This is a genomic window from Burkholderia sp. GbtcB21 (assembly GCF_019091065.1).
GTDB lineage: Bacteria > Pseudomonadota > Gammaproteobacteria > Burkholderiales > Burkholderiaceae > Burkholderia > Burkholderia pyrrocinia_C.
This window is the reverse complement of the sequence record NZ_JAGXKA010000016.1, coordinates 1-55,509: the sequence shown is the minus strand read 5'-3', so window position 1 is coordinate 55,509 and position 55,509 is coordinate 1. Positions and strand designations below refer to the sequence as shown.

Here is a 55,509-nt window from a genome sequence, read left to right as displayed (position 1 = left end):
TCGTCGCGGTATCTTCGCCGAACACCTTGATCGTGCCCGACGTCGGCCGCTCGAGGCCGAGGATCTGGCGCACGAGCGTCGTCTTGCCGGAGCCCGAGCCGCCGACGACCGACACGATCTCGCCGCGCCGCACGTCGAAGTCGAGCTTCTGGTGAACGATGTTGCGCCCGTAGCGCTTGGTCAGGTTGCGCACCTCGATCACGAGGTCGCCGGCATCGGCCGCTGCGGCCGGCTGCGTGCCGACCGGGGCGGCGCCGGCTGCCGCGGCATAGGCCGGCGCGGCACCGGCCGACGATTCGTTCGATTCGTTCGATGCGTTCATCCGAGCCCCACGTTCTGGAACAGGATCGCGAACACCGCGTCGGCGAGGATCACGACCGTGATCGACGACACGACCGACGTGGTCGTCCCTTCGCCGAGGCTCTGCGAGTTCGCCTTGATCCGGAAGCCGAAATGACAGGCGACCAGCGCGATCAGCATGCCGAACACGACGCCCTTGCCGATGCCGATGTACAGGTTCGCAATCGGCACGACGCCCGGCAGCGAGCGCACGAAATAATTGACGTCGATCCCGAGCACGAGCTTCGCGGCGAGCGCGCCGCCCGTCAGCGCGATGATGTTGGTCCACATCACGAGCAGCGGCATCGCGACGCCGAGTGCAAGCACGCGCGGCAGGACCAGCCGCAGCCCGTGCGGGATGCCCATCACGCGCATCGCGTCGAGCTCCTCGGTCACGCGCATCACGCCGATCTGCGCGGTGATCGCCGAGCCCGAGCGGCCCGCGACGAGGATCGCCGACAGCACGGGGCCGAGCTCGCGGATCACCGACAGCCCGAGGATGTTCACGATGTAGCGGTTCGCGCCGAACATCTGCAGCTGCTGAGCGGACAGGTAGCTGAGCACGATGCCGATCAGGAACGCGACGAGCGCGGTGATCGGCAGCGCCTGCGCGCCGGCGCTGTAGATGTTCGCCGAGGTTTCCTTCCACGGCATGGTCTGTGGGCGGCGCAGCACCGACAGCGCGTCGAGGATCACGAGGCCGAACATCGCGATGCCGCCCTGCAGGTGTTCGCCGAACGTGAAGATCGCCTGGCCGAGCCGCGTGACGGGATCGACGCGCACGACGCGCTCGGGCGCCTCGCGCCCGCTGTCGAGCCGCTCGATGCGCTCGAAGATCGTGCGCTGCGTGTCGCTCAGCGTGACGCCGGCCGGCAGCTTGCGGCCCCACACGCGCCACAGCGCCTGGCCGCCGACGTGGTCGAGCCGCTCGATGCCGGACAGATCCCATTCGCTCACGCGCCCGGACCCGATGCTCGCGACGCGGCGCGCGACCGCGCCGCGATTGCGCGCAAGCGCGATGGCGGTCCACTGGCCGGTCAGGCGCACCGTCTGGCCCTGGCCGCCGGCGTCGACCGACAGGCCGGGAGGAGTCTCGAAGTCCAAGGGCAGGTTGTTTGCAAAAGGATGACAGCGGCCATTGTAGCGAACCGCCCGGCGCAGCGACGTGAGGATTCAGCGGCGGCGCCCGGCCCGGGCCTGCCGGAGGCCGCCGCACATCGCGGCCCGCTGCCGGCGTCATCGCCTTTCATTCTTCCGTCACGATTCCTTTCGATACTCTCACGCGCCGCACCTCAGGCCGTCGGCGCCCCGCGCCGCCATTTCGTTGCGCACTTCGCATTTCACAAAACAGAACTCCGAGAACAGGACAACCGATGCGTTTCCCCCCGCTTTCCCGTCGCCGCGTACCGGCCGCCGCCGCGCTCGCCAGCCTGGCCTTTGCCCTCGCCGGCTGCGGCGGCGACGACGTCACCGCCCCGCCGCCGTCGCAGGCCCAGGCGCCCGTCGGCACGACGGCCACGCTCGCGCTGCTCGAGACGACCGACCTGCACACCAACGTGCTGTCGTATGACTATTTCAAGCTCGCCGCCGACAATTCGCTCGGCTTCGAGCGGGTGTCGACGCTGATCGCGCAGGCGCGCGCGCAGTACCCGAACACGCTGCTGCTCGACAACGGCGACACGATCCAGGGCACCGCGCTGTCGGACTACCAGGCGCTCGTGAAGCCGATCGGCTGCGACCAGACGCTGGCGATCTACAAGGTGATGAACGCCGCGAAATTCGACGGCGGCGGGATCGGCAACCACGAGTTCAACTACGGGCTGCCGTACCTGTCGCAGGTGACCGGCAACACGTTCGAGGTCGACGGGCTGCCGGCTCCGGCCCAGCAGAAGAAATGCGCGGGCCCGAACTTCCCGCAGGTGCTCGCGAACGTGATCAGCGCGAAAACCAACGCGCCGCTGTTCACGCCGTACACGATCCTGACCCGCACGGTGACGGCGACGACGCCGGACGGCAAGACGGTCAGTGCACCCGTGAAGATCGGCATCATCGGCTTCACGCCGCCCGCGATCATGAGCTGGGACAAACGCTGGCTCGACGGCAAGGTCTACACGACCGGCCTGAAGGAAGCCGCCGAGAAGTACATTCCCGAGATGCGCGCGAAGGGCGCCGATCTCGTCGTCGCGATCTCGCACGGCGGCCTCGACAATTCCGCGTATTCGCCGACGATGGAGAACGGCAGCTGGTGGCTGTCGACGGTAGCCGGCATCGACGCGATGCTGATCGGCCACTCGCACCAGGTGTTCCCGGACGCGAACAGCACCGTGTCGCAGTTCAACCTGCCGGGCGTCGACAAGGTCAAGGGCACCGTCAACGGCGTGCCGACCGTGATGGCCAACTACTGGGGCAAGCACCTCGGCGTGATCAAGCTCGGCCTGAAGTTCGACGGCAAGACGTGGAGCGTCGACAAGTCGCAGACGACCGTCGAGGCGCGGCCGATCCAGAACGCCGACAAGACCTACGTCGCGGCCGACCCGTCGGTATCCGCGGCGATCGCGGCCGAGCACCAGGCGACGATCGACTACGTGAAGACGCCGATCGGCTCGACCGACTACCGGATGAACTCGTATTTCGCGGATGTCGGCGATCCGGGCGCGATCCAGATCGTCAACGAGGCGCAGGCCGACTACGTGAAGACCTACGTGCAGGCGAACCTGCCGCAGTACGCGTCGCTGCCGGTGCTGTCGGTCAGCGCGCCGTTCAAGAGCGGCTTCGGCGGCGGCAGCGACTACACCGACGTCGCGCCGGGCGCGCTCGCGATCAACAACGCGGCCGACCTGTACCTGTATCCGAACACCGTGTACGCGGTGAAGGTGAGCGGCGCCGACGTGAAGAACTGGCTCGAGACCGCCGCGAAGCGCTTCAACCGGATCGATCCGACGCAAGCGACCGTGCAGAAGCTCGTCAGCAGCTTCCCCGGCTACAACTTCGACATGTTCACGTCGGCCGATCTGTCGTACGAGATCGACGTCACGCAGCCGCTCGGCAGCCGGATCAGGAACCTGACGTACAAGGGCGCGCCGATCGACCCGAACGCGCAGTTCATCGTCGCGACCAACAACTACCGCGCGAGCGGCGGCGGCAACTTCCCGGGCCTCGACGGCAGCAAGACGATCTTCGCGTCGCCGGACGCGAACCGCGACGTGCTGATCTCGTTCATCAAGAAGCGCGGCGCGATCACGCGCACGGCGGACGGCGCGCAGCGCAGCTGGCGCTTCACGAAGCTCGCGAGCTCGGTCGCGCACGTGCAGTTCGCGTCCGCGCCGAACCGGCTCGGCGATGCTGCCGCCGCGGGCCTGGCCGGCATCACGCAGGTCGCGGCCGACGACGGTTCGGGCAAGAACCTCGCCACCTACGAGATCGACCTCACGCAATGAGACACGCGATGCAACCGATCCGGACGATGCGGCCGGCCGAAACCGGCTTCGCCGCCGCCGCGCGGCGCCTGCTGCGCGCGAAACTCCCGCCGGCCGCGCTGCTCGCGGCGGCGGCCGTGACCGTCGCGGCCGTGGTCGCTGCGACCGGCTTGCGCGGCGCCGGCCCCGCACCGAGCGCCGCGCAGCTCGACGAGTGGCAGGCGATGGTCACGCAGGCCACCGAGCCGCACGCGCTCGCGCAGTTGCGCACGCTCGCGCGTCGCGGGTCGGGCGCCGCGCAGGCGGCGCTCGGCATCGCGCTCGTCGACGCGCGCGAACCGGGGCTGCGCGACGAGGGGCGCGGCTGGCTGGAAACCGCCGCGCAGGCGGACGGCAAGGCTGACGCACCGGCCGCGCGGCGCGCGCAGCTCGCGCTCGGCAAGGCGTTGCTGCTCGGCAGCGGCGACATCCCGAAGGACTACGCACGCGCACGCGCGCTGCTCGGCGAAGCGGCCGAACAGGGCGACCCGGCCGCCGCGTATTACCTCGGGCTGATCTATCGCAGCGGCTACGGCATCGCCGCCGATCCGGTGCAGGCCGCGCACTGGTTCGACGTCGCGTCGCGCGCGGACATCCCGGCCGCCGACTTCATGCTCGCGAACGCGTACCGCGACGGCAGCGGCGTGCCGCGCGACGACGCGCGCGCACTCGCGCTGTATCGCCGGGCCGCCGAACACGAGCTGCCGGAAGCCGTGCAGACGCTCGCGATGGCCTATCGCAACGGCGAGCTGGGGCTCCGGCCCGACGCGGACGAATTCCACGCGCAGTGGATCGAGACCGCGCATGCGCTGAAGCATCCGGTCGTTGCTCCGTGACGCGACCCTGCCGCCTGGCCGGGCGCCGTCGCGGCATCCCGTCAGGCGGCACCGCTCTGCGCGGGTCGCTCCAGACGCATGTACGCGTCGGACACGATCAGTCCGAAGACGATGTGATCGAGCGCGCTCACCCACCCTCGCGCGTCGGCGAACCACGGGAACAACTGAGTCATGCCGTAGTAGTTGACGACGTACAGCAGCACGCCGAATACGGCCCCCGCCACGCTGGCCATCCCGACGCTCGAATCCAGGCTGAAACACGCGATGATCACGGCCAGAATCAGCGCAAATACGATCGACAACGCGAAGTGCACGCCCAGCGCCGCCAGCAGCGTCCCCACTTCGACCGTGATCGACGGCGCGAGCGCGTCGTCGCCGAAGTAGATCGCCGCGATCATGCGCAGCGGCGCCCACGCGTCGTGTCCGATGATTGCCGCCGCGACGACCTGGATGACGAGGAAAACCGCACCGGCCACGCACCCGCCGATCACGGCGGCGCGCCACACCGGAACGCGGCGCGCGTAATGGTGCGAATGCATGTGGAGTTGCACGGCCACCTCCTTGAAAACGGTCCGCCGCGTCAGTGCCGGTGCGTATGCGACATACCCGAGCGCACCGCCGACCATGCCGACGCGAGCGAGTCCATCAGCCGGCGACAGGCGCGCGTCATCGGGGGACCGACGGTGTCGGAGATCCGGCGCGTCTTGCGGTGAAAGCGCTCGAACAGGCTGGACAGGCTCGAACACGAATGAAGTTTGTTCATTGCCATTTCCCTCGATGCGGCAACGACGAGGACGCGCTGGTGCGGGCCGATTCGTCTGCGTTGCTGCTGGCAAACCCGTCGAAACATGCCGCCGGAGCGGATACTTCGAACGTAGTCGCGCTGGTCGGGAATATCAAGATGCAGGCAGGCGCCGGTGCGCAACGGTGCCGGGTTCTGCAGACGAAAGCGGCAACAGGCCCGCGGTCAAGCAGGACACCGACTGCAAGCGCTTGCGTGTCCGTGAAGCCGAGCCTGCAAACAAATGGCCGCGCCAGATGCGCGGCCATCACCGTCGATATTACTGCCGGTGCATGGTTGTGCCGCAAGGATTGTCGCAGCCGCCAGGCGAACAGGCGGGAATGAACTCGATCTCGATCTGATTACGCTGGCTCGGCAGAATAAGCGAATCGTTTCGCCACATTCGTCCGCACTTCTGTTTATCGCAATAAAGTTGGTTCATATCACTTTGGAGACGGGCATGATGAACCAATGTACCTCAATCTCCTTTCCGTTTTTTTCTTTCTCGGCTTCGCCCCCATACATACCCACGCCAGCCGCCGATTACCGAGGCCACGACCACGGACACAAACCAACCGGCAAAAAACAGGTTGGCGACTTGCGGGTTCGTATCGAACAGACTGCCTCTCCCGTGAAGAATCAAAACGCCGAACAGATACAACCCGCCCCAACAAACAAGCGTGACCATGACCGAGCCAGCAATTGCACCGATGGTGGGTTCCAACAATTTCATTTGATCGGAAAGAAAATGATTTTCTCAGCGGCTGCCTGACGCTCCCGCCCCGACGCCCCGCGCATCGTTTGCCGGAGACCGAACAAAAGCAGTAAGTCGGGTGGCGGGGCGCCGGTAACCGATCGCCCCGTCATTGCGAGCAGCGCTAAAGCAAACGGGGCACGTAAGGTTCAAGATAAAGCAGACCCGCGAGTATGGTCCCGATTCCGAGCGCTGCACTCCATTTTTTGCATGACCAACGCCGATACGCTATTGCGTTGACGACGCCAAAGAACACCGCTGGCGCAAACAAGTACGTAAAAAAGAGCAGCCCTTGCCACCATGAGATCGGGCATTTGTCGATCTCGTAGCATCCCCGCGCCGGCGTGCCCGGGGTTTCCGGCCATCTTATAAGGCTGTACGCATCAAGGTAGAGCCAGGTCAATAGCAAGCCACCGAGGGTTCCAGAAAGCGTAATCGCGAATCGCCTCACTCGATCTCCCAAAACAAGATTGAATTCGATCTCCCGAAATCGGAGTAGCTGAGGCTTGGCAGGACGCTTGCACCTTGCCGAAATGATGCTATCCCGATATATCGCCCTATCGTGGAAGTCGCGCCCCAGAAACCATTCATCGTCATTCGAGAGCCGTTCCAGAGATCGATGTGTCCGCCGCTAGCATTCGACTCCGACTCGCCGGTACGCGTCCAGTAACCGTCAAACATGACAACGCCTGTACGCCCCTTTATTTTTTCCTCCCAATTCGCCCCGGTAATTGCCTCCGTCTTTCCGAGACCTGCAAATGGTTGCAACCTGAGCCACGACCCAAGTTCATTGGCACGTGTCGCAGTCGCCTTCCCGTTGATCAAAATTCTCCCAATACTCGGTTGACCGCCTAGCGGCCTGACCAGCTTCGACGAAAACGACTTCATGTCGACACCGACACGATGCAAGGCAACACTCACGCGAATTGCACATTGGTTTGTATAAGCAGGGTTATCGTATGGGTTACCCGATGGATAAGCAGCCCACAACTCGCTGAACGTCACTGCCCGAAGCTGCACTACCTTGATTGAGAGAGGGGTCGTATTTCCCCTCACCGTTATCGATCTGTTGGGCATGGCGTCCAGTCCTTGTGGGTAAGCGCATCCTCACCCCAATATATTTTGTAACTCCCGGATATCTCGGTATGGATTCGCGGCAACCGACCGTTGGTATCGACGCGCCCGGCGATCGGGCGCCCATCGGCCATTTCGATCAAATACGGATAGTTCTGCGGCAGCTTGGTGCCAATGCAAGCGCGCACCTGTTCGTCATAGGTAGGAGTAGCGTCGGATCGTGGCGCAGCGGTATGCCTTTTTTCATCGATCTCTGCAATTCGTTGTTTTTTCTCAGTGGCTGATGCATCTTGTGACGTCAGAATCATCTTCATGCCACGCTCTGCATAAAAGACGGGAGGCGGACTACATCCGCATGCATTGACATCGCCACTCAATGCCCACTGCTGACCATTGGGTCCCGTACCAGGCAAACGCGGACCTTCCGGCGCGATGAATCCTTCCTGTTTGCAGGCCGCGCAGTAGGTTTTCATGTAGAGCGTTGCGATCTGTACGCGCGGAGGTGGATTAGAACATGTGACGAACTCCAGACCTTCCGTAATCACGGCGTCACCGCCCCGGTCGCCTTTCGCGAGGAAATAACGAATCATGCCGACTCGCCTCGAAACGTCGCGCTCGAACGCTTCGCATCCGTATAAGGACGAACCGGTCCCAATTCGATGCCTGCCTTATTACCGGCCCAGATACTCCCGCTGCTTCCCGCAGCAGGCCGACGGATAACCGTAAAAGAAGATGCTGGCGACTGTTGCCCGTTGTTCATCTGGATTCCCCGTCGTTGATGACTGGCATCCAAAATGCCCAATCAGCCAAATGAAATCAATCAGACGAATTCGAAATCCTAATCAATTTATATTGGTCGACTGTGTTTCCCTCATCACCCGACAAGAACGGGCCTGACCTCATTTAGCTAGACGATGCACTTCCGCTTGAATGCATGACATCGTCGCCTCACGGCAACGAAATTCGAGCCAACGCGTCGCAACGATTCAGGCAAGCGCCCCGACAAACGCCTCCCCGCTTCCCGACGCGCCCCCGCCCCCTGTCGCTACAATAGTCACCATGAACGCCCCCACCTCCTCCGACACGCCCGATTCCGGCGACGCGCACATCGCGCGCAACCGGCTCGAGGCGCACCTGGACGCCGCGCCGCGTGCGTGGCCGCTCGACATCGTCGCCGCCACCGGCTCGACCAACGCCGACGTCGCGACGCGGCTCAAGGCGCTGCCGCGCAGCGCGAACGCGCTGCCCGCGCCGCTCGTGCGCGTTGCGTTCGAGCAGACGGCCGGCCGCGGCCGGCAGGGCCGCCCGTGGTTCGCGCAGCCCGGCAATGCGCTGCTCTGCTCGGTCGGCTGCATCGTGCCGCGCGCCGTCGACGCGCTCGGCGGCCTGAGCATCGCGATCGGCGTCGCGCTCGCCGAAGGGCTGGCCACGCTGCCGCTCGACACCCGCATGCGCGTCGCGCTCAAATGGCCGAACGACCTGCTGCTGGCGGCCACCGACGACGGCACGCCGCGCATCGTCGGCAAGCTCGCCGGGATCCTGATCGAAACCGTCTGGACCACCGCCGATGCGACCGCCGTCGTGATCGGCTTCGGTATCAACGTGCGCGGCGCGGAAGCCGTCGCCGCGCAGGTCGACGCGCTGCGCGCGCGCGAAGCGACGCTCGCGAGCGGGCTGCCGCCCGCCGCGCTGTCGATTGCATGCGCATCGGCCAACCTCACCGATACGCTCGCCGCGTCGCTGAACGCGCTCACGCCCGCACTCGCGCAGTTCGGCGCCGACGGGCTCGCGCCGTTCCTGCCGCGCTGGCACGCGCTGCACGCCTATGCGGGGCGTGAAGTCGTGCTGCTCGAACAGGGCGTCGAACGCGCGCGCGGCATCGCGACCGGTATCGATGCGACCGGCCAGTTGCTGCTCGACACGCCGAACGGCGTGCAGGCGATCGCGGCCGGCGACGTTTCGCTGCGCGAAGCGCAATGAACGAGCCGTCCCTGCTGATCGACGCCGGCAACAGCCGGATCAAGTGGGCGCTCGCCGATGCGCAGCGCACGCTTGTCCAGACCGGCGCGTTCGGCCACGCACGCGACGGCGGCGGCGACCCCGACTGGTCGAACCTGCCGCGTCCGCGCGGCGCATGGGTCTCGAACGTCGCGGGCGCCGACGTGGCCGCACGGATCGACGCGCTGCTCGACGCGCGCTGGCCCGGCCTGCTGCGCACAACGATACGCTCGCGCCCCGCGCAATGCGGCGTGACGAACGGCTATACGACGCCCGACCAGCTCGGCAGCGACCGCTGGGCCGGCCTGATCGGCGCGCGCGCGGCCTTTCCGGGCGAGCATCTGCTGATCGCGACGTTCGGCACCGCGACGACACTCGAGGCGCTGCGCGCGGACGGCCGCTTCACGGGCGGCCTGATCGCGCCGGGCTGGGCGCTGATGATGCGCGCGCTCGGCACGCACACCGCGCAGTTGCCGACGCTGACCACCGACATCGCGAGCGGGCTGCTCGCCGGTGCGCAGGCCGAGCCGTTTCAGGTCGACACACCGCGTTCGCTGTCGGCAGGCTGCCTGTACGCGCAGGCGGGGCTGATCGAACGCGCGTGGCGCGATCTCGCCGATGCATGGCAGGCACCCGTGCGGCTCGTGCTGGCAGGCGGCGCGGCGGACGAGGTCGCGCGCGCGCTGACGCTGCCGCATACGCGGCACGACGCGTTGATCCTGTCCGGGCTCGCGCTGATCGCCGCGGAAGCTGTCGCGCAGGATTGACGGAAATTCGCCGGCTTCGCACCGCACCGGCGGTATCGACGAATGCCCATGCAGGGCTTCATCGCGGTGACGGTGAGGAAGCACGCCGCCGCGGCGATACAGGCAGCAGGCCACCGCGCGGCAAAGGCCGCACATGCATTGCCTGACTGTTGCGAACAGTCATGAAAACAACGAACAGGCCGGCCATGCGGCGGGTCCGACTGAACGACTGAACGAAAAGGGGTATCGACGATGCTGCGCTGGCTGATCGCTGTTCTCTTTCTCGCCAACATGCTCGCGTTCGTGGTGGCGCGCGGCGTGTTCGGGCCGCTGCCGGCAGCCGGCCCGCGCGAACCGGGCGTGCTGTCGCGGCAGGTGCAGCCCGACGCGCTGCGCGTGACGCCGCTGGCGCAGGCTGCCGACCAACCCGTCGTCGGCGGCCCGATCGCGCCGCCGGCCGTCACGGCCGCGCCGCTCGCGGCATCCGCGCCCTGACGGCGCCGGGCCGCGCTCAGGACTGCTGCGCGCGGACCTTCTTCAGCAACGCGGTGGTCGAGCGGTCGTGCGCGAACGGAATCGCCAGCGCGCGGCCGCCCCAGCTGCGCACGAGCGCCGATTCCGGCAGCGCATCCATGTCGTAGTCGCCGCCCTTCACGAGGATGTCCGGGCGGATCGCCTCGATCAGCGACACCGGCGTCTTTTCCTCGAACTTCACGACCCAGTCGACGCTTTCCAGCGCCGCGAGCAGCGCCGCGCGATCGTCCTCGCGGTTGATCGGCCGATCGTCGCCCTTGCCGAGCATGCGCACCGACGCATCGCAGTTCACGCCGACGATCAGGCATGCGCCGAGCGCTTTCGCGTCGGCGAGATACGTGACGTGGCCGCGATGCAGGATGTCGAATACGCCGTTGGTGAACACGACGGGCGACGGCAGCGACGCGCGCAGGGCGACGAGGGCGTCGCGGGTGATCAGCTTGCGTTCGAAGGTGGCGGACATGATGGAGATCGGACGAAATGAACGATGGCGCGCGCGGCGGCCCGGACGGCAGGACGCGATGGCGGCGCCAGATAAAAAGCCCGCCGGACCGGCCGGGCGGGCTTCATGCAACGGACACGAAACGACGCGGTGCGGCCGGCGCGACTCACGCCGGCTGCAGTGCGTTGCGGCCTCAGGCCGGCTGCGCGGCCGACGACGGGCCGCTTTCGGCCTGCAGGCGCCCGGTGACTTCCTTGCGGTAGCGGTTCAGTTCCTGCGCGGTCGCGAACGTGCGCTCGAACAGGATCGACAGGTTGTGCAGGATGCGCTCGACGACCTTCTTTTCCCACTCGCCGTCGAAACGGATCTGCTCGTCGAGCCAGCGCTCGAGCCATTCCGGATCCGGCAGGCGCGACTGCACGGTATCGCGCGGGAACAGCGCCTGGTTCACGTGCAGGTTGGTCGGGTGCAGCGGCTTCTCGGTGCGGCGCGCCGACGCCATCAGCACGCCGATCTTCGCGAACGCGGCACGTGCGACGTCGCCGCAGTTGTTCAGCGCCTTCTTCATGTAGCGCAGGTACGCGCCGCCATGGCGCGCTTCGTCGCGCGAGATCGTTTCGTAGATCTGCTTGATGACGGGCTCGGTGTGCCAGTCGGCCGCGCAGCGGTACCAGTGGTTCAGGCGGATTTCGCCGCAGAAGTGCAGCATCAGCGTTTCGAGCGGCGGCGCCGGATCGAACTGGAAGCGCACCGCATGCAGCTCCTCTTCGGTCGGCACCATTTCCGGCTTGAAGCGGCGCAGGTATTCCATCAGCACGAGCGAATGCTTCTGCTCCTCGAAGAACCATACGCTCATGAACGCGGAAAAGTCGCTGTCGTGCTGGTTGTCGCGCAGGAACATTTCCGTCGCGGGCAGCGCCGACCATTCGGTGATCGCGTTCATCTTGATCGTCTTCGCCTGCTCGTCGGTGAGCAGCGAAGCGTCGAACTTGTCCCACGGAATGTCCTTCTCCATGTCCCAGCGGACGGCTTCGAGCGACCTGTAAAGTTCCGGATAAAGCATCGTGTTCATGATGGTCCCACCCCTGTTCTGCGCAATGCGACTTCTCTAAACGTGACTGTTGCCACAAAGGCGCGCCAAGCGCGCTTTTTGCAGCCAAGACTGTAATTTTACGCGTGAAACCGACCGACCGGACGCTGATTCCGCGTCCGGCAGCCGGGCGGCCGCGCCGCCGCCGTTGGGCACGCCGCAGCCACGCTCCGTTCGAACGGAACCGGCCGCGCTTGCCTGAGTTGGGGGCCGGCGCTGGCCGGCTCGTTGGCGAGCCCGTCCCCTGCCCCCAGGCGGGTTCCCCGTAGGGTCCCGTGCGGATGCCGGATCGGCGGGCTGCTCGATGTGGTGTATACGGCGGCGGCCATGATATCACGCGTGTATGACGCTTCCGAGACGCCTGCCCGGTCGCGCGCCGCCAATCCCGGTGCGGCGATCGGTCGCGCCCGACCGTCGCGAAAACGCAACCGCGCGCAACCATCCGCCATCCGCGCGCATCAGACCCGTATTTCGCCCGTCGCGAGCCCGTCTTCCGGCGGCGTGCCGGCTGCCGGCGCGCTGCCGCCGTCCGCCTGCGCGATCCAGCCGGCGAGCGTGTCGCGCTGCGCGCGCCCGTCGCCGTAGCCGAGCTCGATCAGTTCGCGCGTAAACGCCTCCTCGAACAGCAGGTAGCTCGCGAACGACGCGCCGGCCGGCTGGCTGCCGCCGACCGCGCCGAGCAGCCCGCGCATCGCGGCCGGCATCTGCTTCAGGTGCTTCGCGGCGATCAGCTCGATCCGCTCGGACGGCGCGATCGCGAGCACGTCGACGTGCCGCCAGCCGCTGTCGATCTCGACCTGATGCGGCAGGTGCTCGATCATCCGGTTGATGTGCTCGATCCGCTCGATGTCCGAGCCGATCGAGTCGAGGAACACGCTCGCAAGCACCTGCTGGCCGATCTGCGCGAGCGTCGGGTAGCCGCGCACGCGGCCGGCGCCGTTCGCGGCCGGAATCTCGGGCCGCGGGTCGGCCGCGCCGACGACGACGATCCGGTGCGCGCCGAAGTGGATCGCCGGCGACAGCGGCGCGATCTGCCGGATCGAACCGTCGCCGAAGTATTCGATCTGCCCGTCGAGCACGAGCGGCACGGCCGGGAATACGAACGGAATCGCCGACGACGCGAGCAGGTGCGACGCCGACAGATCGACGAGCCGCGCGGTGCGCTGCGCGCGCCGCCACGCCTGGATCGGTTCGGCCGCCTGGTAGAACGTGAGGTGCCGGCCGCTCGAATAACTGAGCGCCGTCACCGCGAGCGCGTGCAGCAGCCGCGCCTCGAGCATCTGCTCGATCCGGTGGAAGCTCAGTTCGCGCTGCAACAGGTGCGCGAGCGGCGTGTTGTCGAGCAGCCCGCGCGGCGAACGGCGGGCCGCCCAGCCGAACGTCATCGTCGCGAGCCAGCGCGCGCCGGCGGCCGCGATGCCGAGCCAGTCGGTGCGGTACACGTAGTCGGGGCGCAGGTGCTCCCAGAATTCGAGCAGGCGGCGCACGCCGTGGGAAAAGTCGTCCGCGTGGCTCGCGATCGACGTCGCGTTGATCGCGCCGGCCGACGAGCCGCACACGACAGCGAACGGCAGCGTGTGCCGGTCCGGATCGGCCTCGAGCGCGATCTCGGCCAGCGCCTTCAGCACGCCGACCTGGTAGGCGGCACGCGCGCCGCCTCCCATCAGAACGAGCGCGAGCCGCATGATCGACCTGCTACCGGCGCCGCGTCACGTCGAGCGCTTCGGCGGACGGGTTTCGGGCGACGAAGCGGCCGCCGCGCTCGCCGCGGCCGAACCGGTCGGCTTCGCGCGCTTCGCGGCGGGCTTGCGCGGCGCGGCGGCGGCCCGTGCCGGCTTCGCGGCCTGCTCCGGCGGGGCGGCCGCGTCCGGCGGCGCGTCGCCCGGCGCCGCGGGCTGCATGCCCGGCTGCGCCATCGCGAGGCTCGCGAGCTGGTTGAACTGCGACTGCAGCAGGTTCCACCAGCCGGCCGGATCGAACGCCTGCTGCGCGGCATCGCCTTCCGGCGGCGCATCCGCACCGTCCGCCGCCGGCGCTGCGTCGCCCGGCGGCGCCGACGCGGCTTTCGCCGCCTGCGCCGCCGCGACGGCCGCTTCCTCGGCCGCCGACATCGAGCTTTGCGCGAACGCGCCGAACGCCCGCAGCGTCGCGAGCGTCGCGCGCTGCACCTCGAGCGCCTGGATCGCGGACTGCAGCATCCCGAGATTGAGCTTCAGCCACTGCTCGACCGCGCGCAGATCGGTGATCCGCTTGTCGAGTTCCTCGACGCTCGTGAGCGGCGCCATCATGTCGGACATGCTCGACAGCGACGGCGGCAGCCCGTGCGTGGCGCCCGGAAACGACGTCATCCCGCCGAACGGCGACATCCGCATCATGTCCCACATCCGGTCCATCATGTCGGCGGGCTTGAAGCCGGCAAAGCCGGCGAAAGGGTTGGAGCCGGAGGCATCGGTCGTCATACGGGCATCCTGGTTGACTGGGGGAGCGAGGCGGCCGCCATGCGTCGTGCAGCCGCGCGTGATTCGATCATAGCGCGCGTCGTCAGAACGGCGCGTCGCCGGGGAAGTCGGGCGGGCGCCGCTCGCGCAGCGAACGAATGCCTTCCTGCACGTCGGGCCCCGAGAAGCCCATGAATTCGAGCGCGAGCGACGTGTCGAAGGTCGGCCCGGCCGTGCGCAGCCAGTTGTTCAGCGCGTACTTGGTCCAGCGGATCGCCGACTGCGAACCGTGCGCGAGCCGCTCGGCCACTTCGTACGCCTTCGGCAGCAGGTCGGCCGGCTCGACCGCGAGCGACACCAGCCCGATCCGCTCGGCTTCCGTGCCGCTCACGGGCTCGCACAGCAGCAGGTAGTACTTCGCCTTCGCCATCCCGCACAGCAGCGGCCACACGATCGCCGCGTGGTCGCCGGCCGCGACGCCGAGCCGCGTATGGCCGTCGATGATGCGTGCATCCTTCGCGGCGATCGAGATGTCGGCGAGCAGCCCGGCGACGAGCCCCGCGCCGACGGCCGGCCCGTGCATCGCCGACACGATCGGCTTGCTGCAGTTGATCACGTTGTAGACGAGGTCGCGCGCTTCGCGCCACACGCGGGCGCGCACGTCGAAGTCGTTCGCCATGTCCTCGACGAGCGCGAGATCGCCGCCCGCCGAAAAGCCCTTGCCTTCGCCGCGGATCACCGCGACGCGCGTGTCGGGATCGCGGTCGACGTCGCGCCAGATGTCGGCGAGCTCGCGATGCATGCGCGCGTTCGCGGTCGCGAGACCGCTGCGGTTCGCGCCCTCGCCGCTCATCACGATGTCGAGCACGCCATGGTCGCGGCGCGTCACCTTCAGTGCTTCGTAACCGCCGTACGCGGCGAGATCGGCCATGCGCCTGCTCCTTGCTCGAGGCTCTTGAATCGAGTGTAGCCAAGCCCGCGCGGGCAAACATCAGGCGAAACCCGGCGCGCGGGCCGGGGCCGGGTTTCGCGCGGGCGCTGCGTGCGTCGCGCGCCTCGCCTTACGCCGCGCCGTCGGGCGGTGCGACCGATTGCTCGATCGCGCCGAAGATCGACTTGCCGGCCGCGTCGAACATCTCGATGCGCACGGTGTCGCCGTAGCGCATGAATTCGGTCTGCGGCGCGCCGTGCTCGATCGTCTCGAGGCAGCGCTTCTCGGCGATGCAGCAATAGCCGCGCTTCGCATCCTTGTTCGATACCGTGCCCGAACCGACGATCGAACCGGCGCGCAGGTTGCGCGTCTTCGCCGCGTGCGCGACCAGCTGACCGAAGTGGAACACCATGTCGGTGCCCGCATCGGGCTGGCCGACCTTCTTGCCGTTCCAGTGGACGATCATCGGCCGGTGCACGCGGCCTTCGCGCCATTCGTCGCCGAGCTCGTCCGGCGTCACGGCGACCGGCGCGAACGCGGTGGCCGGCTTGCTCTGGAAGAAACCGAAGCCCTTCGCGAGCTCGGCCGGAATCAGGTTGCGCAGCGACACGTCGTTCACGAGCGTGACGAGCCGCACGGCCTTCAGCGCGTCGTCGGGCGAGGCGCTCATCGGCACGTCGCCGGTGATCACCGCGACTTCCGCCTCGAAATCGATGCCCCATTCCTCGGACGGACACACGACGTCGTCGCGGGGCCCCAGGAAATCGTCGCTGCCGCCCTGGTACATCAGCGGATCGGTCCAGAACTCGGGCGGCATCTCCGCGCCGCGCGCGCGGCGCACAAGCTCGACGTGGTTCACGTACGCGGAGCCGTCGGCCCACTGGAACGCGCGCGGCAGCGGCGCCATGCAGTTGGCCGGATCGAACGGGAACGTGTTGCGCGCGCGGCCGTGGTTCAGCGCGTCGGACAGGTCGCGCAGCTGCGGCGCGTAGAACGCCCAGTCGTCGAGGACGCGCTGCAGCGTCGGCGCGATCGCGTCGGCGATCGCCGCGGTGTGCAGGTCGCGCGACACGACGATCAGCTGGCCGTCGCGCGTGCCGTCCTTCAGCGAAGCAAGTTTCATAGCGGGAATCTGCCGTTGTAGTGACGATGGAAGGAATCTATTTTACGATGGTGAATCCATGCGGCGCGCGACGATCGCGCACGCCGTGTTCGCCCCGATCCTTGCCGCATTTTCGCGCACCCGCTGCCCATGCCCGCCAGCCCGCTTCCCGACGACGATCTCGCCGACTCCGACACCGACGACGCCGCTTCCGGCGAGCACGGCGAGAAGGTCCGTTCCGGCATCCAGTCGATCGAGGTCGGCTTCCGCCTGCTCGACGTGCTGACGAGCGAGCCGCGCGCGATGATGCTGCGCGACCTCGCGCAGCGCGCGGGCATGAGTCCTGCGAAGGCACACCGCTACCTGGTCAGCTTTTCTCGGCTCGGCGTCGTATCGCAGGATCCCGTATCGGGCCGCTACGAACTCGGCGGCTTCGCGCTGCAGATGGGGCTCGCGCGGCTCGCGCGCGTCGACGGCGTGAAGCTCGCGCGGATCGCGCTGACCGAGTTCCGCGACCGCCTCGACCAGACGGTCGGCATCGCGGTGTGGGGCAACCAGGGGCCGACGATCGTGCACTGGATGGAATCGAGCCATCCGGCAAAGGCGTCGCTGAAGCTCGGCGACGTGATGCCGCTGCTCGGCTCCGCGACCGGGCTGCTGTTCGCTGCGTACCTGCCGCGCAGCAAGACCGCCGCGATGCTCGAGCGCGAACTCGCCGATACGCGCCGCTCGCCGCATCACGGCGGCCCGCGCACGCTCGACGAGGTCGACGCGGTGCTGGCCGACGTGCGCGAGCACGAGGCCGCGCGCGTCGAAGGGATGCTGCTGCCGACGATCCACGCGTTCTGCATGCCCGTGTTCGACGCGGTCGGCGAGCTCGCGCTCGCGATCGTCGCGCTCGGCCAGGAAGGCTCGTTCGATATCGCGTGGGGCGGCGAGATCGACACCGCGCTGCGCGCGTGCGCACGGAAACTGTCTTACGAACTCGGCTATAGTCCCGACGCACGCGACGCCTGACGCAGGCGATACACCCCCGGTACACGCCGCGAACGCGCGGCGCCTCCGACGGTCCGATTCCTGTGGCGCGCTGCGCGCCCAACTTCACGCGACCGCCCCGCCCCCGTTCCGATGCCCATGCAGCCTGCCGACATCCGCCCGCGTCACGCCCTGCCCCGCCGCTGGCTGCGCGTGGGCGTCGCGCTCGTCGTCGTGCTGGTGCTGCACGCGCTCGCCGCGATCTGGCTGATGCGCAATCGCGAATCGTTCACGCCGCCGGCACCCGCCGAGGTCCCCGTGCAGATCGAGCTGCTGAAGCCGCAACCGATCGAGCGCCAGCCCGCGCCGCCTGCGCCGAAGCCGGTCGAGCATCCGGCCGCCCCCGCACCGGCCGCGCCGAAGGCTGCCGCACCGAAGCCCGCACCGAAGCCCGAGCCGGTCCTCACGTCGACGCAGACGGCCGAGCACGGCGAGCCGCCACCGGCTGCCGCCTCCGCGGCGAGCGGCGTGCCGGATGCATCGGACGCGCACGCCGCATCGGCCGCCGGCGCCGGCAGCGCCGCGACGCCGGGCCCCGCGGCCAGCGGCGTGAAGTTCGCCGCGCCGCCGTCCGGCGACCTGCAGTACGACACGTTCTACAACGGGATGCAGAACATGATCGGTACGATCCACTGGCGCACCGACGGGCACACCTACGACCTGTCGGTATCGATGCCGGTGCCGTTCGTCGGCCCGTTCGCCTATCGCAGCGAAGGCCGCATCGACGCATTCGGCGTTGCGCCCGACCGTTACGTCGAGAAGCGCGGCAAGCGGCCGGAAGACATCGCGATCTTCAACCGCGAGATCCGGCAGGTCGTGTTCACGCGCACGCCGAACAACGCGCCGCTGCCCGACGGCGTGCAGGACCGCTTCAGCATGCTGATGCAGTTGTCGGGGCTCTTGCGCGGCAACCCGTCCGCCTACAAGCCGGGCGTCACGCAGCAGTTCTTCGTGATCGACAACAACAGCGGCGAGACCTGGCCGATCACGGTGATCGGCGACGAGCAGGTGCAGACGCAGGCCGGCATCATCGACGCGCGGCACTTCATGCGCCTGCCGCGCCGCGACGGCGACACGCGCCGCATCGACATGTGGCTCGCGCCGTCGCTCGGCTGGCTGCCCGCGCGGCTCGTGCAGAGCGAACCGAACGGCGCGCAGATCGAGCTGCTGTGGCACGGCCGGCTCGCGGCGCCTGCCACGCCGTCCGATGCCGCACCGGCAGGCGGCGCAACGAGCGCACCCGCCGACGCAGCGACGCCCGAAGCATCGGCCGCATCATCCGCACCGCCCACGGAACCGGCACAACCCGCGCCGCCTGCCACCGTGCAACCGCCCGCGCAACCGGCTGCACCGCCGGCGTCGTCGCCTGTCACACAGTGAACGCGCGTGGATCGGCAATTTCGACCGATTACAGATTTCCGTGAAATGGCCGATGACACTCTTTAACAACTATTTCAGTCCACCGGCAGACAATGGGAAACGTTTCATAGACATCGGCTTCTAACCGATACACCCCACGCAACGGGAACGGGGTGTGCTGCGCAAGCCCCTTGAAACCGGCAAGGCTCGCCCCACCTAGGGGACAACAAGGCCAGATGCCACTGCGAAGAGGAGTGCCGCCATGCAAATGATCTACAACAGCCCCAACTACTGCGTCGTCGAATTTGCGCCGCAGGCCGGCCATCATCTGATGAATGCCGGCGGATACGAAATCGTCGACAAGAACGCGCAGCGCGAGATCTTCATCGACGGCGAACTTGCCGAACGCTTTCGAGCGCACGTGAAGCAACTGATCGAGGATGAACCGTCGCTCGACGAAGTCGACGAATTCCTCGGGCAATTCGACAGCCTGATGATGATGCCCGTCGTGCTGCACTGACGACCCGCGGCCCGGCGCCTCGCGCGGCCGGGCCATTCGCCGCGCACCGACGCGGCGCCCGCGAGCACTCCGATCATGCCCCCGTCCGGTTCGCCTGGCGGGGGCTTTCATTTGGCGGACGCCCCGGCCGGCGCGAGGCCGGGCGGCGGCCAGGCGCAGCGGCTACAATGACGGTTTTCCCGTCTTCGCCGGTCCTCCGCCCATGTCTGCGACTCCTCTCGCCGCTTCCGTCCCGCTCGACGCGCCCTACACGCGCGGCGCCGCACTGCCCGCGCTGCTGAAATCGCGCATCCTGATCCTCGACGGCGCGATGGGCACGATGATCCAGCGCTACAAGCTCGACGAAGCCGCATATCGCGGCGAGCGCTTCAAGGATTTCCCGCGCGACATCAAGGGCAACAACGAGCTGCTGTCGCTCACGCAGCCGCAGATCATCCGCGAGATCCACGACCAGTACTTCGCGGCCGGCGCCGACATCGTCGAAACCAACACGTTCGGCGCGACGACGGTCGCGCAGGCCGACTACGGGATGGAAGATCTCGTCGTCGAGATGAACGTCGAATCGGCGAAGCTCGCGCGCGAATCGGCCGCGAAATACGCGACGCCCGACAAACCGCGCTTCGTCGCGGGCGCGATCGGGCCGACGCCGAAGACGGCGAGCATCTCGCCGGACGTCAACGATCCGGGCGCCCGCAACGTCACGTTCGACGAGCTGCGCGACGCGTACTACCAGCAGGCGAAGGCGCTGCTCGACGGCGGCGTCGACCTGTTCCTCGTCGAGACGATCTTCGACACGCTGAATGCAAAAGCCGCGCTGTTCGCGCTCGACGAGCTGTTCGAGGACACCGGCGAGCGCCTGCCGATCATGATCTCGGGCACCGTCACCGACGCGTCGGGCCGGATCCTGTCGGGCCAGACGGTCGAGGCGTTCTGGAATTCGCTGCGCCATGCGAAGCCGCTCACGTTCGGCCTGAACTGCGCGCTCGGCGCGGCGCTGATGCGCCCGTACATCGCCGAGCTCGCGAAGCTGTGCGACACCTACGTGTCGTGCTACCCGAACGCGGGCCTGCCGAACCCGATGAGCGACACCGGCTTCGACGAAACGCCGGACGTCACGTCGGGCCTGCTGAAGGAATTCGCGCAGGCCGGGCTCGTGAACCTCGCGGGCGGCTGCTGCGGCACGACGCCCGAGCACATCGCCGAGATCGCGAAGGCGCTCGCCGACGTGAAGCCGCGCCGCTGGCCGAACCAGTACAGCGACAACGCCTGACCCGACCGCCCCACGCCCTTCATTACACGAATTCGCACCGCCATGACCGATCACATGATGCGCCTTGCCGGCCTCGAGCCGTTCAACGTCACGTCCGGAACGCTCTTCATCAACGTCGGTGAACGCACCAACGTCACCGGCTCGAAGGCGTTCGCGCGGATGATCCTCAACGGCCAGTTCGACGAGGCGCTCGCCGTCGCGCGCCAGCAGGTCGAGAACGGCGCGCAGGTGATCGACATCAACATGGACGAGGCGATGCTCGATTCGAAGGCGGCGATGGTGCGCTTCCTGAACCTGATCGCGTCGGAGCCGGACATCGCGCGCGTGCCGATCATGATCGACTCGTCGAAGTGGGACGTGATCGAAGCCGGCCTCAAGTGCGTGCAGGGCAAGGCGATCGTGAACTCGATCTCGCTGAAGGAAGGCGAGGAAGCGTTCCGCCGCCACGCGAACCTGATCCGCCGCTACGGCGCGGCGGCCGTCGTGATGGCGTTCGACGAGAAAGGCCAGGCCGATACGTACGAGCGCAAGACCGAGATCTGCAAACGCTCGTACGACTTCCTCGTGAACGAAGTCGGCTTCCCGCCGGAAGACATCATCTTCGACCCGAACATCTTCGCGGTCGCGACCGGCATCGAGGAGCACAACAACTACGCGGTCGACTTCATCGAGGCGACCCGCTGGATCAAGCAGAACCTGCCGTACGCGAAGGTGAGCGGCGGCGTGTCGAACGTGTCGTTCTCGTTCCGCGGCAACGACCCGGTGCGCGAGGCGATCCACACCGTGTTCCTGTATCACGCGATCCAGGCCGGCATGGACATGGGCATCGTCAACGCCGGCCAGCTCGGCGTGTATGCCGAGCTCGACGCCGAGCTGCGCGAGCGCGTCGAGGACGTGATCCTGAACCGCCGCGCCGATTCCACCGACCGCCTGCTCGAGATCGCCGACAAGTTCAAGGCGGGCGGCGCGAAGAAGGAAGAGAACCTCGAGTGGCGCAACCAGCCGGTCGAGAAACGGCTCTCGCATGCGCTCGTGCACGGCATCACGACCTTCATCGTCGAGGACACCGAAGAAGTGCGCGCGAAGATCGACGCGGCCGGCGGTCGCCCGATCAACGTGATCGAAGGCCCGCTGATGGACGGGATGAACATCGTCGGCGACCTGTTCGGCCAGGGCAAGATGTTCCTGCCGCAGGTCGTGAAGTCGGCGCGCGTGATGAAGCAGGCGGTCGCGCACCTGATCCCGTTCATCGAGGAAGAAAAGCGCCTGCTTGCGGAAGCCGGCGGCGACGTGCGCGCGAAGGGCAAGATCGTCATCGCGACCGTGAAGGGCGACGTGCACGACATCGGCAAGAACATCGTGTCGGTCGTGCTCCAGTGCAACAACTTCGAAGTGGTCAACATGGGCGTGATGGTCCCGTGCAACGAGATCCTCGCGAAAGCGAAGGTCGAGGGCGCGGACATCATCGGGCTGTCGGGCCTCATCACGCCGAGCCTCGAGGAAATGGCGTACGTCGCGTCCGAAATGCAGCGCGACGACTACTTCCGCGTGAAGAAGATCCCGCTGCTGATCGGCGGCGCGACCACGTCGCGCGTGCACACGGCCGTGAAGATCGCGCCGCACTACGAGGGCCCGGTCGTCTACGTGCCCGATGCGTCGCGTTCGGTGTCGGTCGCGTCGAGCCTGCTGTCCGACGAAGGCGCGACGAAGTATCTCGACGAGCTGAAGTCCGACTACGAGCGCATCCGCGACCAGCACGCGAACCGCAAGGCGCAGCCGATGGTCACGCTCGCCGAGGCGCGCGCGAACAAGACGAAGGTCGACTGGGCCGGTTACACGCCCGTGAAGCCGAAGTTCATCGGCCGCCGCGTGTTCAAGAACTACGACCTGAACGAACTCGCGAACTACATCGACTGGGGCCCGTTCTTCCAGACGTGGGACCTGGCAGGCCCGTACCCGGCGATCCTGAACGACGAGATCGTCGGCGAATCGGCGCGGCGCGTGTTCTCCGACGCGAAATCGATGCTCGCGCGCCTGATCCAGGGCCGCTGGCTGAGCGCGAACGGCGTGATCGCGCTGCTGCCGGCGAACACCGTCAACGACGACGACATCGAGATCTACAGCGACGAGTCGCGCTCGGAAGTGCTGCTCACGTGGCGCAACCTGCGCCAGCAGAGCGTGCGCCCGGTGGTGGACGGCGTGATGCGGCCGAACCGCTCGCTCGCCGATTTCATCGCGCCGAAGGAATCGGGCGTCGCCGACTACATCGGCATGTTCGCGGTGACGGCCGGCCTCGGCGTCGACGTGAAGGAAAAACAGTTCGAAGCCGACCACGACGACTACAGCGCGATCATGCTGAAGGCGCTCGCCGACCGTTTCGCGGAAGCGTTCGCCGAGGCGATGCATGCGCGCGTGCGACGCGAGCTGTGGGGTTACGCGAGCGGCGAGACGCTCGACAACGACGCGCTGATCGCGGAAAAGTATGCGGGCATCCGCCCGGCGCCCGGCTACCCGGCCTGCCCCGACCACCTCGTGAAGCGCGACATGTTCGACGTGCTGCACGCGGACGAGATCGGCATGAGCGTGACCGACTCGCTGGCGATGCTGCCGGCCGCGAGCGTATCGGGCTTCTACCTCGCGCATCCGGACAGCCGCTATTTCTCGGTCGGCAAAATCGGGCAGGATCAGCTCGAGGACTACGCGCGGCGCATGGCGCTGTCGCTCGACGATGCGCGCCGCGCGCTCGCGCCGCAGCTCTGATCGATGCGCACGGGCGGCCGACCGCTCGTTTGGTCAGACAAAAAGAAAAAGCCCGCTCGGAAGCGGGCTTTTTCCTGCCTTACTAACCTTTCGTACTGCCGGGCAACGAAGCTCAGAAGCCCCAGTGCACGTCGGCTTCGCCGGCTTTCGCCTCGCGCAGCATCGTGAGGAACGGCGCGACGCGCTGGGCCAGGCTCGGCGGCACTTCGTGGTGCGCGTGATCGGCTTCGTCCTCGTGGAAATGGCCGGCGTGCTCGGCGCGCGCCTGCTTCGCCTGCGCGACTGCGCCTTCCAGCTTCGCGATCGCGTGGTCCAGCTCGTCGTGCGTAATCACACCGCGCTCGCCCAGCTGCTTGCCGACGAGGCCCAGCACATACACCGCGAAATCCTTCAGCACGTCGAGATCCTGTGCCGCCTTGCTCTTGAACGTAATCATGACAATTCCCTTTTCATCTTGTTGTGCCTGCGCGGCGAGGTTGGGGGAACGCCGGCAGACCGGCGTCCGGCCTCGCGGACGCGGGGCGCCTGAGCGGCATATTAGCACCTGTTAAAATTCTGCGATCCCTGAAACGCGCGCTTAAAAAGCGCGCCGGCGGCCCGGCGTTTCCGGCCGCCACCAACGAAGCCTTCTACCAGCATGCTGCCAGCACACAAACAGACCCTCGAAGCCCTGCTCGCGGATAGCGTCAAGCAGGTCGCACACGCGCTGAAAGGCGCCGACGCAGCGTTCGTCGCCCCGGCCATCACGCTGGAGCGCCCGAAGGTCGCCGCGCACGGCGACGTCGCGTGCAACGTCGCGATGCAGCTCGCCAAGCCGCTCGGCGCGAACCCGCGCCAGCTCGCCGAGCAGATCGTCGCCGCGCTCACCGCGCAGCCGGCCGCGCAAGGGCTCGTCGAAGCCGCAGAAATCGCCGGCCCCGGCTTCATCAACCTGCGCCTGTCGGCCGCCGCGAAGCAGGCGGTGATCGCCGCCGTGTTCGACCAGGGCCGCGCGTTCGGCACGTCGGATCGCGAGAAAGGCAAGCAGGTGCTGCTCGAATTCGTGTCGGCGAACCCGACCGGCCCGCTGCACGTCGGCCACGGCCGCCAGGCCGCGCTCGGCGACGTGCTCGCGAACGTGATCGCGAGCCAGGGCTACGCGGTGCACCGCGAGTTCTACTACAACGACGCGGGCGTGCAGATCGGCAACCTCGCGATCTCGACGCAGGCGCGCGCGCGCGGCCTGAAGCCGGGCGACGCGGGCTGGCCGGAAGCCGCGTACAACGGCGAATACATCGCCGACATCGCACGCGACTACCTGAACGGCGAAACGGTCGCCGCGTCGGACGGCGAGCCCGTCAAGGGCGCGGGCGACGTCGAGGATCTCGACGCGATCCGCAAGTTCGCGGTCACGTACCTGCGTCGCGAGCAGGACATGGACCTGCAGGCGTTCGGCGTGAAGTTCGACCAGTACTACCTCGAATCGTCGCTGTACAGCGAAGGCCGCGTCGAGAAGACGGTCGACGCGCTGATCAAGGCCGGCATGACCTACGAGCAGGACGGTGCGCTGTGGCTGCGCACGACCGACGAAGGCGACGACAAGGATCGCGTGATGCGCAAGTCGGACGGCACGTACACGTACTTCGTGCCGGACGTCGCGTACCACGTGACGAAGTGGGAGCGCGGCTTCACGAAGGTGATCAACATCCAGGGCTCGGACCACCACGGCACGATCGCGCGCGTGCGCGCGGGCCTGCAGGGGCTGCACATCGGGATCCCGAAGGGCTATCCCGACTACGTGCTGCACAAGATGGTCACCGTGATGCGCGACGGCCAGGAAGTGAAGATCTCGAAGCGCGCGGGCAGCTACGTGACGGTGCGCGACCTGATCGAATGGTCGGGCGGCGCGGCGGCGGGCCAGGAAGCGGCGCCCGACCTGATCGACGAGGCGACCATCACGCGCGGCCGCGACGCGGTGCGCTTCTTCCTGATCTCGCGCAAGGCCGATACCGAGTTCGTGTTCGACATCGACCTCGCGCTGAAACAGAACGACGAGAACCCGGTCTATTACGTCCAGTACGCACATGCGCGGATCTGCTCGGTGCTCAACGAATTGAAGTCGCGCTACAACGTCGACGCCGCGCAACTGCCGGGCGCCGACCTGTCGCAACTGACGAGCGCGCAGGCCGCATCGCTGATGCAGAAGCTCGCCGAGTATCCGGACATGCTCACGCACGCGGCGAACGAGCTGGCGCCGCACGCGGTCGCGTTCTACCTGCGCGATCTCGCTGGCGAATTCCACTCGTTCTACAATGCGGAGCGCGTGCTGGTCGACGACGAAGCGCCGCGCAACGCGCGCGCCGCGCTCCTCGCCGCGACCCGGCAGGTGCTCGAGAACGGCCTGGCGGTGCTCGGCGTGTCCGCGCCCGCCAAGATGTAAGGACGCAAGCGGCCCGAACCGGGCAGCGAATGGCCGCGGCAGCGCCCGCCGCAGGAGCGCCTGCCGCAGCCTTTTCACGATTCTTTTTGCAGGTGACTCAAGCAATGGCACAACCACGCCGCACTTCGAAACAATCGAAACAAGCCGGAGGGACATTTCTTGGAATCGTGCTGGGCCTGATCGTCGGCCTCGCGATCGCCGTGGTGGTGGCGCTCTACATCACGCGTTCGCCGTCGCCGTTCGTGTCGAAGGTCGCGCCGCCGCCGGCCGACAACGGCGCGAGCCAGCCGCAGCAGTTCGACCCGAACCGTGCGCTGCAGGGCAAGACGCCCGGCCAGCCGGTGCCGCAGGCCGCGCAGCCCGCGCCGCCCAACACCGCGCCCGGCCAGGCCGCGAACCAGACCCAGGGCGGCCTGTTGCCCGAGCCGCAGATCGTCGAAGTGCCGCCGTCGGCCAACGGGTCGAGCGGCTCGAACAACACCGGCAGCTCGAGCAACACGACCGCATCGAACAATACGTCGTCGGGTAACGGCGTCGCCGTCGCGCCGAAGCCGGCCGACACCACGCCGCCGAAGAAGACGCCGCCGCCGCAACAGCAGCAGCAGGCCGGCGAGGACGACCTCGCGCGCTTCGCCGCGCAGAAGCAGGCGCAGCAGGCCGCCGCGCAAAAGCAGCAACAGCAGCAGCAGGCCGCGAACACGCCGAAGCCGACGTCGTCGGCCACCGCCGCCGCGGCAGCAAAGCCGCCGACCGCGAACGACGCGAATACCGGCTACTTCCTGCAGGTCGGCGCGTACAAGACGGAAGGCGACGCCGAGCAGCAGCGCGCGCGCCTCGGCTTCCAGGGCTTCGAGTCGAAGGTGTCGAAGCGCGATGTCAGCGGCGTGACCTATTTCCGCGTGCGCGTCGGCCCGTTCTCGAAGTTCGAGGATATGAACTCGGCCCGTCAGCGCTTGTCCGATGCAGGTGTCGACACGGCGGTGATCCGCTTCACGAAGCAGTAGGCAGCCGGTCGAGCCCACGCAGAACCCGTTACGTTTCGTAACCCGAGCAACTGATTCGACGTTCACAACATGAAAAAACTGCTTAGCACGCTCCTTCTGTCCCTGGGCCTCGCGGCCGGCTTCGCCCAGGCAACGCCTGCCGCGCCCGCCTCCGGCAAGGACTTCGAGGTGATGAAGTCGCCGCAGCCGGTGTCCGCGCCGGCCGGCAAGGTCGAGGTGATCGAGTTCTTCTGGTACGGCTGCCCGCACTGCTACGAATTCGAGCCGACGATCGAGGCCTGGGTGAAGAAGCAGGGCAACAACATCGACTTCAAGCGCGTGCCGGTCGCATTCCGCGACGATTTCATCCCGCACTCGAAGCTGTTCTATGCGGTGTCCGCGCTCGGCATCTCCGAGAAGGTCACGCCGGCGATCTTCAACGCGATCCACAAGCAGAAGAACTACCTGCTGACGCCGCAGGCGCAGGCCGACTTCCTGGCCACGCAGGGCGTCGACAAGAAGCAGTTCATGGACGCGTACAACTCGTTCAGCGTGCAGGGCCAGGTGAAGCAATCGGCCGAACTGCTGAAGAACTATGCGATCGACGGCGTGCCGACGGTCGTCGTCCAGGGCAAGTACAAGACGGGCCCCGCTTACACGAACAGCATCCCGGGTACCGCCCAGGTGCTCGACTTCCTCGTGAAGCAGGTTCAGGACAAGAAGCTCTGATCCCCACCCGCGCGCCGGCATGACTACTCCGCTGAAGGTCTTCATCACCGGCGCGTCGAGCGGCCTCGGCCTCGCGATGGCCGAGGAATACGCCCGCCAGGGCGCCACGCTCGCGCTGGTCGCGCGACGCACCGAGGCGCTCGATGCGTTCGCGCGGCGTTTCCCCAAGCTGTCCATCTCCGTCTATTCCGCCGACGTGCGCGATGCCGACGCGCTCGCGACGGCCGCCGCGTCGTTCATCGCGACGCACGGCTGCCCGGACGTCGTGATCGCGAACGCGGGCATCAGCCAGGGCGCCGTCACGGGCCAGGGCGATCTCGCGACGTTCCGCAACGTGATGGACATCAACTACTACGGGATGGTCGCGACGTTCGAGCCGTTCGTCGGCCCGATGACGGCTGCGCGCCACGGCACGCTGGTCGGCGTCGCGAGCGTCGCCGGCGTGCGCGGCCTGCCCGGCTCCGGCGCGTACAGCGCGTCGAAATCGGCCGCGATCAAGTATCTCGAATCGCTGCGCGTCGAGTTGCGCCCGGCCGGCGTCGGCGTCGTGACGATCGCACCCGGCTACATCCGCACGCCGATGACCGCGCACAACCCGTACCGGATGCCGTTCCTGATGGACGCCGACCGCTTCGCCGGGCGCGCGGCGAAAGCGATTGCGCGGCAGCACGCGTTCCGCGTGATTCCGTGGCAGATGGGCGTCGTCGCGAAGGTGCTGCACGTGCTGCCGCGCTGGCTGTACGACCGCCTGTTCGAGAAGGCGCCGCGCAAGCCGAAGGCCGGCGCGCACTGACGAATCGGCGGCCGGCCCGCGCGACACGCGCCGGGCCGCATCGCCGCATCGCCGCGCTGAAGCTTCGATTTCGCGGCACTTCCCGCGGCGTCCGCGCAGATCCCGCCGCGCGCCCCGACGCGCCGCGACCTCCCCTCCCCACCCGCCGCCTCCGCAGCACCTTCCGCCGCATCAACACCCGTTCCGTCGCGAACGCAGCCGTTTTTCGGTCAATTCGCTGCGTTCCGGCGCCTTTTTTCACGCGCCGCACGCTTTGACGTTATGCTGTTCGCCAGCCGCGCCGGCCCGCCCGCTTCCGGGCCGCGCCTGCATCCCGTCACCAAGCAAAAGCACAAGCCACGTGGGAGATCCTATGCACGTCAAGCTGTTCGCCGCGGCCGCGGTCGCCGCCGCACTCGCCGCCCCCGGCCTCGCCGCCGCCAAGCCGCTCACCGTCTGCACCGAATCGAGCCCGGACGGCTTCGACGTCGTGCAGTACAACTCGCTCGTCACGACCAACGCATCGGCCGACGTGATCTTCAACACGCTCGTGTCGTACGACGAAGCCGCGAAAAAGGTCGTGCCCGCGCTCGCCGACAAATGGGACGCGAGCGCCGACGGCCTCACCTACACGTTCCACCTGCGCCCGAACGTCGCGTTCCAGACCACCGACTATTTCAAGCCGGGCCGCGCGCTCGACGCGGACGACGTCGTATTCACGTTCACGCGGATGCTCGACGATGCGAACCCGTGGCACAAGGTGGCCGGCGCGAGCGGCTTCCCGCACGCGCAGTCGATGGGCCTAGTGAAACTCGTGAAGTCGGTCACGAAGGTCGACGACAGCACCGTGAAGTTCGTGCTGAACGAGCCGAACGCGACGTTCGTGCCGATCCTGACGATGGGCTTCGCGTCGATCTACTCGGCCGAATACGCGGACCAGCTGCTGAAGGCCGGCAAGCAGGCCGACCTGAACGCGAAGCCGGTCGGCACGGGCCCGTTCGTGCTGAAGAGCTATACGAAGGACGCGCTGATCCGCTACGACGTGAACCCGACGTACTGGGGCGCGAAGCCGAAGGTCGACCGGCTGATCTACGCGATCACGCCCGACCCGTCGGTGCGCCTGCAGAAGGTGAAGGCCGGCGAATGCCAGATCGCGCTGTCGCCGAAGCCGCAGGACGTGCTCGCCGCGAAGGGCGAAAGCGCGCTGAAGGTCGTGCAGACGCCCGCGTTCATGACCGCGTTCGTCGCGCTGAACACGCAGAAGAAGCCGCTCGACAACGACAAGGTGCGCGAGGCGCTGAACCTCGCGTTCGATCGTGCGACCTACCTGAAGGTCGTGTTCGACAACACCGCGACGGCCGCGAACAACCCGTATCCGCCGAACACGTGGAGCTACGCGAAGGACGTCGCGCCGTATGCGTACGATCCCGCGAAGGCGAAGCAGCTGCTCGCGCAGGCCGGCTTCCCGAACGGCTTCTCGACGACGATCTGGACGCGCCCGACCGGCAGCGTGCTGAACCCGAACCCGAAGGTCGGCGCGGAACTGCTGCAGGCCGACCTCGCGAAGATCGGCGTGAAGGCCGACGTGAAGGTGATCGAATGGGGCGAGCTGATCAAGCAGGCGAAGCTCGGCCAGCATGACATGCTGTTCATGGGCTGGGCCGGCGACAACGGCGACCCGGACAACTACCTGTCGCCGCAGTTCAGCTGCAATGCGGTGAAGTCGGGCATCAACTTCGCGCGCTTCTGCGACGCGCAGCTCGACAAGCTGATCGTCGACGGCAAGTCGACCGCCGACCAGGCCAAGCGCACGAAGCTGTATGAAGCCGCGCAGAAGATCATCCACGACCAGGCGCTGTGGATCCCGCTCGGCTACCCGACCGCCGCGGCGCTCACGCGCGCGAACGTGAGCGGCTATCGCGTGAGCCCGTTCGGACGGCAGAACTTCACGGCGGTGTCCGTGCAGTAATTCGACGCGATCGTCGCTTCCTCATTTGAAATCGAGCCCGGCGCGTTAATCGCCGGGCTTTTTTTATCTCGCTCGACTCAATTAGATTTAATCAAATTGAGTCAATTAACATTCCCACCGAAATTCAATAAAAAACTAGTAAAAATAGAGTTGATTTAGTATTTGTCAGATATCAAGCTGGCCAGTCGGCCTATACACTCTGCTGCTTCGGAAACATCGCAACACTAACTAATAGCCGAAGACTTATTCAGCAACGGAGATGGCCGATGTCGGAAAGCCAAGCATTGCAGCTGCTCGCGCAGCTCGTCTGGAACAGCGCCCTGATCGCCGGCCCCGTGCTCGCCGCGACGCTGATTGTCGGTCTGCTCGTCAGCATCTTTCAGGTCGTCACCCAATTACAGGAGATGAGCCTGAGCTACGTGCCGAAGCTCATCGTCGCCGGCGTTGTGATCGTGACGCTCGCCCCGTGGATGCTCGGTCGCCTGACAGGCTTCACCACCACATTGTTCACCGGCATCGCCGATCTCCGCTGAGCGATGACAGCCGAATCCTTCGTCGGCTGGTCGACGGCCGCACTACTACTGTCGCTACGCATCGGGCCGTTGCTCGTGCTCGCGCCGCCCTTCGCCCGGCTTCGCATCCCGGCACGAATTCGTATCTGCCTCGCGCTCGCGCTGGCCGGCGCATTCGCCACGCCGCTTCCCGACGTTCTTCGCGACAATCAAGCGGCGCTCGTCGAATGCGCCATCTCCGAACTCGCATTGGGATTCGCACTCGCATTTCCGTTTCAGGCGGCATTCGCCGCACTATCGTTCGCCGGGCGCGCGCTCGACGTGCAGGCGGGATTCGGCCTCGCCATGATCATCGATCCCGGTTCGCGCGAACGCGCACCGCTGTTCGGCACGCTCCTCAGGCTCGGCGCCGGCGCGATCTTCTTCGCGAGCGGCGCGCATCTCGAGCTGCTGCGGCTCATCGCAGCTTCGATCGACCGGATGCCGCCCGGCACCGCGCGCGTCATCGCATCACCGCAGGCGTTCATCGGCTATTTCGCAGTCGTGATGGGAATCGGCATCGGCGCCGTCGCTGCCGCCATGCTCGCGCTGTTCCTGATCGACCTGTCGATTGCGTTCCTGTCGCGCACCCTCCCGCAAATGAATGCGTTGATGCTGGGTCTGCAAGTAAAGGCGATCGCGGCGATCGCCGTCACGTCGCTGTCGATCGGACTGCTGGCGCCCGTCGTGCTGCGGCTGCTGCGCGCGGCGCTCGAATTTCCCTTTGCCCTTGGGGGAAACTGATGGCCGACCAGGAACAGGAAAAATCCGAACAGGCGACGCGCCACAAGCTCACCCGGGCTAGAAAGAAAGGACTCTTGCCCCGTAGCCAGGAGCTTGGCATCGTACTCGCCATCGCGGGTTGCGCCGGCTATCTGTGGCTATCCGGCGAGCGCATGGTCACTCGACTCGCCGCGCTCACGACGCGCATGTTGAACGACGCCCCCGGCATCGCGGTCGACGGACGCGCGATCGAGCACTGGTTCGGCGCATTGTTGCCGGAATGGGTGGCGGTCGTCGCACCGCTGATCGCCGCCACGGTAGGCGGCGCGCTCGTCGCCGCGCTCGCGCAGGCAGGCTTCCTGTTCGCACCCGACGCACTGAAGGCCGACTTCTCGCGACTGAATCCGGCGGCCGGCATCAAGCGTCTGTTTTCGATGCAGATCGTCATCGACGCCGCGAAAGCCTGCGTCAAGCTGGTCGTCTACTGCGCGCTCGCCTGGCGGTGCATCGCCGATGCGGTGCGCGCCGCGACGCACGCCGGGCTGACCATGCCCGGCCTGGCCCGCGCGCTCGGCTCGGCCGGGTCCGCGCTCGCCGTGCAATTGCTGATCGCTGCCACGTTCTTCGCGGTTCTCGATCAGGCGATCGTTCGGCGACGGTTCGCGAAACAGATGCGGATGAGCCGGCACGAGGTCAGACAGGAATTCAAGCAGCACGAGGGCGATCCGCGCATCAAGCAGCGCCGCAAGCAGCTGCAGCGCGAGTTGCTGCAACGCTCCCGCAGCCTGCGCGGCATGCGTGGCGCGGACGTGCTCGTGACCAACCCGACGCATTACGCAGTCGGACTCCGTTATGCGTCGGCCGAGATGGCCGCGCCAACTGTCGTGTCGAAAGGCGCGGGCGAGTTCGCGCTGCGCCTCAAAAAACTCGCGTTCGTTCATCGCGTACAGATCGTCGAGGAGCCGGCACTCGCACGTCAGCTGTTTCGCCGCGGCGCGCTCGAGCGCGAAATCCCGTGCCAGCTGTTCTCCGCGACAGCCGCCGTCTATCTACGCGTCCGTCGCATGCAGGAGCAGGCCCGATGACTTGGCTCAGGCACCGGCTGCGCGGCCAGTCCGATCTCGCGCTCGTGTTCGCGGCGAGCGCAATCCTGCTGATTCTGTTCGCGCCGATTCCCGCCGCCGCGCTCGATCTGCTGATCATCATCAACTTCGCGTTCGCATTCACGATTCTGCTGCTGACCTTCTATGTGACCCGCCCCGTTGAATTCTCGACGTTTCCGTCGCTGCTGCTGATCGCGACGCTGTTCCGCCTGTCGCTCAACGTCGCGGCGACGCGCCTCATCCTGTCCGGCGCCGATGCCGGCCAGGTGATCGGCGCAATCGGTGAATTCGCGGTGCAGGGCAACTACGTGATCGGTCTGATCGTGTTCTTCATCCTGGTCGTCGTCCAGTATGTGGTGGTCACCAATGGCGCGCAGCGCGTCTCCGAGGTCGCCGCCCGCTTCGTGCTCGATGCGATGCCCGGTCAGCAGATGAGCATCGACGCCGATCTCAACATGGGCCTCATCGATCAGGATGAAGCGAAGCATCGCCGCAAGACGCTCGAGCGCGAAGCGGGCTTCTACGGCTCGATGGATGGCGCGAGCAAGTTCGTCAAGGGCGACGCGATCGCCGGCATCGTCATCCTGCTGATCGACATTCTCGGCGGATGGGCGGTCGGCGTCGCCCAGATGGGCATGCCGTTCCCCGAGGCCGTCCGCACGTTTACGCTGCTCACGATCGGCGACGGCATCGTCACGCAGGTGCCCGCGCTGATCATCTCCGTCGCGACCGGGATCATCGTCACCCGTTCGTCCGCCGACAGCGCGCTGAGCCACGAGGCGCTGCGCCAGCTCGCGCGCTTCCCGAAGATCCAGTTGCTCGTCGCAGCGGCGCTGACGGGACTCGTTGCACTGCCCGGCATGCCGAAGTGGCCCGCCGCGCTACTCGCGCTCGCCGCGTTCGGTGTTTGGGCCGGCACGCGCGAGCGGCGCGCAGCGGCGGAAGAAGACGGCACGCCGCCCCCAACGCTCCCGCATGCCGACACCCCGGCAGCGCTACCCGCAGTCGAGGTTGTGTTCGGCGCGGCGCTGACGGCTGCCTGGCAGCCGATGCAGGTGGAATTTGCCGAGCGCATCGCGACATTTCGTGACCAGTACGCGGACGACAGCGGCTTCGTCGCACCCGCCGTCGTGTTCCGCGATTCGGCACATCTGCCCCCCGACGAATACGAAGTACGCCTGTTCGGCACCCGCTTCGGACAAGCCGCGACGTATCCGGGCCGTACGCTCGCGATTCATCCCGCCGGCGCCACCGGCACACTGCCCGGCACCATCACGCGCGACCCCGCGTTCGGCCTGCCGGCTGTCTGGATCGACGACGGGCTGCAAGAACGCGCCAAGGCGCTCGGCCACACGTGCGTCGATCCCGTCACTGCGCTCATGACGCACGTCACGGAGCTCGTCAAGGTTCACGCGGCGCGCCTGTTCGGGCGAACGGAAACGATCGCGCTGCTCGACGGCGTGCGCGAACGCCAGCCCGGCCTCGTCGACGAGATCGTGCCGAACGTGCTGGCTGTCGGCGACGTGCAGCAGGTGTTGCAGGGACTGCTCGCCGAACAGGTTCCGATCCGCGACATCGACCTGATCGTGCAGACGCTCGCCGACGTCGGGCGGCGCGAGAAAGACCCAGCGCTGCTCGTCGAAGCGGTGCGGCAGCGCCTCGGCCACGCAATCTGCCAGCGCGCGCAAGGCGATCGCGACGCGCTCGCGGTCCTGACGCTCGATCCGGCGCTCGAAGCCGAGATCGCGCGCAATCTTGCCGGCGCCGACGGTCACGGCGCGCATGTGCTCGATCCGCGGATCGCCGAGCCCTTCCTTGGCCGCCTGCTCGCGCAGGTGGAAACGATGATGCGCCAAGGGCACACGCCCGCGCTGCTGTGCCGGACCGATATCCGACGCTCGCTCAAGACCTTCTCCCGTCGCGTCGCGCCGCGACTCGTCGTGCTGTCGGTCAACGAAGTTCCGGACATCGTCGCGCTACGCGCGTTCGCGACCGTCGGCATCGATCCGCCGTCCGCTTCGCCATCTTCTTCGCCCGCCAGTTCGCCGCAGTCTTCGCCAACCCCGTCTCTCGCCGTTTAGACGCAGCACCGCTCCCGAGGAATTCCCGTGGATGACCTGATGACGTTGTCGATGCACCTGATCTCGCTCGAAACGCGGCGCCTGGAGACGGCCACACGCAATCTAGCGAACGTGGCGACGCCCGGCTACCGACGCGAAGTCGCCTTTCAGGAAATGCTGGCGAACCATGCGTCGAACGCCGTCAGCGCGCCGACGACCCACCATGTCACCGACTTTTCGGCTGGCCGGCTCGTCCATACCGCCGACCCGTTCGACCTCGCGATCGCGGGCGACGGCTTCTTCGAGGTGGCGACCGACGCCGGCACCGCTTACACGCGCGCCGGCACGTTCCGGCGCGCGCCCGACGGCCGCGTGGTTACGCGCGCGGGCGGTTGGCCGCTGCAGGGCACGGATGGCGATGTCGTCGTGAGCACGGACGGCTGGCGCGTCGATCCGGACGGCACCGTGATCGATCACGGCGTTTCGACCTCGACGATCCGCGTCGTGGCCTTCGATGAACCGTCTCGCCTGCGGCGTATCGCCAACGGCCTGTACGCGCCTGACAGCGCACACGGGACGCAGATCGCCACGGCGCAGCTCGCCCAGGGCTTCGTCGAGGCCTCGAACGTCAATGCCGCCGACGATATGGTGCGGCTCGTCGAGGCGATGCGCCGCGTCGAAACCGGACAAAAGCTCGTGCATGCGTATGACGACCTGATGGGCACCGTATTGCAACGCCTCGGAGGCATGTGAGATGAACAATGTGTTCTACATCGGCGCGACAGGTCTCGTCGCCCAGCAAACCGCCGTCGACACGACGGCCAACAATATCGCCAACCTGAATACCCCCGCGTTCAAGCGCGGCGCGGTCGATTTCTCGGCGCTGCTGGCCTCGAGCGGCCGGTCCTCGTCCCGGCCGGGCGCCGGCGGCGCAGACGGCGCGGGCGTGTCTGCGTCGATGCGCCCGGTGTTCTCGCCGGGCACGCTGCGGCGAACGGACGATGCCTGGGACGTCGCGATCCGCGGCAACGGCTTCATCGAGCTCGACGCGGGCCAGGGCGACTCGGTGCTATGGCGCGGCGGCCGGCTGCGCGTCGGCGACGACGGCTATCTGCGCGCGTCGAACGGCGTCCCGCTGAAAGCGGCAATCTCGGTGCCGCGAGACGCCGAGCGTCTGGAGATCACGCCGGACGGACAAGTGCTCGCCGTCGTCCCGAACCAGGCCGCACCGCTCGAGATCGGCTGGGTCGAGCTCGTGCAGCTCACCGATCCGCGCGCATTGCAGGCGCTCGGCGATGGAACCTACCGGCTCGCCGACGACGGCAACGCCGTCATCCGCGCACGTCCCGGCGAAGACAACACGGGCACGCTCGCGCAGCGTTTCAGCGAAGCATCGAACGTCGCGCTCGCGGACGAACTCGCCGGCCTGATGCTCTACCAGCGCGCGTACGCCGCAAGCGCAAAGCTCGTGCAAGTCGGCGATGAACTGATGGCCATCGCGAACGGACTGAAGCGATGAGCCGGTTCACGAACGACCGCCGCGCACGCGCGGCGGCAGCGCGTCCATACCGCCTCGCCGCGGCTGCGACGATCGCCTGCAGCACGTTGGTGACGGCGCCGTCCGCCCGCGCCGACGCGCTCTACCAACCGGACAACTTCCGGCCGCTGATCGCCGATCGCCGAGCGAGCGCAATCGGCGATATCGTCACGGTCCTCGTCTACGAGCAGTCGAGCGCGAGCCAGACGGCCGACACGTCGACGCGCGCTGGCTTCTCGCTCAACGGCAGCGTCTCGACGCTCTACGCCGGCAACAACCGCGCGCAGGTCGGCGCGGGCGACGACTACGGCGGACGCGGACAGATCCAGCGCACCGGCCGCCTGCTCGCACAACTGAGCGCCACCGTCGTCGACGTGCTGCCGGGCGGCGACCTCGTCGTCGCGGGCGAGCAGCGCATCGACGTCAACGGCGAGAAAACCGGCATCCGCCTGAACGGACGCGTGCGCGCGATCGACATCGGCCCCGGCAACACCGTGCTGTCGACCCGGCTCGCCGATGCCCGCATCGATTACACAGGCGACGGTTTCATCACCGACCGCACGCGGCCCGGGCTCATTCCGCGCTTTCTCGCATGGCTCGGCCTATGGTGACCCGCTTCTTCCTGTCGCTGCGCCACGCGCAGTTGCTCATCGCGTTCGCGCTCGTCGTCGCCTGCGCGCCGCCGGCCATAGCCAGCACGAGTGCGGAGGTGCGGCTCAAGGACATCGGCCGCTTCCTCGGCTGGCGCGACAACATGCTGGTCGGCTACGGCATCGTGACCGGCCTCGCCGGCTCCGGCGATTCGCCGCGCAACCAGGCAACCCGTCAGGCGCTTGCGAACCTGCTGTCGCAGTTCGACCTCGTCGTCGGCCACGAGCAGATCCAGAGCCGCAACGTCGCGATGGCGATGGTCACGGCCGCGCTGCCGCCCGCCGCGCACCCTGGCGACGCAATCGACGTCAACGTCACGTCGATAGGGGATGCGCGCAGCCTTGCGGGTGGCACGCTGATCATGACGCCGCTGCGCGGGCCGGACCGGCAGATCTATGCGCTTGCGCAAGGCCCCGTGTCGGTCGGCGGCTACCGGTACGACGCGAACGGCAACCTGAAACTGAAGAACCATCCGACGGTCGGCATCGTGCCGCGCGGCGGCACGGTCGAAGTCACCGTGCGCGCCGCGCTCGCCGCGCAGGACGGCAGGTTGCGCTTCGTACTCGGCGAGCCCGATCCAGTCACCGCACAACGAATCGCCCAGCGTGTCAACGGCACGCTCGGAACGCAGGTCGCGCGCGCGATCGGCGCGGACGCCGTCGAGATCGACGCGCCCGCCGATCCCGCCGCACTCACCGCGTTCGTCGCCCGCATCGAAGCGCTGTCGGTTGCGCCGGACCAGCGCTCGCGGGTCGTCGTCAACGAGCGCACCGGCACGGTGGTCGCCGGCGGAGACACGCGGATCGCGCCCGTCACGATCTCGCACGGCGACATCCGGGTATCGGTCACGACCGAGTACTCGGCATCGCAGCCGAACTTCGTCACGCTGACCGGACGCGACGTGCGCAGCCTCGTGATCGCCAATAGCGAACTGTCGGTCGACGAAGCGGGCCAGACCGTCGCCATATCGTTCCCGCGCGGCACCGTCGGCGATCTGGTCCACGCACTTTCGAAAGCGCGCATCGGCACACGCGATGTCATCGCGATCCTGCAGGCCGTCAAGGCGGCAGGCGCGCTGTATGCGGAACTCGTCATTCAATGAAGGAGGAACTAGCGATGTCGATGGAATGGGTAGCCGCGATCGCCGGCAAGGCGATGGACGGCTTGTACGCACGCTCGGCCGCGATCGCGCACAACGTCGCGAACGCGAATTCGGCCGGCTTTTCGCCGCTGCGGGTGACGTTCGAGGACGCGCTGTCGGCCGCTGCAGCCACGCGGCCGGGCGATACGGACACGGTACGACGCGAGCGTGTCGAGGCCGTCCGGCCGCAAACGCTCGTGTCGCCGGACACGGTTCGGCTCGATCACGAAATCGCCGACGCGTCGCAGACGTCGGCGCGCTACACGCTGCTCGCGAACGTGGTCGCCCGCACGCTGCAGCTCAGGCAGCTCGCGGTGCGTGGAGGCTGACCATGTCGGACACGATCTTTGCGATCGCGCGTTCGGGGCTCGACGTCGAGCGTCAGCGCCTCGAACTCATCGCCCGGAATTTCGCCAACGCAGGCGTCGCTCTCGATCCCGCGGCCGAGCCGTATCGGCCGTTGCGGCTCGTATCGGCGCCGAACGTCGCGCCGGCCTTCCCCGATGCGCTGCGGCACGCATCCGGCACCGTGCCTGCCGAGCGGCTCGCCGGCACGCATGCGCTCGGCGTCGAAACACTCGACATGCCGCCGCGCGTGGTACGCGACCCTGCGCATCCGCACGCCGATGCGCAAGGCCTGGTTCGCTACCCGGGTCTCGATCATGCCGCCGAGATGGCGCTGCTGGTCCAGACCCTGCGCACCTACGAAGCGAACGTCGTGATGTTCAACGCTGCACGCTCGATGTATCTGCGTGCGCTCGACATCGGAGGGCAGTCATGACGCCCGTCGACGCCATCGCCGAATACACGGCGGAAGCGCCGCTCGCAGGGCTCTTCGCGCTCGCAACGAACGGCTTCGAAACGCTGCTGATGGACGGGGTGCGGAACGTCGACCGCGCGCTGCGCACCGCCGAGGCGGCCGGTGCAGCGTTCGCGCTCGGCGACGATCGGCCGCCGCATCAGGTCGTGCTCGCGCTCGAGGACGCGCGGCTCAAGCTGCAATTCGCGCTCAACGTGCGCGCGCGGCTCGTCGAGGGCTACCAGGAACTGATGCGGATGCAACTGTGACATGAATCGACCGATTTCGCGCCTCGGCGCCTATTTCGCGACCGGCTCGCGCACGCGCCAATTCGCGCTCGCCGGCACACTCACCGCAGTGGTCGGTTGCGCCGGACTCGCCGCCTGGTTCGCGTTGCGCCCGTCGTATCAGATCCTGGCGCGCGATCTGAAGCCGCAGGACGCCGCCGCAGTCGCCGCACAGCTCGACAAGGAAAAGATACCGTTTCGCTACGACGAGCAAACGGCCGCCATTCTCGTACCGGCTGGCGATGCGCGCGCGGCCCGCGTCATGCTGACGGGCACGGACCTGCGCCTGCAGGGCGTCGTCGGCTTCGAGCTCTTCAACCAGAGCGACTTCGGCCTGACGGAGTTCGCGCAGAAGGTGAATTACCAGCGCGCGCTGCAAGGCGAACTAGCACGCACGATCGCGACACTCGACGCGATCGAGCTCGCACGCGTGCACCTGAGCCTGCCGGAAGCATCGCTGTTTCGCCGCGACCGCAACCGACCCAAGGCGTCGGTCGCGCTGTTCGTTCGCGATGGCCACGTGCTCGAACCAGACGTCGTCAAGGGAATCCAGCGACTGGTCGCGGCGGCCGTGCCCGAAATGTCGGCCGCCGACGTCTCGGTGCTCGACCAGCGCGGCGCATCCGCCGATGCGCGCGGTGCCGACGTCGACGATCCGAAGTTCGCGCTGAAAACCGCCGTCGAGCAGCGTTACGAGCGCAAGATTCTCGCGCAGATCGCCCCCATCATCGGCGCGAACCGCGCGGCGGTCAGCGTCGACGCGACGCTCGACTTCGACCAGATCCGCACGACCCGCGAATCCGGCCTCACGCAGTCGTCTGCCGGTCAGGACGGCACGCCGGGCCTGCCGGTTCATCGCGCGCCCGCCGGGCCGCCGGCAACCAGCCTGCCGCCGCTGCCCGCCGCGCCGCCGGCGCCGGAGACCGCCCGCTCGGAGCGTAGCGTCGAGCAGATCGTCCGGAGCCCCGGCGCGATACGCAAACTGTCGGTCGGTATCGTGTTCGACGGCGCGATGCCGACCGACCAAGTCGCTCGCCTGCGCGATGTCGTCGCCGCGTCGATCGGTCTCGATCCCGCGCGCGGCGATACGCTCGCGACGTTCGTGCGCGAAGCCGCGACGGGGCCGGCAGACACGCGCCCCGAGCCGGTCGCGTCACCCCCGTCACCCGCGTCGATATCGACTTCGCACCATGAAAGCCGTCCGATCGTCGAACCCGCTAACGCGCTGCGACGGGCCGAACCGCTCTGGCGACATATCGTCGAGCTCGGCAGCGTGCCGCCGGGTGCGCTGCTCGCAGCAGCGGCGGGGGTCTGCGTCGCGGCGGCCTGGGCAACTCGCCGCAGACTACGTAGGCGGCACGCGCAACCACGACAGCTGAACGACGCCCAGCGCGCCGACTACGCGATGCGCCTGCGGCTATTGCTCGCCGAGCCTGGCAAATCGCCCGGAGATCCGCATGACGCCCGTTGACCAGGCGCGCCGGCTGCGTCGTACGGTGGCGGAACTCGCCCGCTGCAGGATCGAGGACGTCGAGTCGGTCTGGACGATGTTGTCCGTCGCCGAGCGCGAACGACTGCGGCCGCTGCTTGCCGAGGCATCGCGCGCGATCACGGGACATGCTGTGCCGCTCGCAACCGCGCCTGACGATGCAGAGGCCCGGATGCGCGCGGACCGGCTCACGCACGTGCTCGCCGTGCTGCCGGTCGAACTGTCGGCACGCATTGCGGCCGGGCTCGGCGATCTCGAACGAGACAGCGTATTCGTCCGATTGACCGACGCGCGCCGGCAAGCGCTGGCCGGCCATGTCGCGCAACACGCCGGATTCCGTCTGTCGCAGCACGCAGCCGATGCGCTGCGCGACGCCGCACTGGCGGTTGTCGCGACGAATCAAGCCGCGCCATCGGCACCGGTCCCGACGCCGCGCCCCCTGCGCGTCCGGCTCCGAAACTGGCTGGGAAGACACCGATGAGCAAGCTGCTGAAAGCGCATCGCGTGCGGCTCGAAAACGGGCACAAGCGGCTGGCGTCGGAGACCGCGTATGCGCGACGACAGGCATCGGACGAGTCGATCGCGTCGCCGAACCCGCACACGACCGAAATCGCCGAGCTGACCGCTCGAATCGCCGAACTCGAAGCGGCATGCGCCGCGCTCGAAAGCGCCCAGCAAGCCGCATACCGGAAAGGCATCGACGAAGGCGGCCGCGCGGCCGATGCCCGTGCGAAGCGCGACGACGAGGCACGCATCGATGTGCTGTCGCGCGGCTTGAAGGATGCACACTCCGCGTTACAGGTGCGATTCGCGTCGCTCGAAAGCCTTGCGCTCGACGTCGCCCGGGCCGCGCTGGAGCAGATGTTCGGTGCGACCGAATGCTATCCGGCCCTGATCGCGCAAACGATCCGGCACCACGTCGCACACATGCAAGCGGGCACGGTATTGACTGTCGACGTGTCGCGCGCCGACTTTCCCGACGACAACGCATTGCTGCCGATCGCCGCGGCCGCGCCCGATTCGGTCGTCACCGCACATCCGCACCTGCCGGCCGGCGCGTGCCGGCTCGGCCTCGCGCCGGGCCGCGCCGAGCTCGATCTCCCCCGCCAATGCGGCCGCCTGCTGGCCGCCCTCGACCCGTTACGCAGCGATGACGATCCGAACGCCACCTGAACACGCGTACGTCGCGGCGATCCGCGCAACCGATCCCGTGCGACGCACCGGCGCCGTCACGCGCGTGATGCCGACATTCGTCGAAGCGGACGGCCCGGGCGCGCCGCTCGGCTCGCTATGCGCAATCGGCGGCGAACGCTCGGAGCCGACACTCGCCGAGATCGTCAACGTCGAACGCACTCGCGTCACGCTCGCGCCGTACTCGACCGCCGCCGCGATCCGGATCGGCGACGAAGTCCACGCGCTGCAGACGGGCGCGACACTCCCCGTCGGCGACGCGTGGCTGGGCCGCGTCGTCGATCCGCTCGGGCACCCGCTCGACGACGGTGGGCCGCTCGGTCACTGCTCGGAGTCCTGGCCGCTCGCCGGCGTCGCGACGCCGCCGCTCGCGCGGCAGTCCCCCGAGCAGCCGCTCGAGACCGGCGTACGCGCGCTCGACGCGCTGTTGACACTCGGCGTCGGTCAGCGCGTTGGCCTGTTCGCGGGTAGCGGCGTCGGCAAGACGACGCTGCTCGGCTCACTCACGCGCGGCGTCCGCGCCGATGTCCGCGTGCTGTGCCTCGTCGGCGAACGCGGCCGCGAAGCCGAGGAATGCTGGAACCGGACGTTGTCCGCAGCCGAGCGCGCGCGCTCGACGCTCGTCGTCGCGACCTCCGACCAGTCCGCCGCGCTGCGGGCGCGCAGCGTGCCGGCCGCGCTGTCGATCGCCGAATACTTCCGGTCGCAAGGCGCGCACGTCCTGCTGATGATCGACTCCATTACCCGCTATGCGCTCGCGCTGCGTGAAACCGGCCTCGCCGCCGGCGAACCGCCGACCCTACGCGCATACACGCCGGGTGTGTTCGCCGCGCTGCCGAAAATCGTCGAACGCTGCGGCGCGCTGAAGGACGGCGGCGCAATCACTGCGCTGATGACCGTGCTGACCGAAAGCGACGAGATCGACGATCCGATGGCGGAGACGATGCGGGCGCTGCTCGACGGCCATATCGTGCTCAGCCGCGAACTTGCGGAGCAGGGACATTTCCCGCCGATTCACGTGCCGAAGAGCGTGAGCCGCGTCAGCCGGTACGTCGCGAGCGACGCGGAGCGCGCGCTGGCCGCCGACGCGATCGCTCAGCTTGCGCTGTACGAGACGTCGAAGCCCCTGGTCGAATCCGGGCTCTACACGGCCGGCAGTCATCCCGCGCTCGACCGCGCACTGCGCCTGCGCCCCGCGTTGCTCGCGTTCCTGCAGCAGGCCCCCGATCGCCCGACCGAACGGAAGCAGGCCATCGCGATGCTCGCATCCCTGTTGGAGACCACCGCATGAAATCCACTGCCCCGTTGACCGCGGCGACACGGATCGCCCATCTCCGTGCGCTGCAATTGTCGCGCGAGCGCGCCGAGGCCAAGCGGCTTGCCGACGCGCGCGAGGCCGCGCAGGCACGCGAACACGAAGCCGCGAACCGGATGGCGGCCATCGCGCGGGAGAGCCGATCCGGCCCCGCCAGCGCCGTCCTGCCGATCGATCTGCTGCGCAATCGCGCCGGCGCGATCGACGCGGCGCACGGTACCTGGCTGACGGTTGCCGAACAAGCGCGCGCCGCCACATCGCAGGCCGATGCGCACCGTCCGACACTCGAGCGGCACCATCAATGCGCGGACGCGGCCGACCGGCTCGTCGCGCAGGCGCGCATCGCCGAGCGACGCGCGCGCGACAAGGCGGACGACGCGCGGCTCGATGACTGGCTGTCGACCTGTCGGAGGCGTCCGTGAGCATTGCGCCGACTGCCACCGGACACTCGCACGACGGCGTCCCGGCCGAGATCGCGGCAGCGACGCGCCGGGACGGCGCGCCGTCGGCATTTGCGCAGACGTTACGCCAGCTCGAACGAGACATGTGGCGGGGGGCGGTAGCCGGCCACACGCCTCAGGCTCAGAAGTCACGCCCGCTCGCTCCGCTGCGCGGGTCATCGCCGGCGGCACCGGCCAGCGTTCATGCCGCCGATTCTTCACCGGCGATTCGAGCGGCGGTCGAAACGACGGCACTGCAACCGGGTACCGGGCACCGCACTCACGCGCAACCCGGCTCCGTGGTCAGCGATCGTCCGACACACACGCCGAGCCGGACACTCCCGTCCATAGGAGCTGACGCGCAGCCCGATACCTTGGCGCGCCCGCTTGCCGCGACGTCGACAGCTGCCTTCTATCGGGCAAGGCCCACTCCTGATCCGCAGCCGGCGCACGTTGCGAGCCAGCGTGCGTGCGCTTCGGAGCCTGGCGCAGCCGCACCGGCCGCTGCCGTACCGCCCTGCACGCTCAGCGTGCTGACGGGCGAGGCCGGCATCTCGGTTGCGATCCGCGCGACCGGTATCGACGACGCGACGCTCGCACAGCGAACGTTCGCCGAACTGCGCCGACTCGGCCTGCCTGACGCGCGGCTCTTCATCAACGGCAGGCTTTTCATCGCGACGAACCCACTCCCAGGAGGAACACATGGCGATTGACTCCCTCGGCCCCGTGCCCGGCGGCGGCACGCAAACCGATCCAACCGGGCTCGACCTGCAGTCGTTGCTGCGGATCATCGTGACCCAGCTCACCTATCAGGATCCACTCAAGCCGGTCGACAACTACGAATTCGTATCGCAGCTCGCCCAATTCACATCGCTCGAGCAGAGCCGCCAGATTGCATCGAAGATCGACGATCTGCTGTCCGTGCAATCGGCCACGCAGACGCTTGGCCTGCTCGGACGCAAGGTTGACGTGCGCGGCGACACGGGCACGATCTCCGGCATCGTCAAGGGCCTGTCGTTCAAGGACGGCGAATCGAAGCTGACGATCGAGTCCGAAGCGGGACAGTTCCTCACCGACGCGACGGTGTCGCAGATCCTGACGGTCCGTTGAGGAGGCGCCGATGCTCGACAGTCTCTACATCGGCATGAGCGGTCTCACGGCCTACTCCAAGGGCCTGCAGACCGTCGGCAACAACGTCGCGAACCTGAACACGCCGGGCTTCAAGTCGTCGACGCCGTGTTTCCAGGATCTCTACGACGGCCGGGCGACCGCGCGCGAGGCGACGCGCTCCGGCAGCGGCGTCGCATACGCGCAGGCTGCGCTGAACTTCCGGCAGGGCGAACTGCGCGGCAGCACGGGGCAGCTCGATCTCGCGATCGACGGCGACGGCCTGCTCGCGCTCCGCGACGGCGACACGACCCGCTACGCGCGAACCGGTCGATTCCAGATCGACGACGACGGTTTCGTGACCGAGCGGTCGAACGGGTTGAAACTCACCGCACTCGACCCTGCCGGCACGGTCTCGCCCATCTCGCTCGCGGGCCGGCTGCTCGACCCGCCGCGCGCGACGCAAGTCGTCCGGTTCACCGACAACCTGTCGCCCGGTTCGACCAACTTCGCCGTCCCCGGCGTCGATATCTACGACGCGAACGGAGCGAAGCACACGTTGAAGGTGTCATTCGCGCCGGATGCCGCCGTGATGCCGGGGCGCTGGAAAGTCACCGTTACCGATAGCAACGGCACGCCGCTCCAGATCGGCACGCTGCAGTTCCACGGCGGTATTCCCGAACCGGGCCAGGACAAGATCGAAGTCACGCTGCCGTCGTCGGGGCTCACGGTCAAGCTGGATTTTTCCACGGGCGTGACCGCATTCTCGTCAGGCGCCACTTCGACGCTGCGCGTGGCGAAGCAGGACGGCTATGCAGCCGGCACGCTCGCATCGATGAGCATCGACGACGACGGGCAGCTCGCGCTGCGCTACTCGAACGGGCAGACCGCCACGGCCGGCGCCGTCGCACTTGCTCGGTTCGCCGACCCGCAGCGCCTCGTGCAGCGAGACGCCGGCCTGTTCGACGCGACGCACCTGCCGCCGCCGCGCCATGCGAAGAGCGGCGATCCGCTTGTCGGCCGGTTGCGGGCCGGCGCGACCGAAGCATCCAATGTCGACCTGTCCGGCGAGTTCGGCCAGCTCATCCTCATCCAGCGTGGTTTCCAGGCCGCGTCGCAAGTGGTGAGCACGTCGAACGAGATGATCATGCAACTGTTCCAGATGCGGGGGCAGGGATGACGGATGCGATCCCGCGCTGGCGGCCGCTCGCCGACCACGATCTCGCCGAGGCCCGGTCGCTGTCGGAACATGCCGTTGCTCCTTGGCTGCGGGCATGGTGCGACGATGCGCTCCAAGTGGATAGCGTCGAGCGGATCGCCCCCATGCAGCCGTTGCCGTGGCCGCCGGCCAGCCATGTCTGGGCCTGCGGGCCGCATGTCCGATGGGCAATCCAGCCGTCCGCGCTCGATCGGCTCGTGCGCCGCGCGCTCGACCTGCCCGACGGCTTCGCCGCGACCGGATCCGATGCCCGCGCCGACGTGCTGCGCGCGTTCGAACAATCGATGATCGACGCGATGGCCGACACGCTGCGCACCATCGTTGGCGAAAGCGCCCCCGATGCACGGCGTCTGTCGCCGCTCGATACGACAGCGACAAGCGAACTTCGCTACGGCGGCATTCACGTCCGGCTCGCGCTCGGCCCCGCCGACGCGTGGTTGTCGATCGTCTACGCCGCGCCGTTCTGGTGGGCCAGGCAGGCGTCCGACGCCATCCCGGCCACGCCGCCCGACGTGCTGACGCCGCGCGCCGCAGCCCTCGAAGCGACCCGCACACGCGTTCATGCGCGAATCGGCTGCGCGGCGCTGCCCATCGCGCAACTGCTCGATCTCGCACCCGGCGACGTCATCGTCGTCGCCGACCGACTCGATCCTTCGATCTCGCTCGAGGCGGGAGACGCCGGCGGGTCAGCGCTCGGCATTGGTCGCCTCGGCCGCGTCGGCGAACAGCTTTCCGTTCAACTGCACTCGCTCGCAGAACCCAAGGAGCATCCATGACTCTTCACGCCACCTCAGCGCTTCCCGCCGTCATGCGCGTCGAGCTTCCCGAACAGGAAGCGCCTGCCGAATCCGATACCGAGTGCCTGACCGTTCATCCCGGCCTCGACCTTGTCCACGATGTCACCGTCTCCCTCGACATCCATCTCGGCTCATCGGATCTCTCCATCAAGGATCTGATGGCGTTGCAGCCAGGCTCCGTCGTCACGCTCGACCGCCGGATCGACGACTTCGTCGAAGTTCGCCTCAATGGGCGGACCGTTGCGCGTGCCGAAATCGTCGCGGTCGAGGACCAGTTCGGCATCCGGATCACCGACGTCATCCGGGAGCGCTGAATGCCGGAGTTCGCCTTGACCGCAGGATCGCTTCCGATGCCGACCGCTGTCGCATCCGGTACCGTGGCTGCTGCATCTTCGCCCTCCACGATCGCGCTTGGGCCAATGCTTGCCAACGGCGTCGACCTGTATAGGATCGGCGGCGCGCTCGTCCTGTGCATCATGCTCGGCGTCGCCGCGATTTTCCTGCTGCGTCGATACGGATTCGGCCGAGCCGACGGGGTCGGAATGCCAGCCGGCCGGAAATGCCTGACGATCGTCGACACGGTGCGGCTGGCGCCCCGCGTCACGCTTCACGTCGTTGAATACGACGAACGACACGTACTGCTCGCCCTCGATGCAAGCGGAATCACGTTGCTCGATGCGCACTCGCGCCCTGCGTCGGAGACGACGTCGTGACGCCACGCCTCTCGTCCGGCGTACCTATTCTGCCCACGTTGTCACGAGGGCTGCGTCTGTTGCTTGTCTGCGCACTGCTCTGCGGATTGACCGCGCATGCCGCCGAAGCGATTGCCGCGCCGTCCGGCACACCCTTCGCGCTCGATCGCGAGGGGGCGTCCGAGGCCGTACGCATCGCGGTAATGCTGACACTGCTGAGCATCGGTCCGGCACTGGTCGTTTCGATGACCGCTTTCATCCGCATCGTCATCGTGCTGTCGATGATCCGGCATGCATTCGGAATGCCCGAAACGCCACCGACGCCCGTGCTGATCAGCCTCGCGTTGTTCCTGACCGCGTTCGTGATGATGCCCACGTTCGAAACACTCAACCACGACGCGCTGCAACCCTTCATGGCCGGCCGCCTCGGCATCGACCGGGCGCTCGAAACCGGCGCGGCGCCGCTGCGCGATTTCATGCTGCGCCAGGTGCGCGACGACGAGCTGCGGCTGATGTACGAGCTGTCGCGCAAGCCGCTGCCCGACACGGCCGGCGACGTCGGGCTGCTGCAGCTCACGCCTGCATTCATCCTGAACGAGCTGCGCGTCGCGTTCCAGATCGGCTTCGTCGTGCTGCTGCCGTTCCTGCTGATCGATCTCGTGGTGTCGGCCGTGCTGCTGTCGCTCGGCATGCTGATGGTGCCGCCCGCGACCATCTCGCTGCCGCTCAAGATCCTGCTGTTCGTGCTGATCGACGGCTGGGGCCTCGTGCTGCGAGGAGTACTTGGAGGATTCCGATGACGCAGGCGGGTGCGAGCAACCAGAATCCGCGAACGGCCGACGGCGGCAACGCACGGCCCGAAGCGGAGCTGTGGCGCATGTGGGCCACCGAGCGTTGCGCACGCACCCGCGAAGCCGTGTTTGCGCATTACCTGCCCTATGCGCGCGCCATCGCGGCGCGGCTCTATGCGGGACGGCATCGCGACGACGTCGAGTTCCGGGATTTCGTCCAGCTCGCGTGTATCGGTCTGCTCGAATCGATCGACCGCTTCGATCCGGCGCGCGGCGTGGCGTTCGAAACCTTCTGTACGACGCGTGTGAAGGGCGCGATCCTGAGCGGGGTCGAGAAACTGACCGATGGCCAGGAGCAGATCTCGTTCTCGCGGCGTGTGCGACGGGAGCGCGTCGCGTCGCTCCAGACCGACGACGAGCCCGCGGCACGCGACACGTTCCAGGCACTCGGCGCACTGGCGGCCGGGCTCGCGCTCGGCTTCATGCTCGATGGCACGGGGCTCGTCGCACCGCCAAACGACGCCGCGCACCCGGATGATCTGAGGCTGCCCGGGGCAGCCTATCGCGGCATTGCGTGGCGCCAGACGAAAGACCGGTTGGTCGACGCGGTCGGGCGTCTTCCGGAACGGACCAGAAAAATCATTCAGTACCACTATTTTCACGGCCTTGGATTCGAGCAGATCGCCGATATCCTCGGCCTCAGCAAGGGCAGGATTTCGCAGCTGCATCGCGCTGCGCTCGCCGATCTGCGCAAGCGGCTCGGGGAGCCGGAACACCTGCATGTGATCGGATGAAGGAGACCTCGATGAATCGCAACCATGATGACATCACGCTATGCGATGACGATACGATGGGCGACATTGCCCGTCTGATGAGCGGCCCCGACGACGAGGCGCTCGTGCAACTCGACGCCGCGCTGGCGCACTGGCCGGGGGACCATCGGCTGTGGTTCCTCCGAGGGTCGATCTACGCCGGACAGCAACGCCGCAACGAAGCGCGCGCCGACTTCTCGCAGACCATCGCGCTCGCGCCGGATTTCGACATCGCGCGCTTCATGCTCGGGATGATCGAATTGCTCGACGGGCAAGTTTCCGAGGCGACGGCCATCTGGGCGACGCTCGACGAAAGGCTGTCGCAACACGATGCACTACGGTTGTTCAAGACAGGACTGCTGGCGCTGTGCGACGACCGATTCGATGCCGCGCTGGACTGGTTGAAACGCGGGCTCGTAGTGAACCAGCGCTATCCGGGTATCGACGGATATATCGAGACGATCGTCGCGCACCTCGAGACGCTGATGCGAAAGGCCGACGACGAAGCGATGAGCGGGCATCTTCTGTTGTCCGGCTATCTCGCGTCACGGACGCGTCATTGACGACCATCGGAGTGCTCATGGATCCCGTTTCGACAATCAATCAGGTTTTGGCATTACTGCGGCAGCAGATCGTCGACCGGACGCGGCGTCCGGCAAGTCGGCAGGCAGGCCCGAAAGCCGTACGAGACGGCAACCAGGTCGACGCACGCGCGGCGGGGGCGGACTTGCGTACGTTGTTACAGAAGAGGATCGGTGCGCTGCACGCCGCCGGCATCGACGACGCCGCGCGATTGGCGCGAGCGGTGATCGACGTCGCGCTGCGGTACGAATTCGGCCCAAGGCTCGCCAATGAACCCGAGTTTCAGGAGATGGTGGAGTGGGCGTGCAAGGGAGTCATGGAGGACAGGAGCGCGTCGGCACTGGTGGGTGACGTGGTGCGCGAGATCGGGCGGGGGGCTGTAAAACGGTGAAGCTCACATGCGTGTTTTCTAACTGGGGGCGCCCGGCGCTTTGCTCGGGGCATTGCTCGGGGCCGAGCCACACACTACGATCACCCCGCCTGGTCGTGTCCGGAACACAATGCGATTTGCATGAATCGACATGCCGCGGCCGTCGCGGTGGTGCAGGTAGGAAAAGACTCCGCCTCCGACGAAGTGCAAGGTGTGAGAGGTTGTTTCATGCACGTGTGCGATCTCGTGTCGGAGAATCAGCGAGAGATCGTCGATCTGGACCCTGCGGATTTCGGGAACGGTCGCGTTGATTTCGCCTGATTCGGAGACGAGGTATCGGTCGCCTTCAGGCCCCTCGATGAGGTGGCTGCCATCGGGAAAGTCGGTGCGTGTGCTGCCGGGGATGTCGACGTAAGGCCCAACCGGCACGATGGCCGGTGGGCCAACTTCTTTCGGCAGGCTCTGGTCGGCGTTCATTTTGAATTGGAATCGCCTACTACCTGGGCAACGGCTGCGCGAAAATCGGCATCGTCAAGCAGCCTACCAACCAACTTGCGATACAGTGCCTCATACTGACCCGCTGCCAGGGGAATGGCAGACACGCCGATGAACGGTGAATCCCATGTCGATTCCGTCCGCAATGTGTGGTCATAAAGCACCGTGCCTGAGCGCGTAACAACGAAGCGCGCTCCCAGCGTCGCCTTACCTACCCCCACGGGTGCTTCGACCATACTGTCAATCAGCGTGCCGGTGATCACAATATCGGAGTGCATATCCAATAAGCCAGCAGACTGCAGCTCGACACGCAGAGTTTCGCGCAAATACTGAGCCATTGAGTCATTGACTGGTGAGCGCACCTTGTTGCTGCGGATACTGACACCCCGGTCCATACTCGCCGGTTTGGACGCATCCAATTTGAAACGCCCAACTTCCACAGCATGAATTTCGCCTCTGTCATTGCGCAGCCTAGCGGCGTTCTCGATGGTCGGCTGCGGTGGGCTCATCGGCATTTCAGTGCAGCCGGTCATCAGTGCGCCCAGCAATGCCAGCCATGTTGCGCACCGCAGATGTGCGTCAGTTGAATGCTGGATCATGAGACAAGTCGTTAAGAGCGTTGCTCAACGCGTCGCGCGTCACCTTGTTGATTGCCTCCAGCACCGACGTCGCCTTTTGTGCAGTAGCGGGGGGACTCGCATTGCCAATCGTCGTATGGATCGCGTGCCGAACCGTCTTTACGATCGGCGTGGGCTGGCCCAGAGGCAAATAGCTCAGTGTGCAGATATAGCCGTCGGTGACGGTGCTGCCAGCCAAACCGAAGGTCAAGCCGGTAACAACACCCTTGGAAGCTGCGTCTTCGGTCAGCGGAATGTTGTTAAGTGTGACGTTGAGCAGGCCTGCGTTTGGTGTCGGATCAGTCGAGACTGCTGAAAAAAGAGCGCTGTCCTTCACTTCTCTGCTGACCGCGTCCTTGAGCAAGTCGGTGACTCGAGGATTTGGCACGCCCTTGGTCTGGAACTCGAAAACAAGTTGCACCGGCTTTGGATTCACCACACTCTTCATCTGCGCAACCGGTACCTCCTTGGTGGCCGTATCCACATAGACGCTGGCGCAACCTGTCATCATCGATGCGAGGATAAGCATCGACGAAATAGCCATTGTACTAATGAATGATTTTTCAAAGTATTTCATTGCATCCCCCACGAACCCAACATTGATAGAATTTAAAGCATTCAAAAACAAACCAATAAATCGGCACTCGATCACACCAAATCATCTACATCATTTAAATTTCCAAATCGAACATTCAAAACACATCGCTACACCCGCCGGCGCAGGTCCGCCCAGTAGCTGAACGCGCGCGCCTTGCCCTTTTGATTGCCTCCGTCGACGTATACCGACTTCAGGTTCACGTTCACGTCGTAGTTGTAGTAGCTCGATGCCGGATTCCACCCCGGCGCGTTCGGGCTCGTGCATTGCAACACCGCCGTCTTCTGCTTCGCGCCGTCCACCGTTCGTGGAAGTCACTCCACTGCCCTTCTTCCAGTCCATCGACATATCGACCTTCGCTAGCTAGGCTTCAGCTTGGGTAGTAAGCGCGAAACAGCCCGTGACGAATCCACCGAGAACCATCCTCCGACATGTAGCGCGTATAGCGATAGTGAGTCTCCCCAGTGTCATAGGGAATCTCTGCAATCGACATTGAAGCCGAGACGTCTACGCATCACGTCATCGCCGACGACTGGCTACGATGCGCAATCTCCGGAATCTGCGAGATGTGCCTCGATGACGACGAGCGCTGGCGCATTTCCAAGGTTTTTTCTAGCGCAGCTAGCGCTCATGCAACAACGCCGCGCGCAACGCGGGCGTTGTTAGGCTATTGATGACCGAATGGGCACAAGGTTCGGCCAATGTACCCTATCAGCCTGCCTCCTTGTCTTCGCGGTAAATGGCGTGTGCCATATCGCGTGCGTCATTCAGCGAAATTTCAAAGACGCCACTAATCAATACAATACATTCAAAGTTCTTGTACCCGTCCTCTCGAGCTTTGCGGAATACTTCTTGTGGTGACGCGCCTGCGTCTTTCATCGCGATATATGGCGTTGGGTCTTGGCGAAGTTGTACGCTCATTTTTGCAAATCCTCCAGTCGGCGCAGGATGGGAACATACTTATTGAACCCAAATGAGTTGATGAGAACTGGATCACCTGGCGTGAACCCTCTACGAACCAGGACATTCGCAAGCGCATCATTCTGGAGATCTGCTCCGAATAGCTCCTATGGAACAAGGCTTTCCAACCTATCAATACGATTCGGTCCAATTTTTTTGTCCAGACGCATATTTTTTACGTTTGCTAGCCCCCACGATCGAAGGGAGACGAGCGATACAACTAAAAAAGAGACCGGAAATACCGAACGGCGCTCCGGCTCACTTATCTCCACCGATGGTCAGACGAATAACGAATCCCAAAGAATATGCTTCGCATACGATCTGGCATCTTCCTCCGTATCGCAAAAAGCCACTTCATATTGCTCAAGAACGGATTTCCATGAGTAGCCACTGTCTTGCAGCGCCCTCTCTACATCCGCACGCAACCCAGACGCAAATACATAACTATTATTTATGTTTCTCAACAACAAAGAAACCGCCTCTTCTTCAGAAGTTTCAGAAGCGGCGCCAAAATAACTCGCCAAAACGTGATCAATATATTCGTACATTTACTTCACCGGATAAATGGTTATAGTCTTCCAAAGACCAGACAGCGCATCGTATTCATAGACGCCAGTGGCGCGCGACAATCCATTACCATATCGAAGCGGCCCCGAAACCCCTGGCACCCTACTCACTCGATCAAAGCCACGCCCCGTAGCTGCCCCCACATTAACTCCCTCGACAACGACCCGATCCGCTCCAGGCGGGACAAAGGCGATTGCCCTATCGAGATAACCTTCTCTAATTATCAAATCAGCACGTGCCAACAAAGCATCAGAGTTAAATGCTGTTGAAGACGGTGGAACGACTGCGAGACCGGACCTTCTATCCAATACAACGGACCTATCAGGCGCGACACCAGTAGTTGCACGAATAAATAGATCATTGTCTGTTACAGACCCACCATGTCGAGCCAAGGCATGCCCTTCAGACTCAATTCGAGCAATTGCGGCTGAGTAGTTAGTCCCAACACCGCCATTTTCGACTACATACGACAGCCCACCCGTCTTGGCAAGATAATTTTCCGACATCCGAGCCAGGTTCGGTCCAAACATCGCCGCGCCACGTTCGAGTGCCGCTCCAGTTAGGCGAGTCGCTGCGCCGACAGCACCCGGCGTTGCCGCAGACAACGCCATATCCATCAGGGATCCGCCGAGTCGATAGGCAGCACCCGCTTCGTCTCGTCGGTACAGCGCGTCAATTGGGCCGACCACTCCCTTCACCACGCCCGCCGTGATACCACTTGCGTCGCGGGCAATCGTGCCACCAAGATTGCTCGCCTCATAAGCGTCCGCGTAATGCCCACCGATCGCTGCCGCTGTATTCAGCGGATGAGATACGATGCCCCACGCACCGCTCACGAACTCCAGACCGCGGTCGACAATGCCCTGAGCTGCCTGCGCCGCCGGATTAAAAGCCAACTGGCTTTCGAACCAGCTCAAATTTCGAATCGTCCCCAACTCGGTGAGCGACTGAGAAATCGGTCCGTCAGTTGACCCCACACCTTCGATGAGAACGTGAACTCCAGGCCCAAACCCTTCATCAACCTGTTGTGATGCCGCCAGTTGCAAATCGACAATACGCTGCGCCCGCATTTGCTCTATGCCGGCAGCGGTATCGTAATTTCCGAGCACCGCAGCACCAGTTTGGAGAGTGTTAGCGAATTGGATGTACGACGTATCGGCTGGCACAAACCCCATGCCACCAGCACCCACTCCACCCGGCAATATCTGACCATTCATCGCAGCAATGGCTTGCTGCGTGCGCAAATCGGTCGACGTCGGTGTGCTCGCGATTTGGTCAATAATCATATTACCAAGGGTGGACGCAATCGCATCCATCGTGATCGCCCCAACATTGCGCCCCAGGCTCCCGCCGCGCACCACCGTACTCGCCGCCCCGGCCGCCATCCCGGTACCGACACCACGCACCGCCGTGTTGAACCTATCCGCCCGCAGCGCCGACTGCGCCATCCCCTCCCACGCATCGCCGTATTGCAGTTGACCGATCGCCTGATTCGCCGCGTACCCTACTCCCGACGCAATCGCGCTCGCCGCCACGCCCTTCCAGTCGAAGCGATCCTGCAACCCGGTTGCCAGACCAATACCCTGCGTCGCCACCGAGCGCACCGCGCCCTGCGCAGCGGCCGTGCCGAACGAGCCGGCCGGCATCGCGCTCGTCACCCCTCCGGCAATCGCCCCACCCATCGCACCCAGCGCCACGCCATTCCAGTCCAACCTCTGCTGGGCCCCGCCCGCGATCATCACGCCCTGACTCGCCATCGAGCCGGCCGCACCTGCCACCGCCCCCGCGCCCACCGCCGCAGCCGTCGACGCAGCACCGCCGGTCAATCCCACTGAGCCCGCCAGCGAAGCCATATACGGCGATGTCGTTCCATACGTCACCACCGACACGACCACCGCCACCACGATCGCGATCACCGGCAGGAACCCGCCGCACCCGCCTCCCCGACTCGGCGGCGGCGGCGGATCCGGCAACGTCGGCTGCGTATCCCCGATCGCCTGACCCGGGTCGTACGGCTTGAACGTGCTCGCCGTGTTGTGCACGTTCGTCACCTTGTTCGGCACCGTCAGCGTCTGTCCCGCCTTCAGCTCGTCCGTGCTCTTCAGACCGTTCGCGTCCGCCAGCACGTACCACAGCGTCTCGTCTCCCCACAGCGCCGACGCGATCGACTTCAGCGTCTCCTCTTCGCGCACCGTCCACGTCCCGGGGCTCGCCCCCGGATACGTTCCGTCGATGCGCATGTAGTTCTCGTCGAAGTCCGCCACGCTCACCGGCGTCGTCAC

Annotated in this window: 62 protein-coding genes (1 of these 62 only partly in view); 42 read left to right on the top strand and 20 right to left on the bottom strand. The window is 66.5% G+C overall.

The window, feature by feature from the left end:
* Positions 1-322 carry the 5' portion of an ABC transporter ATP-binding protein gene (locus KVT39_RS29150; RefSeq protein WP_217590777.1) on the bottom strand. It extends 617 nt beyond the left edge of the window, so 322 of the gene's 939 nt are visible here — the first part of the coding sequence; it begins with the start codon at positions 320-322; the stop codon falls past the left edge of the window.
* Positions 319-1,443, bottom strand: coding sequence for an ABC transporter permease (locus KVT39_RS29145; RefSeq protein WP_034179153.1), 1,125 nt, complete (start codon positions 1,441-1,443; stop codon positions 319-321). The genes KVT39_RS29150 and KVT39_RS29145 overlap by 4 nt, the downstream gene beginning before the upstream one ends.
* Before the next feature lie 269 nt (positions 1,444-1,712).
* Here KVT39_RS29145 and KVT39_RS29140 point away from each other — a divergent pair, with 269 nt between their 5' ends.
* Both KVT39_RS29140 and KVT39_RS29135 read left to right on the top strand, forming a co-directional pair.
* Positions 1,713-3,776: a bifunctional 2',3'-cyclic-nucleotide 2'-phosphodiesterase/3'-nucleotidase gene (locus KVT39_RS29140; RefSeq protein WP_034179154.1), complete on the top strand. Its 2,064-nt coding sequence runs from the start codon at positions 1,713-1,715 to the stop codon at positions 3,774-3,776.
* Positions 3,777-3,784: 8 nt separating this feature from the next.
* The gene (locus KVT39_RS29135; RefSeq protein WP_111016006.1) at positions 3,785-4,630 is read left to right on the top strand and encodes a tetratricopeptide repeat protein; all 846 of its coding nucleotides are present in this window, start codon (positions 3,785-3,787) and stop codon (positions 4,628-4,630) included.
* A 41-nt stretch (positions 4,631-4,671) separates the two neighbouring features.
* Here the strand turns inward: KVT39_RS29135 and KVT39_RS29130 are convergent, their stop codons facing one another.
* Together KVT39_RS29130 and KVT39_RS29125 are read right to left on the bottom strand one after the other, a co-directional pair.
* Entirely contained in the window at positions 4,672-5,181 is a 510-nt protein-coding gene (locus KVT39_RS29130) for a hypothetical protein (RefSeq protein WP_105389598.1), read from the bottom strand.
* Between the two features lie 29 nt (positions 5,182-5,210).
* A complete protein-coding gene (locus KVT39_RS29125) occupies positions 5,211-5,393 on the bottom strand; it encodes a hypothetical protein (RefSeq protein ID WP_175748974.1) in 183 nt (60 codons plus the stop codon).
* Positions 5,394-5,655: 262 nt separating this feature from the next.
* Here KVT39_RS29125 and KVT39_RS29120 point away from each other — a divergent pair, with 262 nt between their 5' ends.
* Entirely contained in the window at positions 5,656-6,183 is a 528-nt protein-coding gene (locus tag KVT39_RS29120; RefSeq protein ID WP_175748975.1) for a hypothetical protein, read from the top strand.
* Between the two features lie 429 nt (positions 6,184-6,612).
* Here KVT39_RS29120 and KVT39_RS29115 read toward each other — a convergent pair whose 3' ends face one another.
* Positions 6,613-7,242 (bottom strand): type VI secretion system amidase effector protein Tae4, encoded by a 630-nt coding sequence (locus tag KVT39_RS29115; protein WP_217590776.1) that lies wholly within the window; start codon positions 7,240-7,242, stop codon positions 6,613-6,615.
* On the bottom strand, positions 7,224-7,829 hold the full coding sequence (locus KVT39_RS38110) for a hypothetical protein (RefSeq protein WP_244099587.1): 606 nt from the start codon (positions 7,827-7,829) through the stop codon (positions 7,224-7,226). The genes KVT39_RS29115 and KVT39_RS38110 overlap by 19 nt, the downstream gene beginning before the upstream one ends.
* Before the next feature lie 469 nt (positions 7,830-8,298).
* Here KVT39_RS38110 and KVT39_RS29105 point away from each other — a divergent pair, with 469 nt between their 5' ends.
* From KVT39_RS29105 to KVT39_RS29095, 3 genes are all read left to right on the top strand, one after another.
* Entirely contained in the window at positions 8,299-9,219 is a 921-nt protein-coding gene (locus KVT39_RS29105; RefSeq protein WP_105389596.1) for a biotin--[acetyl-CoA-carboxylase] ligase, read from the top strand.
* On the top strand, positions 9,216-10,004 hold the full coding sequence (locus KVT39_RS29100) for a type III pantothenate kinase (RefSeq protein WP_217590775.1): 789 nt from the start codon (positions 9,216-9,218) through the stop codon (positions 10,002-10,004). The genes KVT39_RS29105 and KVT39_RS29100 overlap by 4 nt, the downstream gene beginning before the upstream one ends.
* Positions 10,005-10,235: 231 nt before the next feature.
* A complete protein-coding gene (locus KVT39_RS29095) occupies positions 10,236-10,478 on the top strand; it encodes a hypothetical protein (RefSeq protein WP_217590774.1) in 243 nt (80 codons plus the stop codon).
* A gap of 16 nt (positions 10,479-10,494) precedes the next feature.
* Here KVT39_RS29095 and rfaE2 read toward each other — a convergent pair whose 3' ends face one another.
* The 6 genes from rfaE2 to KVT39_RS29065 form a co-directional block, all read right to left on the bottom strand.
* Positions 10,495-10,980: a D-glycero-beta-D-manno-heptose 1-phosphate adenylyltransferase gene (gene rfaE2, locus KVT39_RS29090; protein ID WP_034179159.1), complete on the bottom strand. Its 486-nt coding sequence runs from the start codon at positions 10,978-10,980 to the stop codon at positions 10,495-10,497.
* 172 nt (positions 10,981-11,152) lie between these two features.
* Positions 11,153-12,031, bottom strand: a complete 879-nt coding sequence (locus KVT39_RS29085) for a diiron oxygenase (protein ID WP_011353352.1) — start codon at positions 12,029-12,031, stop codon at positions 11,153-11,155.
* 476 nt (positions 12,032-12,507) lie between these two features.
* A complete protein-coding gene (locus KVT39_RS29080) occupies positions 12,508-13,734 on the bottom strand; it encodes a patatin-like phospholipase family protein (protein WP_034179160.1) in 1,227 nt (408 codons plus the stop codon).
* A 24-nt stretch (positions 13,735-13,758) separates the two neighbouring features.
* A complete protein-coding gene (locus KVT39_RS29075; RefSeq protein WP_217590773.1) occupies positions 13,759-14,508 on the bottom strand; it encodes a PhaM family polyhydroxyalkanoate granule multifunctional regulatory protein in 750 nt (249 codons plus the stop codon).
* 82 nt (positions 14,509-14,590) lie between these two features.
* The gene (locus tag KVT39_RS29070; protein ID WP_217590772.1) at positions 14,591-15,418 is read right to left on the bottom strand and encodes an enoyl-CoA hydratase/isomerase family protein; all 828 of its coding nucleotides are present in this window, start codon (positions 15,416-15,418) and stop codon (positions 14,591-14,593) included.
* 130 nt (positions 15,419-15,548) lie between these two features.
* Positions 15,549-16,541, bottom strand: coding sequence for a fumarylacetoacetate hydrolase family protein (locus KVT39_RS29065; RefSeq protein WP_217590771.1), 993 nt, complete (start codon positions 16,539-16,541; stop codon positions 15,549-15,551).
* A gap of 129 nt (positions 16,542-16,670) precedes the next feature.
* Here KVT39_RS29065 and KVT39_RS29060 point away from each other — a divergent pair, with 129 nt between their 5' ends.
* The 5 genes from KVT39_RS29060 to metH all read left to right on the top strand — a co-directional run bounded on the left by KVT39_RS29060 (position 16,671) and on the right by metH (position 23,464).
* Positions 16,671-17,537, top strand: a complete 867-nt coding sequence (locus tag KVT39_RS29060) for an IclR family transcriptional regulator (protein ID WP_034179164.1) — start codon at positions 16,671-16,673, stop codon at positions 17,535-17,537.
* Between the two features lie 111 nt (positions 17,538-17,648).
* Positions 17,649-18,935: a DUF3108 domain-containing protein gene (locus tag KVT39_RS29055; protein ID WP_217590770.1), complete on the top strand. Its 1,287-nt coding sequence runs from the start codon at positions 17,649-17,651 to the stop codon at positions 18,933-18,935.
* Between the two features lie 241 nt (positions 18,936-19,176).
* On the top strand, positions 19,177-19,434 hold the full coding sequence (locus KVT39_RS29050; RefSeq protein ID WP_006477667.1) for a DUF3567 domain-containing protein: 258 nt from the start codon (positions 19,177-19,179) through the stop codon (positions 19,432-19,434).
* Positions 19,435-19,636: 202 nt separating this feature from the next.
* Positions 19,637-20,704, top strand: a complete 1,068-nt coding sequence (locus KVT39_RS29045; protein ID WP_034179166.1) for a homocysteine S-methyltransferase family protein — start codon at positions 19,637-19,639, stop codon at positions 20,702-20,704.
* Between the two features lie 42 nt (positions 20,705-20,746).
* On the top strand, positions 20,747-23,464 hold the full coding sequence (gene metH / locus KVT39_RS29040; RefSeq protein ID WP_217590769.1) for a methionine synthase: 2,718 nt from the start codon (positions 20,747-20,749) through the stop codon (positions 23,462-23,464).
* Between the two features lie 112 nt (positions 23,465-23,576).
* On the opposite strand, the gene KVT39_RS29035 is transcribed toward metH, so the two are convergent.
* Positions 23,577-23,900: a DUF1840 domain-containing protein gene (locus tag KVT39_RS29035; protein WP_034179168.1), complete on the bottom strand. Its 324-nt coding sequence runs from the start codon at positions 23,898-23,900 to the stop codon at positions 23,577-23,579.
* 201 nt (positions 23,901-24,101) lie between these two features.
* Between KVT39_RS29035 and argS the strand changes: the two genes are divergently transcribed.
* From argS to KVT39_RS28880, 31 genes are all read left to right on the top strand, one after another.
* Positions 24,102-25,883: an arginine--tRNA ligase gene (argS, locus tag KVT39_RS29030; RefSeq protein WP_034179169.1), complete on the top strand. Its 1,782-nt coding sequence runs from the start codon at positions 24,102-24,104 to the stop codon at positions 25,881-25,883.
* A 104-nt stretch (positions 25,884-25,987) separates the two neighbouring features.
* Positions 25,988-26,887 carry an SPOR domain-containing protein gene (locus tag KVT39_RS29025; protein WP_217590768.1) on the top strand — a complete coding sequence of 300 codons (900 nt, stop codon included), beginning with the start codon at positions 25,988-25,990 and terminating at the stop codon, positions 26,885-26,887.
* Between the two features lie 69 nt (positions 26,888-26,956).
* Entirely contained in the window at positions 26,957-27,595 is a 639-nt protein-coding gene (locus KVT39_RS29020; RefSeq protein WP_034179171.1) for a thiol:disulfide interchange protein DsbA/DsbL, read from the top strand.
* Between the two features lie 19 nt (positions 27,596-27,614).
* Complete coding sequence (locus KVT39_RS29015; protein WP_217590767.1) at positions 27,615-28,388, top strand: SDR family oxidoreductase; 774 nt, start codon at positions 27,615-27,617, stop codon at positions 28,386-28,388.
* Positions 28,389-28,740: 352 nt separating this feature from the next.
* Entirely contained in the window at positions 28,741-30,336 is a 1,596-nt protein-coding gene (locus KVT39_RS29010; protein ID WP_217590766.1) for an ABC transporter substrate-binding protein, read from the top strand.
* 266 nt (positions 30,337-30,602) lie between these two features.
* Positions 30,603-30,869 (top strand): flagellar biosynthetic protein FliQ, encoded by a 267-nt coding sequence (locus KVT39_RS29005; protein WP_217590765.1) that lies wholly within the window; start codon positions 30,603-30,605, stop codon positions 30,867-30,869.
* A gap of 3 nt (positions 30,870-30,872) precedes the next feature.
* Entirely contained in the window at positions 30,873-31,631 is a 759-nt protein-coding gene (locus tag KVT39_RS29000; RefSeq protein WP_217590764.1) for a flagellar biosynthetic protein FliR, read from the top strand.
* Entirely contained in the window at positions 31,631-32,695 is a 1,065-nt protein-coding gene (locus tag KVT39_RS28995; RefSeq protein ID WP_217590763.1) for a flagellar biosynthesis protein FlhB, read from the top strand. Before KVT39_RS29000 ends, KVT39_RS28995 begins: the two co-directional genes overlap by 1 nt.
* Positions 32,692-34,794 carry a flagellar biosynthesis protein FlhA gene (locus KVT39_RS28990; protein ID WP_217590762.1) on the top strand — a complete coding sequence of 701 codons (2,103 nt, stop codon included), beginning with the start codon at positions 32,692-32,694 and terminating at the stop codon, positions 34,792-34,794. Before KVT39_RS28995 ends, KVT39_RS28990 begins: the two co-directional genes overlap by 4 nt.
* Positions 34,795-34,833: 39 nt before the next feature.
* Positions 34,834-35,526, top strand: a complete 693-nt coding sequence (locus KVT39_RS28985; RefSeq protein WP_254640678.1) for a flagellar hook-basal body protein — start codon at positions 34,834-34,836, stop codon at positions 35,524-35,526.
* Between the two features lies 1 nt (position 35,527).
* Complete coding sequence (locus KVT39_RS28980; RefSeq protein ID WP_217590760.1) at positions 35,528-36,292, top strand: flagellar hook-basal body protein; 765 nt, start codon at positions 35,528-35,530, stop codon at positions 36,290-36,292.
* Positions 36,289-36,921, top strand: coding sequence for a flagellar basal body L-ring protein FlgH (locus KVT39_RS28975; RefSeq protein WP_217590759.1), 633 nt, complete (start codon positions 36,289-36,291; stop codon positions 36,919-36,921). Before KVT39_RS28980 ends, KVT39_RS28975 begins: the two co-directional genes overlap by 4 nt.
* Positions 36,915-38,063 (top strand): flagellar basal body P-ring protein FlgI, encoded by a 1,149-nt coding sequence (locus tag KVT39_RS28970; protein ID WP_217590758.1) that lies wholly within the window; start codon positions 36,915-36,917, stop codon positions 38,061-38,063. The genes KVT39_RS28975 and KVT39_RS28970 overlap by 7 nt, the downstream gene beginning before the upstream one ends.
* Complete coding sequence (locus KVT39_RS28965) at positions 38,060-38,431, top strand: hypothetical protein (RefSeq protein WP_217590757.1); 372 nt, start codon at positions 38,060-38,062, stop codon at positions 38,429-38,431. The genes KVT39_RS28970 and KVT39_RS28965 overlap by 4 nt, the downstream gene beginning before the upstream one ends.
* A 2-nt stretch (positions 38,432-38,433) precedes the next feature.
* Positions 38,434-38,883, top strand: a complete 450-nt coding sequence (locus tag KVT39_RS28960; protein WP_217590756.1) for a flagellar basal body rod protein FlgC — start codon at positions 38,434-38,436, stop codon at positions 38,881-38,883.
* Entirely contained in the window at positions 38,880-39,170 is a 291-nt protein-coding gene (locus tag KVT39_RS28955; protein WP_217590755.1) for a flagellar hook-basal body complex protein FliE, read from the top strand. Before KVT39_RS28960 ends, KVT39_RS28955 begins: the two co-directional genes overlap by 4 nt.
* A 1-nt stretch (position 39,171) precedes the next feature.
* On the top strand, positions 39,172-40,659 hold the full coding sequence (gene fliF, locus KVT39_RS28950) for a flagellar basal-body MS-ring/collar protein FliF (protein WP_217590754.1): 1,488 nt from the start codon (positions 39,172-39,174) through the stop codon (positions 40,657-40,659).
* Positions 40,646-41,158 (top strand): hypothetical protein, encoded by a 513-nt coding sequence (locus KVT39_RS28945; RefSeq protein ID WP_217590753.1) that lies wholly within the window; start codon positions 40,646-40,648, stop codon positions 41,156-41,158. Before fliF ends, KVT39_RS28945 begins: the two co-directional genes overlap by 14 nt.
* Positions 41,155-41,850 (top strand): hypothetical protein, encoded by a 696-nt coding sequence (locus tag KVT39_RS28940; protein ID WP_217590752.1) that lies wholly within the window; start codon positions 41,155-41,157, stop codon positions 41,848-41,850. The genes KVT39_RS28945 and KVT39_RS28940 overlap by 4 nt, the downstream gene beginning before the upstream one ends.
* On the top strand, positions 41,828-43,159 hold the full coding sequence (locus KVT39_RS28935) for a FliI/YscN family ATPase (protein WP_217590751.1): 1,332 nt from the start codon (positions 41,828-41,830) through the stop codon (positions 43,157-43,159). The genes KVT39_RS28940 and KVT39_RS28935 overlap by 23 nt, the downstream gene beginning before the upstream one ends.
* Positions 43,156-43,605 carry a hypothetical protein gene (locus KVT39_RS28930; RefSeq protein ID WP_217590750.1) on the top strand — a complete coding sequence of 150 codons (450 nt, stop codon included), beginning with the start codon at positions 43,156-43,158 and terminating at the stop codon, positions 43,603-43,605. Before KVT39_RS28935 ends, KVT39_RS28930 begins: the two co-directional genes overlap by 4 nt.
* Before the next feature lie 548 nt (positions 43,606-44,153).
* The gene (locus tag KVT39_RS28925; protein WP_217590749.1) at positions 44,154-44,336 is read left to right on the top strand and encodes a hypothetical protein; all 183 of its coding nucleotides are present in this window, start codon (positions 44,154-44,156) and stop codon (positions 44,334-44,336) included.
* Positions 44,326-44,733: a flagellar hook assembly protein FlgD gene (locus tag KVT39_RS28920; RefSeq protein WP_217590748.1), complete on the top strand. Its 408-nt coding sequence runs from the start codon at positions 44,326-44,328 to the stop codon at positions 44,731-44,733. The genes KVT39_RS28925 and KVT39_RS28920 overlap by 11 nt, the downstream gene beginning before the upstream one ends.
* 10 nt (positions 44,734-44,743) lie before the next feature.
* Positions 44,744-45,910, top strand: a complete 1,167-nt coding sequence (locus KVT39_RS28915) for a flagellar hook protein FlgE (protein ID WP_217590747.1) — start codon at positions 44,744-44,746, stop codon at positions 45,908-45,910.
* Entirely contained in the window at positions 45,907-46,725 is an 819-nt protein-coding gene (locus tag KVT39_RS28910; RefSeq protein WP_217590746.1) for a FliM/FliN family flagellar motor switch protein, read from the top strand. Before KVT39_RS28915 ends, KVT39_RS28910 begins: the two co-directional genes overlap by 4 nt.
* Positions 46,722-47,060, top strand: coding sequence for a flagellar motor switch protein FliN (gene fliN / locus KVT39_RS28905; RefSeq protein ID WP_254640672.1), 339 nt, complete (start codon positions 46,722-46,724; stop codon positions 47,058-47,060). Before KVT39_RS28910 ends, fliN begins: the two co-directional genes overlap by 4 nt.
* On the top strand, positions 47,061-47,459 hold the full coding sequence (locus tag KVT39_RS28900) for a flagellar biosynthetic protein FliO (RefSeq protein ID WP_217590745.1): 399 nt from the start codon (positions 47,061-47,063) through the stop codon (positions 47,457-47,459). It begins immediately after the preceding gene.
* Positions 47,456-48,238: a flagellar type III secretion system pore protein FliP gene (gene fliP / locus KVT39_RS28895; protein ID WP_368858938.1), complete on the top strand. Its 783-nt coding sequence runs from the start codon at positions 47,456-47,458 to the stop codon at positions 48,236-48,238. The genes KVT39_RS28900 and fliP overlap by 4 nt, the downstream gene beginning before the upstream one ends.
* Positions 48,235-49,023: a sigma-70 family RNA polymerase sigma factor gene (locus KVT39_RS28890; RefSeq protein ID WP_217590744.1), complete on the top strand. Its 789-nt coding sequence runs from the start codon at positions 48,235-48,237 to the stop codon at positions 49,021-49,023. The genes fliP and KVT39_RS28890 overlap by 4 nt, the downstream gene beginning before the upstream one ends.
* A gap of 11 nt (positions 49,024-49,034) precedes the next feature.
* Complete coding sequence (locus KVT39_RS28885; protein WP_217590743.1) at positions 49,035-49,604, top strand: tetratricopeptide repeat protein; 570 nt, start codon at positions 49,035-49,037, stop codon at positions 49,602-49,604.
* Between the two features lie 17 nt (positions 49,605-49,621).
* Positions 49,622-50,014, top strand: a complete 393-nt coding sequence (locus KVT39_RS28880; protein ID WP_217590742.1) for a hypothetical protein — start codon at positions 49,622-49,624, stop codon at positions 50,012-50,014.
* Positions 50,015-50,032: 18 nt separating this feature from the next.
* On the opposite strand, the gene KVT39_RS28875 is transcribed toward KVT39_RS28880, so the two are convergent.
* The 7 genes from KVT39_RS28875 to KVT39_RS28845 all read right to left on the bottom strand — a co-directional run.
* Positions 50,033-50,470, bottom strand: coding sequence for a hypothetical protein (locus tag KVT39_RS28875; RefSeq protein ID WP_217590741.1), 438 nt, complete (start codon positions 50,468-50,470; stop codon positions 50,033-50,035).
* Positions 50,467-51,087, bottom strand: coding sequence for a hypothetical protein (locus KVT39_RS28870; RefSeq protein WP_254640671.1), 621 nt, complete (start codon positions 51,085-51,087; stop codon positions 50,467-50,469). The genes KVT39_RS28875 and KVT39_RS28870 overlap by 4 nt, the downstream gene beginning before the upstream one ends.
* Entirely contained in the window at positions 51,068-51,682 is a 615-nt protein-coding gene (locus KVT39_RS28865; RefSeq protein ID WP_217590740.1) for a hypothetical protein, read from the bottom strand. The genes KVT39_RS28870 and KVT39_RS28865 overlap by 20 nt, the downstream gene beginning before the upstream one ends.
* Before the next feature lie 128 nt (positions 51,683-51,810).
* Positions 51,811-52,002 carry a hypothetical protein gene (locus KVT39_RS28860; protein ID WP_217590739.1) on the bottom strand — a complete coding sequence of 64 codons (192 nt, stop codon included), beginning with the start codon at positions 52,000-52,002 and terminating at the stop codon, positions 51,811-51,813.
* A gap of 409 nt (positions 52,003-52,411) precedes the next feature.
* Positions 52,412-52,621: a hypothetical protein gene (locus tag KVT39_RS28855; protein ID WP_217590738.1), complete on the bottom strand. Its 210-nt coding sequence runs from the start codon at positions 52,619-52,621 to the stop codon at positions 52,412-52,414.
* A 317-nt stretch (positions 52,622-52,938) separates the two neighbouring features.
* The gene (locus KVT39_RS28850; protein WP_217590737.1) at positions 52,939-53,208 is read right to left on the bottom strand and encodes a hypothetical protein; all 270 of its coding nucleotides are present in this window, start codon (positions 53,206-53,208) and stop codon (positions 52,939-52,941) included.
* Positions 53,209-55,509, bottom strand: a 2,301-nt coding sequence (locus KVT39_RS28845) for a LysM peptidoglycan-binding domain-containing protein (protein WP_217590736.1), incomplete at its 5' end; no start/stop codon positions are given.

Coding starts and splice junctions, on each gene's coding strand:
- KVT39_RS28890 (WP_217590744.1), top strand. CDS start 48,235: ATGACGCAGGCGGGTGCGAGCAACCAGAATCCGCGAACGGCCGACGGC.
- KVT39_RS38110 (WP_244099587.1), bottom strand. CDS start 7,829: ATGATTCGTTATTTCCTCGCGAAAGGCGACCGGGGCGGTGACGCCGTG.
- KVT39_RS28920 (WP_217590748.1), top strand. CDS start 44,326: ATGGCGATTGACTCCCTCGGCCCCGTGCCCGGCGGCGGCACGCAAACC.
- fliN (WP_254640672.1), top strand. CDS start 46,722: ATGACTCTTCACGCCACCTCAGCGCTTCCCGCCGTCATGCGCGTCGAG.
- KVT39_RS28935 (WP_217590751.1), top strand. CDS start 41,828: ATGACGATCCGAACGCCACCTGAACACGCGTACGTCGCGGCGATCCGC.
- KVT39_RS28980 (WP_217590760.1), top strand. CDS start 35,528: ATGAACAATGTGTTCTACATCGGCGCGACAGGTCTCGTCGCCCAGCAA.
- KVT39_RS28965 (WP_217590757.1), top strand. CDS start 38,060: ATGAAGGAGGAACTAGCGATGTCGATGGAATGGGTAGCCGCGATCGCC.
- metH (WP_217590769.1), top strand. CDS start 20,747: ATGACCGATCACATGATGCGCCTTGCCGGCCTCGAGCCGTTCAACGTC.
- KVT39_RS29125 (WP_175748974.1), bottom strand. CDS start 5,393: ATGAACAAACTTCATTCGTGTTCGAGCCTGTCCAGCCTGTTCGAGCGC.
- fliF (WP_217590754.1), top strand. CDS start 39,172: ATGAATCGACCGATTTCGCGCCTCGGCGCCTATTTCGCGACCGGCTCG.
- KVT39_RS28855 (WP_217590738.1), bottom strand. CDS start 52,621: ATGAGCGTACAACTTCGCCAAGACCCAACGCCATATATCGCGATGAAA.
- KVT39_RS29120 (WP_175748975.1), top strand. CDS start 5,656: ATGGCCGCGCCAGATGCGCGGCCATCACCGTCGATATTACTGCCGGTG.
- KVT39_RS29055 (WP_217590770.1), top strand. CDS start 17,649: ATGCCCATGCAGCCTGCCGACATCCGCCCGCGTCACGCCCTGCCCCGC.
- KVT39_RS29135 (WP_111016006.1), top strand. CDS start 3,785: ATGCAACCGATCCGGACGATGCGGCCGGCCGAAACCGGCTTCGCCGCC.
- KVT39_RS28995 (WP_217590763.1), top strand. CDS start 31,631: ATGGCCGACCAGGAACAGGAAAAATCCGAACAGGCGACGCGCCACAAG.
- KVT39_RS29115 (WP_217590776.1), bottom strand. CDS start 7,242: ATGCCCAACAGATCGATAACGGTGAGGGGAAATACGACCCCTCTCTCA.
- KVT39_RS28870 (WP_254640671.1), bottom strand. CDS start 51,087: ATGATCCAGCATTCAACTGACGCACATCTGCGGTGCGCAACATGGCTG.
- KVT39_RS28850 (WP_217590737.1), bottom strand. CDS start 53,208: ATGTACGAATATATTGATCACGTTTTGGCGAGTTATTTTGGCGCCGCT.
- KVT39_RS28975 (WP_217590759.1), top strand. CDS start 36,289: ATGAGCCGGTTCACGAACGACCGCCGCGCACGCGCGGCGGCAGCGCGT.
- KVT39_RS29010 (WP_217590766.1), top strand. CDS start 28,741: ATGCACGTCAAGCTGTTCGCCGCGGCCGCGGTCGCCGCCGCACTCGCC.
- KVT39_RS29105 (WP_105389596.1), top strand. CDS start 8,299: ATGAACGCCCCCACCTCCTCCGACACGCCCGATTCCGGCGACGCGCAC.
- KVT39_RS29025 (WP_217590768.1), top strand. CDS start 25,988: ATGGCACAACCACGCCGCACTTCGAAACAATCGAAACAAGCCGGAGGG.
- KVT39_RS28885 (WP_217590743.1), top strand. CDS start 49,035: ATGAATCGCAACCATGATGACATCACGCTATGCGATGACGATACGATG.
- rfaE2 (WP_034179159.1), bottom strand. CDS start 10,980: ATGTCCGCCACCTTCGAACGCAAGCTGATCACCCGCGACGCCCTCGTC.
- KVT39_RS29070 (WP_217590772.1), bottom strand. CDS start 15,418: ATGGCCGATCTCGCCGCGTACGGCGGTTACGAAGCACTGAAGGTGACG.
- KVT39_RS28955 (WP_217590755.1), top strand. CDS start 38,880: ATGACGCCCGTCGACGCCATCGCCGAATACACGGCGGAAGCGCCGCTC.
- KVT39_RS28900 (WP_217590745.1), top strand. CDS start 47,061: ATGCCGGAGTTCGCCTTGACCGCAGGATCGCTTCCGATGCCGACCGCT.
- KVT39_RS29000 (WP_217590764.1), top strand. CDS start 30,873: ATGACAGCCGAATCCTTCGTCGGCTGGTCGACGGCCGCACTACTACTG.
- KVT39_RS29050 (WP_006477667.1), top strand. CDS start 19,177: ATGCAAATGATCTACAACAGCCCCAACTACTGCGTCGTCGAATTTGCG.
- KVT39_RS29085 (WP_011353352.1), bottom strand. CDS start 12,031: ATGAACACGATGCTTTATCCGGAACTTTACAGGTCGCTCGAAGCCGTC.
- KVT39_RS28880 (WP_217590742.1), top strand. CDS start 49,622: ATGGATCCCGTTTCGACAATCAATCAGGTTTTGGCATTACTGCGGCAG.
- KVT39_RS28940 (WP_217590752.1), top strand. CDS start 41,155: ATGAGCAAGCTGCTGAAAGCGCATCGCGTGCGGCTCGAAAACGGGCAC.
- KVT39_RS28910 (WP_217590746.1), top strand. CDS start 45,907: ATGACGGATGCGATCCCGCGCTGGCGGCCGCTCGCCGACCACGATCTC.
- KVT39_RS28985 (WP_254640678.1), top strand. CDS start 34,834: ATGACGTTGTCGATGCACCTGATCTCGCTCGAAACGCGGCGCCTGGAG.
- KVT39_RS28865 (WP_217590740.1), bottom strand. CDS start 51,682: ATGAAATACTTTGAAAAATCATTCATTAGTACAATGGCTATTTCGTCG.
- KVT39_RS29080 (WP_034179160.1), bottom strand. CDS start 13,734: ATGCGGCTCGCGCTCGTTCTGATGGGAGGCGGCGCGCGTGCCGCCTAC.
- KVT39_RS29005 (WP_217590765.1), top strand. CDS start 30,603: ATGTCGGAAAGCCAAGCATTGCAGCTGCTCGCGCAGCTCGTCTGGAAC.
- KVT39_RS29100 (WP_217590775.1), top strand. CDS start 9,216: ATGAACGAGCCGTCCCTGCTGATCGACGCCGGCAACAGCCGGATCAAG.
- KVT39_RS28930 (WP_217590750.1), top strand. CDS start 43,156: ATGAAATCCACTGCCCCGTTGACCGCGGCGACACGGATCGCCCATCTC.
- KVT39_RS29065 (WP_217590771.1), bottom strand. CDS start 16,541: ATGAAACTTGCTTCGCTGAAGGACGGCACGCGCGACGGCCAGCTGATC.
- KVT39_RS28970 (WP_217590758.1), top strand. CDS start 36,915: ATGGTGACCCGCTTCTTCCTGTCGCTGCGCCACGCGCAGTTGCTCATC.
- KVT39_RS29015 (WP_217590767.1), top strand. CDS start 27,615: ATGACTACTCCGCTGAAGGTCTTCATCACCGGCGCGTCGAGCGGCCTC.
- KVT39_RS28945 (WP_217590753.1), top strand. CDS start 40,646: ATGACGCCCGTTGACCAGGCGCGCCGGCTGCGTCGTACGGTGGCGGAA.
- KVT39_RS29045 (WP_034179166.1), top strand. CDS start 19,637: ATGTCTGCGACTCCTCTCGCCGCTTCCGTCCCGCTCGACGCGCCCTAC.
- KVT39_RS29095 (WP_217590774.1), top strand. CDS start 10,236: ATGCTGCGCTGGCTGATCGCTGTTCTCTTTCTCGCCAACATGCTCGCG.
- KVT39_RS28875 (WP_217590741.1), bottom strand. CDS start 50,470: ATGAACGCCGACCAGAGCCTGCCGAAAGAAGTTGGCCCACCGGCCATC.
- KVT39_RS28915 (WP_217590747.1), top strand. CDS start 44,744: ATGCTCGACAGTCTCTACATCGGCATGAGCGGTCTCACGGCCTACTCC.
- KVT39_RS29035 (WP_034179168.1), bottom strand. CDS start 23,900: ATGATTACGTTCAAGAGCAAGGCGGCACAGGATCTCGACGTGCTGAAG.
- KVT39_RS29140 (WP_034179154.1), top strand. CDS start 1,713: ATGCGTTTCCCCCCGCTTTCCCGTCGCCGCGTACCGGCCGCCGCCGCG.
- KVT39_RS29060 (WP_034179164.1), top strand. CDS start 16,671: ATGCCCGCCAGCCCGCTTCCCGACGACGATCTCGCCGACTCCGACACC.
- argS (WP_034179169.1), top strand. CDS start 24,102: ATGCTGCCAGCACACAAACAGACCCTCGAAGCCCTGCTCGCGGATAGC.
- KVT39_RS28960 (WP_217590756.1), top strand. CDS start 38,434: ATGTCGGACACGATCTTTGCGATCGCGCGTTCGGGGCTCGACGTCGAG.
- KVT39_RS29020 (WP_034179171.1), top strand. CDS start 26,957: ATGAAAAAACTGCTTAGCACGCTCCTTCTGTCCCTGGGCCTCGCGGCC.
- KVT39_RS28990 (WP_217590762.1), top strand. CDS start 32,692: ATGACTTGGCTCAGGCACCGGCTGCGCGGCCAGTCCGATCTCGCGCTC.
- KVT39_RS29075 (WP_217590773.1), bottom strand. CDS start 14,508: ATGACGACCGATGCCTCCGGCTCCAACCCTTTCGCCGGCTTTGCCGGC.